The following is a 57,671-nucleotide window of genomic DNA, read 5'->3' on the forward strand; positions in this document are numbered from 1 at the left end:
ATTCTTCTATAGCCATCTCTACCATACTTACCGCACCCTCAACAATCTTATGTCTGGCCGCTACGATTGCTGTTGCTTGCTGACGCTTCAACATAGCATTAGCAATTTCTTGAGCATAAGCCAAATAGCCTATTCTTGCTTCCAAGACTTCTATCCCAGCAATTTTGAGACGCTCCTCTATTTCTTTTTCCAAAGCCTCACTGACCTCATTCACACTAGATCGTAGTGTTATATCTTCATCATGGCCCTCATCGGCAAAATTATCATACGGATACATGCTAGCAAGTTTTCTAACTGCAGCATCGGTTTGTACACGCACAAAGTTTTCAAAATTATCTACATCGAAAGCTGCCTTATACGTATCCAGAACTCGCCATACTAAAATGGTGCTAATCATGACTGGATTACCCAATTTATCATTCACCTTAAGGCGCTCACTGTCAAAGTTACTAGCACGCAAGGATATTTTCTTTTTGGTGTAAAACGGATTCACCCAATAAAAACCATTCTTCTTTATAGTTCCTACATATTTACCAAACAGCAGCAATACTCTGGAATTATTTGGCTGTACCATTACAAAACCGAAAGCTGTAATGATCCCTAAAAACAGGGTAATTCCAAACAATGGCGATTGCAATGCTATAATAGCTGCAATACTTCCAAAAAATAATATTAAAAACACAAGCAACATAAGATACCCATTCGCAGGTATGATAACTTTCTCTTCTTTCATGATTAAAAATTTAAAATGATATTATTTTGATATCATAAAGATATAATAAAAATTTTAATTTTCAAAAAAATATTTTTGGCACGGGTTTTGCTTTATATAAATCGTAAATGATGATGTCGCGGAAAACTTGATTAATAGCACTTCAAATTGCGAATATCATATTACACACATTTTGGTTGGTTAGTTAGTAAAAAAGCACCTTTCTCGAGGTGCTTTTTTAATGTAATATATTTTGGATGTTTCTTTTAACTCTTAATAAACTTAACTACTGAATCTAAGAGTTCTTGTGTAATCTTCCTAAACGGTTCATTATAGGATTTTGAATTCTCAAGGCGATCGCCTTCTATGGTAAATAGGACATGATTCATCTTATCGATGATTTTTAGCTCTGCCTTTTCATTTGCTGCCTTAAGTAGCTTAGCTTCTTCTACAGAAACCTGAAGATCTTTAGTCCCATTAATCAATAAAATAGGTATGTTTAATTCTTTGATGAGCAAGGTTGGTTCATAAGACATCCAATTAATCATAAACGGTTGTAGGTCACTACTGAACAATGAGCCTAACATTGGCGGATAGTCATTAGTGGTTTTTCCTGTTTTTAAAACCCTAACCACTTTTTCGGCATCTGCTTTTAAATGTGGTGCTGTTTGTCCTACCTGCTCTACTATGACATCTCCAATGTTTTGTCCAGCTCCTGCCAAGGACACAAAACCATTGGCTCTATTTTTTGCGGCTAGCATTCCAACCAAGCTTCCTTGGCTATGACCGATGACATAAATACCATTGAACTCCTTAGAGTTTTTGAAATAATCTACTACAGAGATGGCATCTGTTACAAAATCATCAAATAATGTGTTGGGATCTACATCACCTTTTCTAATTTGCTTTACAATACGTTTATCATATCTAAACGAGGCAATACCATTTTTGGACAACCCTTCTGCAAGCTTTTTTAGGTTATTGCTTTTTAAAAAGTTTTGATTTCCATTTCTATCGGTTGGACCAGATCCTGCAATGATTATTGCTAATGGTGGTTTTTCTGCTTTTGGTAATACTAGTGTACCATCAATTATGACATTAATGGCAATTTCTTTTTCTGTAAAAGCATTGTCTTGAGAAAAGCAGATAAAATTTATAAATAGAATAGCAACAAAAATTTTTCTTTTCATGGATAGCATTTAGATTACAAATTTAATTTTGAAAATCATATGTTGTGTCATTGATAACGTAAAATATATTCCAAATGTTTTAGTTTAATTTATTAGCACGTCCAGATTAAGGATGTTTTTTATCGTTAAACCGTATTGTTTTATCTTTAAGTGTTAAAATTTAGTGTATTTCATCGATAATTTATGTATTTAAACTGATTTATTCAATTATAGTTCTACATTTGGTGTGTACTAAAATTTAGTTTTTAGTTCAATGGATTAATTAATTAATATTTGCATTATGTTGTCGATATTAGAGACCCTAAATCTACTAACATAAATAAAAGCAAATTAGGAGAACCGGGATTGAGGGATCCCGGTTTTTTCTTTTTATGTCATTATAGTTTCCTGAATGTCAGATTGATCCGCTCTCCTACTGGTTTCTTGGTCTTAGGAATTTGGTGTAACCAATGATGCTGCATTTCTCCCTTCATTATCAAAAGACTTCCTGATTCTAAAAGAATTTTATGCTTTTCCGTTTTTATGGTTCGGTGTTTAAAATGAAACCAACGTGGCGCACCAAAACTTACAGAGGCAATTACAGGATTATTTCCCAACTCTTTTTCATTATCGGCATGCCAGCCATTACTGTCGCTTCCATCTCTGTACAGGTTTAAAAGTACAGTCGAAAACTTACAATCTGTAAATGTTTCAACCTTGTTTTTAATGTCCATTAGATCATTAGTGAAAGTGTGTGGTAGCATTGTAATTCCTGAATAACTGTATGACTTATCACTTTCTCCATAAAGTGCCGTTAGTCTTGGCTGGGCATATACTTTCCCAAATACTTTAATATCATCTTGCTGCCAAGGAACGTGATGTCTTAATTGATTAAAAAAGAACTCGGATTCTTCATCTGAAAAACATCTTGGCACGTAAATCAACTCTGCATTAGGTAACTTTAGTTCTTGTATTTCAGAAGAAAACAGATTCATCGCAATTTTTTTTCTAATTTAGTGACACCATGAAGTATATCAAAATTTGCCTCCTATCGATTTTAGCTTTTGGGTTCTTATTTCAGGATTCTAAACAGCTTCCAGAAGATTTTGTGTATGTAAAATCTATCATTCCAGACATAAATATTGAACTACGTTATTTCTCTTCAAACAACTTTGTTGGTGATACTATTGATGGTTACAATGCTAACAAATTAATTGTTACCAAGCCAACAGCTATTGCTTTAAAGAAAGTTCAAGATGAGTTACAACAACAAGGCTATTGCCTAAAAGTCTACGATGCTTATCGACCTCAACGCGCCGTAAATCATTTTATCCGTTGGGCAAAAGATCTTAATGATACTATTAATAAGCAACGTTTTTATCCTAATGTTGAAAAACGGAACCTCTTTAAAGAAGAATACATTGCGTCGCGTTCTGGACATAGTAGAGGAAGTACTGTGGACCTTACCATTATTGATGGCAATACTGAAGCGGAGTTAGATATGGGCAGTGGTTATGACTTTTTTGGTCAGCAATCCTGGGTCGATTACGGGGATATTACAGATGAGCAAAAAGCTAACAGACAATTGTTACAAGCCGTAATGTTGAAACATGGTTTTAGAAATTACTCAAAAGAATGGTGGCACTTTACATTAAATGGTGAGCCATTTCCTGATACTTATTTTGATTTTCCGATTGAATAGTGTTTTAGTTTTCTTTAAACACTTTGTACGTAAACCCTACACCATAGTTGGTAAGACCTTGATCTAAAAGACTGGATCTAAACCCATTGCCTTTTTTAAACAATTTCCACTGATTATTATTTATAAAAACACGTTTGATGTATGTTCTTGCTCCATTTACCTCATCAGTAAATGGCAGCAATGGCCTAAAATTGGTAGGTATCTTCACAATACCTGTTTGGGTTTTTACTTCTTTATATTTTTTATTGGGCAGTAGTTTCCCTTGTTTGTGTGTATATCCAAGAACTTGAATCGAGACAAAAAAACCAGATGGTGGAATCAAAATTTTATAATCTGCGACATTCAACTCATGTTGATCTCCATCTTTTTCTGTCGCAATAAACACAATGGTTTCATTCACTATTGGTTCTCCAGGTAAGCCTCCATTATTTTCATAAAACATGACTTTGAATAAAGTGGAAAACTTTCTCTTATCAGCATTGGACCGCTTGCGTTTCTTCCAGTCTCTACTCTCTAAGGCTATAGGAAACAAAACTGAAGTCAATTGCTTTTCTCTAGCATCTTCGTTCTTAAACAATACAGCTATTTCAGACTCAATTGTTGGCAGCCAGCAATGATAGTAATCGTCATCGAGATAAGGCTTTAGCTTTTCAGTCTTGAACTTACGATCTGGTATCACAGTAATGACCACTTCAGAAAGTTTATCAATTTTTGGTTCTAAAAAGATAGTATCCTTCAAGTTTTCAGAAGCTAGTTTAGCTTCTTTATAACCAAGCGCAGAAATAAACAAGGAATCAACGTCCTTATAAAGCTTCTTATTGAAAATAAACATCCCTTCTTCATCTGCAAAAATTCCTTGTCCATCCCCAAATGATATGGATGCATAAGACACCGGATCTTTGGTTTCAGAATCTTTAATGAACGTTTGCGCATTCGTAGAAACAAAAGCGACAAAAAAGATAAACACAAATTTTACTCTAATCATAGCATTGAATTGGTCTAAAGATAGCCTTAATATTATCAATAAAAAAAGCGCTTCTGTTAAAGAAACGCTTTTTAAAGGATTGATCGGTTAGGTTTATTCTTCTAATGACTTTCTGGTTTGCGTATATCCCACATACAGACCTATACCAGCCATTAAAAATATCATTGAAGGATAAACTGCATCGTCATCTAATGTTGTATAGGTAACCAAAAGATTGGCTATAAAAACACCTAAGCCTATTCCCATTAATAAAAAGGCAAGATTTAAGACAATTACCTTCCATGATGACCCAGTTCTTTTTCCAATATTAAAGATGCTGGCATCTGCTCCCTTTTCGATAAGAGCCAAACGTTCCTTATTACGAGATGAAAAGTATAAGTAAAATACGCCAAAGATTGAACCGAATATAATTGCTAAGATTGCTACTTCCATAATTGTTGTTTTTTAAAGTGTTATAATGTTTGATTGATTATTAATTAACTTTGAATTCACAGCTTATGACGACACCGTTTTCATTTAGGTTACACTTTTTTTGAAAAAAATATTTTTTTGAGGTTTCTGTAACCTTATTAATAAAACTGTCGTCTATACAAACACATGACCACCAACGACGACAAAATTTATATCGACAGAGTTTTAGAAGGCGATAGCCAAGCCTTTGCTATGCTTGTAAATAGATATAAAGATTTGGTGTTTTCGTTAGCATTAAGAATGCTCAAGCATAGAGAAGAGGCGGAAGAGGTATCCCAAGATACTTTTATAAAAATTTATAAATCATTAAACAAGTTCAAAGGTGACTCCAAGTTTTCTACTTGGGTATATAAAGTAACTTACAATACTTGTTTAGATAGAATAAAGAAGCTCAAGCGAACACAATCTACACAACAAATTGATGAGTTTACTGAGCATCAAATAAAAACATTAGATAGTGCGTTAGATCGTATAGAGGCCAAAGAGAGAAAAGAGGCTTTGCGAAAATGTATTGAGCGCCTACCGAGTGAAGATAGCTTTTTGGTAACTTTATTTTATTTTGAAGAGTTATCTTTAGAGGAAATTTCAGAAATTGTCGGACTTACACCCAACAATGTGAAAGTTAAATTACACAGAAGCAGAAAGAAACTGCTTCGCATTGTAAAGGAATATATAGAACCAGAATTAATTCAGCATTATGAAGGCACCAATGGATAAACATTATGACGATCTGGCAAAAAAGATTATTACTTCTGTAGATTTGGACAAAACATCTCCGAGTTTCACAGACAACTTGATGTCTAAGATTGAAGCGTTACCTCTAAAATCTTCATTGACCTACAAACCCTTAATCTCTAAACCTATGCTCTATCTTATAGGAATTGGTTTTGTTGCTTTTATCATATTCATGGTTCAAAGCTCAGAGACCACAAGTCTTGGTTGGCTAGATGGCTTTGATATGAGTTTCCTTTCTGAGTTTTCTATGGGTGATATGTTTGAAGAGATTACCATATCCAAAACAGCGATGTATTCTGTGGTATTATTTGGTGCTATGCTATGGGTACAGATAGGCTTGCTAAAACGTAGACACGATAGTCAGTTTAGTGTTTAATCATTGTAATACCAGAACGGAATTTGAGCTATATATGACTTAATGGTATCCTTGCCCTTTAGTCGATTTCTATATACTCTTACAGTGTGCTTTCCTTCGGAAAGTCCTTCAATATCTACATAAGATTCAAAACCCATTTGTTTTTTCAAACTCTCCGTAAGTACAAATTCGGTTTCAAAATCTGTTGTATCTATTCTAACTATGTAGTTATTATTGAAGGTTTTAATGTATTCTCTTCGTAATGAATCTCTCTTTCTCCAAGAAAAATTACCGCTAGAATACATATTAGACCTAAGACCTCTAATATCTTTTTCGGGTTTTAGCCCAGGGTTTAGATCAAAAATATTGTCTTCGATATTATCATCATAGACTACAAATACTTTCAAGAATGAGTTCGTTATGACTTTGCTAGGTATAGCAACCTCATCTATAAAATCTCCATCATCGATTAATTGATCTTCATAATTTCCTTTGAAAGCTACAATAGAATTAGAATTATTAATTCTAGAAAAGTAATTAGATCTTTGATAACGCATTGAGCTCCCTATAATGATAAGAATATATAGTGGCACAAGCATAAGGCTCAAGCGTCTTCCAAACCTATTATCCAAGAAATTATAGACTATAGGTCTATATAGAAATGCTAAGGTTATAAAACTAAAAACTCTATAAAAAGGAAAATAAATTTTACTGAGCCATTTCTTGCGTTTCAACCAACCCAGTGTCACAAAATCTACAAAGGTCATCAGCATTCCGAAAATCACAAATAGTAATAATGGTAACCCTATAATAACATTGTACGGTTCACTGATAAAAACACGATCATCAAGAATATAATTAGCGATTAGCGCAATACACAAAATGGTCATGGTAATTGCTAGGACATAAAAAATCAGCAAGAACGAAATAGCAAAAATAATACTACAATAGTTTTCTAGATTGGCTATATATTTATCGAACGAACCAACTTTCTTTCTAAGATATTTCGTGAATTTTTCGCTATAACGCAACTCTTCATAATCAATATCCCCAGACACATAGCGAAGTCCAAGAGCTCCTATCCACAACCCTCTAAGAACAACATGCAATAGTAAATTGAAAATGAGAATAGCACAGGATATTATGGCTATAAGGATGATGACAAAAGCATACATCTTCTCATCATTCTGTGCTTCTTTTAGTGCTGCTGTAAGAACAGGAAAGGCGGTAAACAATCCGAAAATGGCAAAACCAGAAATAAGTAATTCTAATTGCCAGCTTTCTTCCTGAAGTTTATTTAGTAGTTTTTTGAATGAGGCATTTTCAAAATTTGAACTCATCTGCTAAATATTTTGATTAGAAAGATAACTACTTTTAAATCTATTTTCTTAAAAAATTTATTTTTTTGAAACCCTAGATCTTATTTTTCGTTATTACAATAGAAGCTAATCAATCTCAATGTCTAAATCAATCGAGAAATTAATAAAAGCTAGTATAAGGGGCAACACCAATGCTCAGCTACAGCTCTATGACAACTATTGTAATGCCATGTTCAATATTGCCTGCAATTATCTAAAGAATACAGAAGACGCCAAGGATGCCATGCAAGAAGGGTTTATTAAAGCCTACGCTAAGCTAGACGCTTACAATGCTCAAGGTAGTTTTGGAGCCTGGCTCAAACGAATCATCATCAATCAGTGTATTGATACTTTAAAGAAAAAACAACTCGAATATTCAGAGAAAAACATTGATGATTTGCATGTCATTGATGACGACGATTGGCATTTTGAATCTGGAATTTCTAAACAACAAATAATTGATGCTATTGAGCAATTACGCGACAATTATAAACTGGTTGTAAAACTATACCTCTTAGAAGGTTATGATCATACTGAAATATCCGAAATACTAGATATTCCGGTTAAAACCTCAAGAACACACCTTAGACGTGGACGATTGAAATTAAAAGAACTTTTAAAAAGCAGTTACAATGAAGCGAGATATTAGACCCTTATTAAAAAACACCTCTTTAAGCACCAATAAGCTTCCAGAAAATCATAGGGAAGAGTTTATAAAAAAACTTGGTAAGGAAGAAAAACGTAAACCTATACCATGGTTAAAAATAGCAGCTTCTATTTTATTATTTCTGGCTATTGGATATTCTATTAATAGTATTATAAAAAGAGACACAGACACTACACAACCTCTCATTGTGCAACAAATCAAAGCTGTAGAGCAAGAATATCTTAATAACATAGATAAAGAGTGGCAACAGTTTATTATGCTAACTAATGATGAAAAGCTCATTAGTCGATACGAACAAAAGTTAGAAGATCTCGATGCGGACTATAAAAAGATTTCTGCCCAATTCATTAAAGACTCTAACAACATCTTTGTCATAGAAGAATTGGTAAACAATCTTCAAACTAGGCTTAAGCTACTCAAAGACATTCAACATCAAATCATATTAATAAATCAACAAAACGAACAGCATGAAACCTCAATTTAAGCTAATACTAATTCTTTTCCTCTTATCATTATCAATCCAAGCACAGAAGGAAAAAGTATATAAAGAAGTCTTCCCTGTTGACAAAAACGCTACGGTAGTTTTGGATCTCGAAAATACTACTGTAAGGATTGATGCCTCAACTGATGGAAAAGTACATTTCGACTATTCAATTGAGTTTGATAACTACTCAAAAAAAGAAAAGCAAAAAATAACGGATGAAATTAGCATTTCGGCAATTTCAAAAAACAATACAGTAACTCTTAAAACATCGAGTATTACAAAAGTTAACTCTACTAGCTATACACTATCGAGAAATTATAGTTTAGAAGGTAATCTGTTTAAATTGAGAGGTCTAAGTAAAGACATTAAGAAAAAGTCTAAAGAAGACGTCGTTAAATCTATTAAAAACTTTAAAGCAAGAGAATTGACATTGCTCGGAAATCGTTTGAAAGTTAAAGATGAGAACGGTAAGCTAATGAATCTAAGGAAAGGTAATGTGAAAATAATGCGCAGTCAGTTTGTTATTAAAGTTCCACCTTTTGTGAAACTGAATATTATTGGAAATGAAAGTCAAATAACATTTGGAGATGATTTTAGAAACGAGTTAAACCTCAATCTAGATGGTGGGTACGTAAAGGCAAATGCTTTGGTAAATCCTCAAAACACGATAAAAGTTGAAAAAGCATCCAGTTTTGACGCAGTCGGTATATATGGTGGTCATTTTACATTAAACAATGTCAGTAAAGGACATATAGGAAGTATGGAGAATGTCACTTTGGCTTCAGAATTTTCAAAGTTAGAGATTGGTGAAGTTGCTAAAGGAAATTCGATTAAAGATTTCAATAGTGAGTTATTACTCTATAATTTCAGTGATGATTTTAAACATCTCGAAATCCTTTCTGAGTATTCTAAGATCAACCTCTTTAGTCCAGAAAATAATTTCTCATTGTCTACCTATGGTCACAATACTGTGCACTATATAGAAGGTACCAAGGTCGTTATTCAGCCTAGTAAGAGTGGAAAAAAATCTAAAATGCTAGAGCAAAAACCAGATGAATCCAAAGATGTTTCTGGCGAAATTTACATAGATATAGTTCATGGCATTATTCGTTATGCTGAAGACACTATAAAGCTAGAAAATTAAAAATACTTTTTAGACCAGGAAGAAAAAGCCGCTTCTAAGAAGCGGCTTTAATGATGTCCATCATAAGGATCATCCTTATAATATTCTTGAAGATTAAACTTTCTATCGGTAAACGTTTCCGATAAAATTTTAAAATGCTGAATTCTATCAATTCTAAAAGCTCTGTATGAATCTCTGAGATAACACCACGCAATTAAAATCCATTTTTGGTTTGTAGAGATTAGTGTGTAAGGCTCTATTTTCCTGAAGGTGATGTTTGGGTCATCAGCTTTCCGATAATTAATTTCTATATAATTAAAATTTGTAATCGCTAACTGAATTTCGGATAGAGCTGCACTCGGAACATCCTCTTGATAAGGCTCAAAAACAAAGATTTTACTGTCCAATAACTCACTTTTCTCTTGGATAGAGCTCCTAAAAACTGACTTAATTTTCACTAACGCATCGTTGAAATCTTTAGCAAAAGAAGAATCTTGAGTTTTATTGACTAAATGCTGCGCGGTGATAATGGCATTAGCCTCTTTTTCCGTGAACTGAACTGGAGCCACTGTATAACCCTCCATTAATGAGTAGCCTCTGCCTTCTATAGTTACAACAGGTATACCTGCTTCTTCAAGTTTTCTAATGTCTCTGTAGATGGTTCTAATACTTACATCATATCTATCCGAAAGTTCTGTAGCTGTTAAAAGTCTTTTGGATTTTAGAAGGGTTAATATGGAGATAAGTCTTGCTAGTTGAGACATAATAACAAATATAGCGAACCGGTAACCAATTCGCTATGTTTTGTTTTTTGATTGAATTTCTTACTATTCATTCTTTATTGATTAAAGGAACGAATTCATAAATGTTCTTAGTTCCAGGAATGTAATGCGATTCTATTGCCTTCAGTATCTATGAACTGAGCTATAAACCCATTTTCGCCAATGTCAGTTTTTGGCATAATTACTTTACCACCAGAAGTTTCAACATGTCCCAATGGAACGCTTAGGTCATCACCTCCATTCAAATAAATTGTAGGACCATCTGCTGTTGGCTTTTGTTCTTCGGCTTCAATTAAACCGCCACCAACACCATTGTTGTCATTATCGTATGGAAACATACCATACTTTACGTTTTGCTCTGGCATATGATGGTCTGCGATTTCAATACTTAAAACTGTTCCATAAAATTGCTTTGCTCTTTCGTAATTTTTTACTGGGATTTCAAACCAGTTGATTGCGTTTTTCATTTTTTTAATTGATTTTTAAATTAAACTTAGGGCAAAGATATTTGCGTTAATGTCATAATGCGTCAGGGGTAAAAAAATGTAATAAAAAAACCACTTCAAGGTTGAAGTGGTTTTACTTTAAGGGTTCCATATAACGCTTTGACTTCGCTAAGCGCCTATACGGAATTATGTTTACTACTTTATCATCTCGTAGCTTCGCTTAATAAAATTGGTAAGCTCCTCTCCTCTTAATAAGCCTTGAGACAAGCGTGCTAAGTCCAAACTTTGATTAATTAAGCGTTCTTGTTTTTTGCGTGTTTTTGTATTCAAAATCTCTCCTACCAAATCATGATTGGTATTCACGACTAGATTATACATTTCTGGCATATTACCCATACCAAACATACCACCACCTGTAGCTTGCATCTCTTTCATTCGACGCATAAACTCTGGTTGTGTAATCATAAATGGTGCTGCATCGCTATCCATAGTTTCTAGCTGAACTGAGAATTTTTCAGAAGGAATAACCTCTTTCAATAATGTATCTAATGTTGTTTTTTCTTCATCAGATAATTTAGAAATCTTAGTATCGTCCTTCTTAATCAAATTATCTATATGATCTGCATCTACACGTGCAAAAGAGATGTTTTCCTTAGTAGTCTCTAGCTTCTGCAATAAATGTGAAACAATTGGTGAATCTAATAACAAGACTTCGTAACCTTTGGTTTTTGCTGCTTCAATATATGAATGTTGTTCATCCTTATTTGAAGCATATAGAATTACTAGCTTATCATCCTTATCGGTTTGATTAGCTTTGATTTTATCGTATAATTCTTGGTACGTATAGAAATTACCGTCTACAGTTGGATACAATGCAAAAGCATCTGCTTTTTCAAAGAATTTTTCTTCTGAAAGCATTCCGTATTCAATAACGATTTTAATGTCATCCCACTTCGCTTCAAAGTCTTCTCTATTATTATTGAAAAGCGATTTTAGTTTATCAGCTACTTTTCTAGTGATGTATGATGAAATCTTCTTAACTGCTCCGTCCGCCTGAAGGTATGAACGAGATACATTCAAAGGAATATCTGGTGAATCAATCACACCTCTAAGCATCGTTAAAAACTCTGGCACAATACCTTCAACATTATCGGTAACGAATACTTGGTTTTGGTATAATTGAATTCTATCCTTCTGAATATTCAGATCGTTAGTCATCTTAGGGAAGTAGAGAATTCCGGTAAGATTAAATGGATAATCTACATTAAGATGAATATTGAATAAAGGCTCTTCAAACTGCATTGGATACAGCTCTCTGTAGAAGTTTTTATAATCTTCATCTTCTAATTCTGTTGGTTGTTTTGTCCATGCAGGATTAGGGTTATTGATAATATTATCGACTTCTTGTGTTGGTGCGGGATCATCTTCTTTAGCATCTTCAGGCTTAGGAAGTGTTTCTGTTTTAGTACCAAACTTAATCGGAATTGGCATAAACTTGTTGTACTTCAACAATAGCTCACTAATTTTAGAATCTTCTAAAAATTCTGTAGAATCTTCAGCTATATGAAGAATAATCTCTGTTCCACGTTCAGTCTTATCTGCTGCTTCTAGCGTAAACTCTGGAGAACCATCACAAGTCCAATGTGCTGCTGGTTCATCTTTATAAGACTTGGTAATAATCTCAACTTTATCAGCCACCATAAACGCTGAATAGAATCCTAAACCAAAATGTCCAATGATTCCAGCATCTTCAACCTTGTCTTTGTATTTATCTAGAAACTCTTCAGCTCCAGAAAACGCGACTTCATTAATGTACTTTTCTACTTCTTCCGAAGTCATTCCAAGACCTTGGTCGATGATATGAAGTTTGTTGTTATCCTTATCTACTTTTACTTCGATCTTAGGATTTCCGTATTCTACCTTAGCTTCACCTATATTGGCTAGGTGTTTTAGTTTTAACGTGGCATCGGTAGCGTTACTGATAAGTTCACGAAGAAATATTTCGTGATCACTGTATAAGAATTTTTTAATTAAAGGGAAGATATTCTCAACGGAGACATTAATATTTCCTTTCATAATTATATGTATTAGTGTTTTGTTATGTTTTCTGCATAAAGTCAAAAAAAATACCATTCCATAAATATGTGACAAACTGACATCAATAAACCACTTATTATGCATGCATAATTTTTAGGTAAAATTGCCTAAAATGTATAGCACTTAAATCATTAAATTGCGTGGCTAATAAATTTTGACGTATATGTACAATTCTAAAATTACTGGTCTTGGAAAATATGTTCCGGAGCAAATTATTAAGAATGATGATTTAAAACAATGGATGGATACTAGCGATGAGTGGATCCAGGAACGTACAGGAATAAAAGAACGCAGATGGATTGATCCAAAAACCAGTGATGATACAACGTCGATAATGGGAGCGAAAGCTGCAAAAATTGCTATGGAGCGTGCAGGAGTTACCAAAGACGAGATTGACTTCATCATTTTTGCTACGCTGAGTCCAGACATGTATTTTCCTGGTGGTGGCGTAAGAGTCCAAGAATTGTTAGACATGCCTACAATTGGAGCATTAGATGTACGCAATCAATGTTCAGGGTTTGTATATGCCCTTTCTGTTGCAGACCAATTCATAAAAACTGGTATGTACAAAAATGTATTAGTTATTGGTAGTGAAAACCATTCTGGTGGTTTAGAGCGATCTACTCGTGGTCGTGGCGTTACCGTTATTTTTGGAGATGGTGCTGGTGCAGCTGTATTATCTAGGGAAGAGGACAACTCTAAAGGTGTGTTGTCTACACATTTACATTCTGAAGGAAAATATGCAAAAGAATTAGCTTTAGAAGGACCAAGTACTGGCCGTTGGGTTGATGCCATAATGGAAGACAATGATCCAGATGACACATCCTACTATCCATACATGAATGGTCAGTTTGTGTTCAAAAATGCTGTTGTGAGATTTAGTGAAGTGATTATGGAAGGGCTTATGGCAAATAATCTTACTAAGAAAGATATCGATATGCTGATTCCTCACCAAGCTAACCTTAGAATATCACAATTTGTTCAGAGGAAATTTGGTCTTAGTGATGATCAAGTCTATAACAATATAATGCACTATGGTAATACCACGGCTGCTTCGATTCCTATTGCCTTAACAGAGGCTTGGGAAGAAGGCAAAGTCAATGATGGTGACACTGTAGTTTTAGCTGCCTTTGGAAGTGGATTTACATGGGCAAGTGCAATAATAAAGTGGTAGATAATACCACCGTTTTTAACTAACTAACCAAAAAAAACCCGAAATCTCAGGATTTCGGGTTTTTCAGCTATTAACCAACTTTAACTAACACTAAACTATTAAAACATGAAGTCGTTTTAAGTAGTTTGTTTATTTAAAACTTATCACAACTATTAGACGTAAAAACCTTTACTTTATTTCATCGACGTATTGATTTTAACTACGAATTAACATATAAAGAAAAACCCAAAGGCAATGCTTTGGGTTAAACTATTAATCAATGAAATTTTCAAAAAAACCTTCAACAACTTAAACTATTAAAACAAATATTATATCTAACTTAAATTTATTTGCCAAGGCTTATATAGCCTTTGTCGTGAGGGTATAACAATCATTACATCTATAACCTAATATTTTTGTACTTTGGCTAAAATCTAAAAATAATTTCTTGATGACTGACCAGCCTATTTTTACTGATGATACTATTGTATTTGGACTCCTAATGCTCGCTTTAGGGTTTGTTTTTTATACGGAATCTTTAAAAGGTGGGTTCTGGGAAAAATTCTATAAAATTGTTCCTGGCTTATTCATGGCGTACATGATTCCTGCTCTTTTTACAACATTAGGGTTAATTGCTCCAGATTGGGAAACCACTAATGACGCAGGTGAAACAATAGAACATAGTTCTAAGCTATACTATATGGCTAGTCGTTACTTATTGCCAGCTGCATTAGTCCTTATGACCTTAAGTATCGATTTGAAAGCTGTCTTTAATCTAGGTTGGAAAGCACTCATTATGTTTTTTACAGGTACAATAGGTATTGTTATTGGTGGGCCTTTAGCGATTCTATTGATATCTATTTTTTCTCCTGATACTGTTGGTGGTGCCGATTTTGATGCAGTGTGGAGAGGATTGTCAACACTCGCAGGTAGCTGGATTGGTGGTGGTGCTAACCAAACAGCAATGTTAGAAATTTATCAATACAACCCAGCTAAATATGGCGCTATGGTGTTTGTAGATATCGTAGTAGCTAATATTTGGATGGCCTTATTATTAATTGGAATAGGAAAGCGCAAACGAATAAATAAATGGTTGAAGGCAGATACGTCCTCTATTGAAGAACTAAAGGAAAAAGTGTCAACTTTTGCAGAAAAAGTAAAAAGAAATCCATCACTTACTGATATTATGATAATCGGCGCAATCGCTTTTGGTGCCGTTAGTATTGCGCACCTTTCGTCTAACTTTTTAGCACCATTCTTTGGAGATATGACTGCTTCTATAGAATCTGATACTGTTAGAAATATATTTACTTTCCTTGGATCTAAATTCTTCTGGATGATTAGTATCGCTACTTTAATTGCTATTCTTTTATCTTATACTAAAGCTAAGAATTACGAAGGTGCTGGTGCCAGTAAGTTTGGTAGTGTATTTATTTACATTTTGGTTGCTTCAATAGGGATGAAGATGGACCTCACACTTATTTTTGAAAATAAAGGTCTTATAGCAATTGGATTGGTTTGGATGTCTATTCATGCATTATTGTTGATTGGAGTCGCTAAGATTATCAAAGCGCCATACTTCTTCTTGGCAGTAGGTAGCCAAGCAAACGTTGGTGGAGCAGCATCTGCTCCTATTGTAGCTTCAGCATTTCACCCATCTTTAGCCACTGTTGGTGTTTTGTTAGCAGTGTTTGGTTATGCTATTGGTACTATTGCTGCCATTGGTTGTACTATTTTAATGCAAATTGCTTCAGGAGGCTAGTATTCTTTGAATAGTTTTAGCATATTTGCGCTCAATAATTATCAAGACATTAAGATGAAGAAGTTTTTGGCCGTTGTCGCTGTAGCAGTAGCACTAATAGGGTGTAATAAAGAAGTACAATCAGATTTTACATTATCTGGTACTGTAAAAGGTTTAAAGAAAGGAACACTTTATCTACAACGCTATCAAGATTCAACTTTTGTCACCTTAGATTCAATGGTATTGAATGGTGCTTCAAACTTTGAATTGCATTCTGATTTGAAGGAACCTGAGGTCTTATTCTTCAGACTTGATAAAAATGATAATGACGAAGGTGTTATTCCTTTTTTTGCTGATAAAGGGATTACAGAAATAAACACCACTTTAAAAAATTTCAATTTTGATGCTCAGATTAAGGGTTCAAAGCAACAAGAACTTCTAGAGGAATACTTGAAAGTTATGAATCGCTACAACGATCAGAACTTAGATATTATAGAAGCAGGTTTTGAAGCCCAACAAGCCAAGGATTCTGTGGCTATCGATTCATTAACCTTAAGCTCCGAAAGATTACTTAAGAAAAAATACTCTTATACCATTCAGTTTGCTATAAATCATAGAGAGAGTGAAATTGCACCTTACCTAGCTGTTTTTGAAATTCCTGGTGCAAACCCTGTGTATATAGATTCTATATACAACAGCTTATCGGATACTATCAAAGATTCGTATTATGGTAAGCAGCTGGAAGAATTTATAGCTAATCGCAAAAACGAAAACCAATAGCATAAAAAAACCCTGACCTTCTTTTTGAAAATCAGAGTTTTACTTTTGAGCCGATAGAGGGACTCGAACCCACGACCTGCTGATTACAAATCAGCTGCTCTAGCCAGCTGAGCTATATCGGCAAAAGCGATTGCAAATATAAAATTGAAAATCATATTTGCAATCGTTTTTTAATTTTTTTATCCTAAGGCATTAATCTTATCGATTAATCCTTTTCCTTTTTCTTCTAATTCAGCGTTAACAGCCTTTAAATGTGACTTGCGGTCTTCAACTTGTTTATCGTTTACTTTTGCAATTAAGTCATCAAATGTTGAGATGGCTTCATCTATAATGGCTTCGCTCTTCTTAGTGTCCTTGTCTGGGTTGTGTAATTCCCATACGTATACAGCTTCAATGATATCTCCTAAAACGTAATTGATATCTTTTTTTAAATCTCTAATATTTGCCATAATCTACTTTGTTTTTAATCGTTCAAAAATACTCTTTTATACATAAACTTCTAGGAGTTTTGCGTTGTTAGATTTCAATTCATACGCCTCAATTGAAGCAGGAATCAAAATCGTTTCTCCTTTATTTATTTTTTCTTGATAATCCTTAATTTTTATCTCTACTTGTCCATCTACACACATGTAAATATAGAACGAGTCGTTATTGTTTTTCTTTTGAATTGATTCAGTGACTTCCAAAAAACTGGTTTTGAAATAAGGACAATCTACCATGAGATTGGAAATGTTCTCACTTTTATCGTAATCTACCTTAAAATCATTGTCCATATCAAAATCGATAGCATCAAGTGCCAAGTCATTATGAAGCTCCCTAGAATTACCTTCAGCATCTACTCTATCCCAATCATACACACGATATGTGATATCACTAGTTTGTTGAATCTCAGCCAGCATTACGCCTGCTCCTATGGCATGCACGCGACCAACCTCAATAAAGAACGTATCGCCTTCGTCTACCTTTTCGAAATTAAGGATACTAGTTAATGTTTTATCCTCCAGATGTTGTAGATATTCCTCTGGTGAAACTTTTTTATTGAACCCAACTATCAGATTAGAATCTTCATCGGCTTGCATAACGTACCACATTTCAGTTTTTCCAAAAGAATTGTGTCGTTTAGCAGCTAATTCGTCATTTGGATGCAGTTGAATAGATAGGTCTTCTTTAGCATCAATATATTTTATGAGCAATGGAAATTTATTCCCAAAGACCTCATAATTCTTATTACCTAATAAATCCTCTTTATATAGTTCTAAAAGTGTCTTTAATGACGTTCCTTTTAATAGACCATTACTTACAATTGAAGTATCTCCTTCTATATCACTAATTTCCCAGCTTTCACCAACATTTGGTAAATCGGAAGCTTTGTTTAAATGATTTTTTAGTTTTTGTCCTCCCCATATCTTGTCTTTCAAAATAGGTTCGAACTTTAAAGGATACAATTTGTTATTCATACACTAATTTCCAGAATAGGTTACAAAATTGCGTGGTGTTTCGTAGAGGGTTATTTCCAAATCCAAATTAGCATCGAGCTTTGGCTTTACTTTATTATAAATAACTACTGCTATATTTTCAGCAGTTGGATTTAATGTTTTAAATTCTTCAACCTCCACGTTCAAGTTTTTGTGATCAAAAGCATCTTCGACTTCAGATTTAATGATGTCTTTTAGCACTTTCATATCGATGACATAGCCAGTTTCTGGATCAATTTCACCTGTAACACTTACGATAAGCTCATAGTTATGTCCATGAAAATTTGGATTATTGCATTTTCCGAAAACAGTTTCATTCTTTTCATAGCTCCAGTCTTTTCGATACAATCGATGTGCTGCGTTAAAATGTGCTTTTCTGCTTACGGTAACTACCATTACTTACTGTTTAAGAATTGATAAAACTTATCAAATATAATTTTGAACCACGCTGTATAGTTTTCTGGATGCAATGCCATATCTACTTTAACATCTTCTAGAGGCATCCATTTCCAATCAGCGACTTCCGAAGGATTAATTTCGGGATTATCATTGTAATAACCAATCAAAACATGATCAAATTCATGTTCAGTCAATCCATTGTCAAAAGGTGCTTTATAAATAAAAGATGTCTTTTCTTCTAAATCTGTTACAAAGCCCATTTCTTCTTGCAATCGTCTTTTACCAGCTTGGATATTGGTTTCACCATCGCGCTGATGGCTGCAACATGTATTGGTCCAAAGACCTGGTGAATGGTACTTATCTAATGCTCTCTGTTGTAACATGAGTTCGTGCCTATCATTAAAAATAAATACTGAAAATGCACGATGCAAAAGTGCTTTTTGGTGAGCTTCGAGTTTGGGCATTAACCCTATTTTCTCGTCATTTTCATTGACAAGAATCACTTGTTCTTCGTTCATAGAATGCAAAAATACCAACTAATTAATTAATTACTGATAAGGTTGTCCTAAAATAGAAAAAATGCTCTTAAGAATGTTATCTTTGCATGCCATTTACAAAATGATCTTATGACTTTTCAACAGGAAATAGATAGACGTAGAACTTTTGGAATTATTTCGCATCCAGATGCTGGTAAAACTACTTTGACTGAGAAACTACTATTATTTGGTGGTGCCATTCAGGAAGCTGGCGCTGTAAAAAGCAATAAGATAAAAAAGGGTGCTACTAGTGATTTCATGGAAATAGAACGTCAACGTGGAATTTCTGTTGCGACATCTGTACTTGCTTTTGAATACAATGGCATTAAGATCAATATTCTGGATACTCCTGGTCACAAGGATTTTGCTGAAGATACATTTAGAACGCTTACAGCTGTAGATAGTGTTATCGTCGTTATCGATGTTGCTAAAGGTGTAGAGGAGCAAACTGAAAAGCTTGTTGAAGTCTGTAGAATGCGTAACATTCCAATGATTGTGTTTATTAATAAACTGGATCGTGAGGGAAAAGATGCTTTTGACTTGCTTGATGAGATTGAACAAAAATTAGGCTTAAAGGTTACGCCTCTCAGTTTTCCTATTGGAATGGGTTACGATTTTAAAGGCATCTATAATATCTGGGAAAAGAACGTCAACCTTTTTACAGGTGATAGCAGAAAGGATATTGAAGAGACGATTGAGATTTCAGATTTAAGCGATGCCAATCTTGATACCTTGGTTGGTGAAGATGCTGCAAACCAATTGCGTGAAGAAATAGAACTAGTGGAAGGTATTTATCCTGAATTTGATAAAGACGCATATTTGGGTGGTGATCTTCAACCTGTGTTCTTTGGTTCTGCTTTGAATAATTTTGGTGTAAGAGAGTTATTAGATTGCTTTGTTGAGATTGCTCCTAAGCCAACTCCTAAGCATAGTGAGGAGCGTTTAGTAAAGCCAGATGAATCTAAATTTACTGGGTTTGTATTCAAAATTCATGCGAATATGGATCCAAAACACAGAGACCGTTTAGCTTTCATAAAAATTGTTTCTGGAGAGTTTAAACGAAATACACCTTACTTACATGTAAGACATGGAAAGAAATTAAAGTTCTCTAGCCCCAATGCGTTCTTTGCAGAGCGAAAAGAAATTGTAGATGTTTCTTATCCAGGTGATATTGTAGGATTACATGATACCGGAAACTTTAAAATCGGTGATACACTTACTGAAGGAGAACAAATCAACTATACTGGAATTCCTAGTTTCTCACCTGAGCACTTTAGATATATTAATAATGCGGATCCGCTTAAAGCGAAACAACTTTACAAAGGAATAGATCAATTAATGGATGAAGGGGTTGCTCAGTTATTTACTTTAGAGCTTAATGGTAGAAAGGTAATAGGAACTGTTGGTGCACTACAGTATGAAGTGATTCAATATAGATTAGAGCACGAATATGGCGCTAAATGTACTTATGAAAATCTTAATGTACACAAAGCATGTTGGGTTGACCCTGAAGATGATAAGAATGATGAGTACAAAGAGTTTGTAAGAGTAAAACAGCGTTACTTGGCAAAAGACAAAGAAGGTCAGTTGGTTTTTCTGGCAGATTCAGCATTTTCTATCCAAATGACGCAGCAGAAATATCCAACCGTAAAACTTCATTTTACTTCTGAATATTCATAGAGCGCAGAAATTTTTCTTACAATTTGATTCATTTGGTCGAGTGCACTTCATCGATAGAAATGTTAAGAAAGTGTATTTTATCGAATTTTTTGTATATTTAATCGGTGAATTTAAGCAATCTTTGTCCCAAAATGTAAATTAATTAAAGTTTCAAACCCCAAATTGAACTGCTTATGAATGCCATAGAACCTACTGTATTCAGTAATGATGAGATTACTGTTACTTACCAGCCTTGCAAGTGCATAAACGCAGAACGTTGTGCAAAAGAACTCTCAAATGTTTTTAGACACACTGTTATTCCATGGATAAATTTAGACGGAGCTTCCTCTAATAAAATTATAGAACAAGTAAAAAAATGTCCTTCTGGTGCATTACAGTATTACCAGAATGAAAATAAGGATGTTGCATAATATAAAAGTATCAGTTACCTACTATTGAAAATTATAGCTGAACCGCTAAAAAAGAAAACCCTTTGAAAACTTCAAAGGGTTATTTTTTTTATGCTTGTCCTGTTGGCCCAAAATTCAATGGAATTGGTGGCTGCTCATAATCTTTAATCTCTCCATGAGCGCTTTCGAATCGTTTGACATTATCTCCCAACGCTTTTAATAATCGCTTAGCATGCTGTGGCGTCAATATAATTCTTGATTTCACTTTACTCTTTGGAGCACCAGGCATTATATTCACAAAATCCACTACAAACTCTGATACTGAGTGGTTAATGATGGCTAAGTTGGAATATGTTCCTTCTGCAACCTTCTCATCGAGTTCTATATTAATTTGTCCTTTTTTAGCTTTTTTTTCGTCTGCCATTGTATGTATATTTTTTGTTCCGATCTTATCGTAAACTTAGTCATTATAAATTAAAAAGCCTTCTAGTAACTATGTACAAGAAGGCTTTTATATCATATTAATTTGATTTTACACTCTAATATTGAGGTCTAAAATCGTATTAATTATAGTTCATTTCTTCTTTAGCCTTCATCATTTCATCAAATTCCTCTTTAGAACCAACGATTATACTATCATAGTCTCTAACTCCTGTTCCTGCAGGAATTCTATGACCAACAATAACATTTTCCTTAAGTCCTTCTAAGGTATCTACTTTACCATTTACAGCTGCTTCGTTAAGAACCTTAGTTGTTTCCTGGAAGGAAGCTGCTGAGATAAATGATTTAGTTTGAAGTGATGCTCTCGTAATTCCTTGTAAGATAGGAGTCGCAGTAGCTGGTCTAGCATCTCTAGCAACAACAACTTGCTTGTCTTCTCTCTTCAGTAAAGAATTTTCGTCTCTAAGGTCTCTCGATGTAACAATCTGTCCTGCTTTAAGATTTTCAGAATCTCCTGCTTCTTCAATAACCTTCATTCCGAAGATAGCATCATTTTCCTCAATAAAGTCAGACTTATGTACAAGCTGATTTTCTAAGAAAATCGTATCCCCAGAATCGATGATTCTTACTTTACGCATCATCTGTCTTACAACAACTTCGAAGTGTTTATCGTTAATCTTCACACCTTGTAAACGATATACTTCCTGTACTTCGTTTACTAAGTATTGCTGTACTGCAGATGGGCCTTTGATATTTAAAATATCGTTTGGCGTGATAGAACCATCAGATAATGGCATACCAGCTTTTACATAATCATTTTCTTGTACAAGAATTTGATTAGATAATTTCACTAAGTACTTCTTAATATCTCCAGTCTTAGACTCAATAATGATTTCTCTATTACCTCTCTTAATCTTACCAAATGATACTACACCATCAATCTCGCTTACTACAGCTGGATTAGATGGGTTACGTGCTTCGAATAATTCTGTTACACGAGGAAGACCACCAGTAATATCACCTGCTTTAGCAGATTTACGAGGAATCTTAACTAAGATCTTACCAACATTAATATCTTCTCCATCATTAATCATAAGGTGAGCACCAACTGGTAGGTTGTAAGAACGCATTACTTCACCTTTAGAGTTTTCGACATGAAGTGTTGGGATTAATTTCTTATTTCTAGATTCAGAAATTACTTTTTCTTGGAAACCAGTTTGTTCATCGATTTCAATTCTATAAGTAACACCTTGTTCTATATTTTCAAAACGAACCTTACCAGCAAATTCAGAGATAATTACACCGTTGAATGGATCCCATTCGCAGACAACATCACCCTTCTTAAGCTTGGCTTTGTTCTTAATATAGATCGTAGAACCGTAAGGTATGTTATTAGTACTTAAAACAATTCCTGTCTTAGCATCTACTAACTTAATCTCAGAAGTACGAGAAATAACGATATCTATTTCTTCTCCATTTCCATCAACACCTTTTACCGTTTTAAGGTCTTCGATCTCAGCTATACCATCAAACTTAACAGCAAGCTTGTTTTCTTCAGAGATATTTGTTGCTACACCACCAACGTGGAACGTACGTAGTGTAAGCTGTGTACCAGGTTCACCGATAGACTGTGCTGCTACAACACCAACAGCCTCTCCTCTTTGTACCATCTTACCTGTAGCAAGGTTACGTCCGTAACACTTCACACAGATACCTTTCTTAGCCTCACACGTTAATGGAGAACGTACTTCGATAGTATCGATTGGAGAATCTTGGATTTTCTTAGCCACTTCGTCAGTAATATGACCACCAGCTTCTACCATCAATTCTTCAGTCAACGGATTGTAGACATCATTTAATGATGTACGTCCAACAATTCTATCTTGAAGTTTTTCAACAACCTCATCATTCTTCTTAAGAGATGATACTTCAATACCTCTAAGTGTACCACAATCTTCTTGGTATACAATTACGTCTTGAGATACATCTACTAAACGACGTGTTAAGTAACCTGCATCGGCAGTCTTAAGTGCTGTATCGGCAAGACCTTTACGAGCACCGTGAGTAGAGATAAAGTATTCTAAGATTGAAAGTCCTTCTTTAAAGTTAGAAAGAATTGGGTTTTCAATAATTTCTCCACCTCCAGCATTAGATTTTTTAGGTTTCGCCATCAGTCCACGCATACCTGTAAGCTGACGAATCTGTTCTTTAGATCCACGAGCTCCAGAATCAAGCATCATATATACTGAGTTGAATCCTTGTTGGTCTTCACTAATACGCTTCATAGACATCTCTGTCAATTCTGCATTTGTAGAAGTCCAGATATCAATAACCTGGTTGTAACGTTCGTTATTAGTAATAAGACCCATGTTATAGTTTCCTATAATACCGTCTACTTGTTTATTTGCAGCACTAATTAAAGTTTGTTTTTCTTCAGGAATAATAATATCTCCTAAACTGAAAGATAAACCACCCTTAAATGCAAACTTATATCCTAAAGTCTTAATCTGGTCTAAGAACTCAGCTGTTTCTGGTACACTAGTAGCTTTTAAAATATCACCAATGATATCTCTAAGTGCTTTCTTAGTTAATACCGTATTGATATAGCCAGCTGCTTCAGGTACTTGTTCATTGAATAACACACGTCCTACTGTAGTTTCAATAAGTTGTGTTGTTAATTCACCTTCTTCATTAAAGTCTTTTGTTCTTACTTTGATACCAGCATTAAGATCTACTTGCTTCTCATTGTAAGCTATAATTACCTCTTCTGGAGAGTAGAATGTTAATCCTTCTCCTTTGATTGGAACTTCTGGAGTAGACTTACGCTCTTTAGTCATATAGTATAATCCAAGAACCATATCCTGAGATGGTACAGTTACAGGAGAACCGTTAGCTGGATTCAAGATATTGTGTGATGCTAACATCAACAATTGTGCTTCTAGAATAGCTTCTGGTCCAAGTGGTAAATGCACAGCCATCTGGTCACCATCGAAATCGGCGTTGAATGCAGTACATACTAATGGGTGTAACTGAATTGCTTTACCTTCGATAAGCTTAGGTTGGAATGCTTGAATACCAAGTCTATGTAGCGTAGGAGCACGGTTTAGTAATACTGGATGTCCTTTAAGAACATTTTCTAAGATATCCCAAACTACAGGCTCTTTTCTATCAATAATTTTCTTGGCAGATTTTACAGTTTTTACAATACCTCTTTCGATTAATTTTCTAATTATGAAAGGCTTGTAAAGCTCTGCTGCCATATTTTTTGGAAGACCGCATTCAAATAACTTCAATTCTGGTCCAACGACAATTACCGAACGTGCTGAGTAATCTACACGCTTACCTAGTAAGTTTTGACGGAAACGTCCTTGCTTACCTTTTAATGAATCTGAAAGTGATTTTAATGGTCTGTTAGAATCTGTTTTAACTGCAGATGACTTACGTGTGTTATCGAATAGTGAATCTACAGACTCTTGAAGCATACGCTTTTCGTTACGTAAGATTACTTCTGGAGCTTTGATTTCAACTAAACGTTTTAAACGATTGTTTCTGATAATTACACGACGATACAAGTCATTAAGATCTGAAGTCGCAAAACGTCCACCATCTAATGGTACTAATGGTCTCAATTCTGGTGGAATAACAGGAACAGCCTTCATGATCATCCACTCTGGTCTGTTTTCTCTGTTTAAGTTAGATTCTCTAAACGCTTCAACAACTTGTAGACGCTTTAATGCTTCTGTTTTACGTTGCTTAGACGTTTCGTTATTTGCTTTGTGTCTTAAATCGTATGATAAGGCATCTAAATCTATTCTTGCTAAAAGGTCAATTAAGCATTCTGCTCCCATTTTAGCGATGAATTTATTTGGATCTGTATCTTCTAAATATTGGTTTTCTTGTGGAAGTGTTTCAAGAATATTTAGGTATTCTTCTTCTGTTAAGAAATCCATTTTTTGAACAGGCTCTCCTTCTGCATTCATGGCACTACCTGGCTGAATTACCACATAACGCTCATAATAAATGATCATATCTAACTTCTTAGATGGTAATCCAAGAAGGTAACCTATTTTGTTTGGTAACGAACGGAAATACCAGATATGTGCTACAGGAACTACAAGGTTAATGTGTCCTACTCTATCTCTACGTACTTTCTTTTCTGTTACTTCTACACCACAACGGTCACAAACAATACCTTTGTAACGGATTCTTTTATATTTACCACAAGCACATTCAAAATCCTTTACAGGACCAAAAATACGCTCACAGAACAAACCATCTCGTTCTGGTTTGTGAGTTCGATAATTAATAGTTTCTGGTTTTAATACTTCACCACGAGATGCAGCTAATACTGACTCTGGAGAGGCTAAACCAATAGAAATCTTGTTGAATTTCTGTACTGTATTCTTATCTTGTTTTCTTGCCATAATATATGGTTGAAATAAATTTTACGTTTTACTCTTCTAATCTGATGTCTAATCCAAGACCTTTAAGTTCGTGCATCAATACATTGAATGATTCTGGTAATCCTGGTTCTGGCATTGGCTCACCTTTTACGATTGCTTCGTAAGTCTTGGCTCTACCAATAACATCATCAGATTTTACAGTAAGGATCTCACGTAAGGTACTTGATGCTCCATAAGCTTCAAGTGCCCAAACTTCCATCTCTCCAAAACGCTGACCACCAAATTGTGCTTTACCACCAAGAGGCTGTTGCGTAATTAATGAGTAAGGACCAATAGAACGTGCGTGCATCTTATCGTCAATCATATGACCTAGTTTAATCATATAAATAACACCTACTGTTGCAGCTTGATCAAAACGCTCACCTGTTCCTCCATCATATAAGTATGTATGACCAAATCTTGGTACTCCAGCTTCGTCAGTCAATTCATTAATTTGGTCTAGTGTTGCTCCATCAAAAATTGGTGTTGCATACTTCTGACCTAAATTCTGACCTGCCCAACCTAATACTGTTTCATAGATCTGACCAATGTTCATACGAGATGGTACACCAAGTGGATTCAATACAATATCTACTGGAGTTCCGTCTTCTAAGAATGGCATATCTTCTTGACGAACGATACGAGCAACAATACCTTTGTTACCGTGACGTCCTGCCATCTTATCACCTACTTTTAGTTTACGTTTTTTAGCAATGTAAACTTTAGCAAGCTTGATGATTCCTGAAGGTAATTCATCTCCTACAGAAATAGTAAACTTCTCGCGACGTAAAGATCCTTGAAGGTCGTTTTCCTTAATCTTGTAATTGTGGATTAAGTCTTTAACTAGTTCATTAGTCTTATCGTCAGTAGTCCATTTACCTGAAGTTAAATGCGTGTAATCATCAACAGCATTCAACATCTTTAATGTATATTTCTTTCCTTTTGGAATGATTTCTTCTCCAAGATCATTATAGATTCCTTGAGCTGTTTTACCATTTACAATTGTAAATAGTTTTTCAACTAAGATATCTTTAAGATCATCAAAGCGCTTATCGTAAAGATTTTCTAGTGCTTCGATATCTTCTTTATCTTGTGCTCTCTTACGCTTATCTTTAATTGCTCTTGCGAATAACTTCTTGTCAATAACAACACCATTCAATGACGGTGAAGCTTTTAATGAAGCATCTTTTACATCTCCTGCTTTATCACCGAAGATTGCACGTAAAAGCTTCTCTTCTGGAGTAGGATCGCTTTCACCTTTTGGTGTAATCTTACCAATTAAGATATCACCTGGCTTAATCTCTGCTCCAATACGAATCATACCATTTTCATCAAGGTCTTTTGTTGCCTCTTCTGAAACATTTGGTATGTCGTTAGTCAATTCTTCATTACCAAGTTTAGTATCTCTTACTTCTAGAGAGTACTCATCGATATGAATAGATGTAAAGATATCGTCTCTAACTACTTTTTCTGAAATAACGATCGCATCCTCAAAGTTGTACCCTTTCCAAGGCATGAAGGCTACCTTCATGTTTCGTCCAAGAGCTAGCTCTCCTTCTTGAGTTGCATAACCTTCACAAAGTACTTGCCCTTTTTCAACATTGTCGCCTTTCTTAACGATTGCTTTAAGGTTGATTGAAGTACCTTGGTTAGTCTTACGGAATTTCACTAACGAATATTCTTTGGTATCACTATCAAAGCTTACCATAGCTTCTTCGTCTGTACGCTTGTACTTAATTACAATCTTATCTGCATCTACATACTCTACTGTACCCGCTCCTTCAGCATTAATCAATACTCTAGAATCTGAAGCTACTTGACGCTCTAATCCAGTTCCAACAATTGGGGATTGTGGGCGTAATAATGGTACTGCCTGACGCATCATGTTAGATCCCATCAAAGCACGGTTTGCATCATCATGCTCTAAGAAAGGAATTAATGATGCTGAAATAGAAGCAATCTGGTTTGGTGCAACATCAGTGTAATGAATCTCAGTTGGAGATACTACTGGGAAGTCACCTTCTTCACGAGCAATTACTTTATCGTGAAGGATCTTACCTTTTTCATCTACTTCAATGTTTGCTTGCGCAATCATCTTCTCTTCCTCTTCTTCTGCACTTAAGTAAGTTGGTTCTCCTTTAATATCTACAACTCCATCAACTGATTTTCTGTACGGTGTTTCGATGAATCCCATTGAATTCACTTTTGCATATACAGATAGTGAGGAAATCAAACCAATGTTTGGTCCTTCTGGTGTTTCGATAGGACATAATCTTCCGTAGTGCGTATAGTGAACGTCACGAACCTCGAAACCTGCTCTTTCTCTTGAAAGTCCTCCAGGTCCTAAAGCTGATAAACGACGTTTGTGTGTAATCTCTGCTAATGGATTAGTTTGATCCATGAACTGAGATAATTGGTTTGTACCAAAGAATGAGTTAATTACCGATGATAATGTTTTAGCATTAATCAAATCGATTGGTGTAAAGACCTCATTATCACGAACGTTCATACGTTCTCTTATGGTACGTGCCATACGCGCTAAACCAACACCAAACTGAGATGATAATTGTTCACCAACAGTTCTAACACGACGGTTAGATAAGTGATCGATATCATCAATCTCTGCTTTAGAGTTGATAAGCTCAATTAAATATTTTATGATGGTAATGATATCTTCTTTGGTTAAGATTTTCTTATCCATATCGATATCAAGACCTAATTTCTTGTTCATTCTGTAACGACCAACTTCACCTAAGTTGTAACGTTGATCTGAGAAGAATAATTTATCTATAATACCACGTGCTGTTTCCTCATCTGGTGGTTCAGCATTACGAAGTTGTCTATAGATATGCTCTACAGCTTCTTTTTCAGAGTTTGTAGGGTCTTTTTGAAGCGTATTGTGAATAATCGCATAGTCTGCTGATTGACTTTCTTCTTTGTGTAAAAGAATTGTTTTAGCACCTGCTTCTAATATCTCTTCGATGTTTTCCTTGTCGATGATTGTATCACGATCAAGTACAATCTCGTTACGCTCGATAGAAACAACTTCACCTGTATCTTCATCTACGAAATCTTCGTGCCATGTATTCAATACACGTGCAGCTAATTTGCGACCAATAACTTTCTTTAATCCAGACTTAGATACTTTTACTTCTTCTGCTAAGTCGAATATTTCAAGAATGTCTTTATCGCGCTCAAAACCAATCGCTCTAAATAATGTAGTAACTGGTAATTTTTTCTTTCTATCAATATATGCGTACATCACGCTATTGATATCTGTTGCAAATTCTATCCAAGAACCTTTGAAAGGTATTACTCTTGCAGAATATAATTTGGTTCCATTGGCATGGAATGATTGACTAAAGAATACACCTGGAGATCTGTGTAACTGTGATACAACAACACGCTCTGCACCGTTGATTACGAATGTTCCACTTGGTGTCATGTAAGGAATAGTTCCTAAGTACACATCCTGTACAATGGTTTCGAAATCCTCATGTTCAGGGTCTGTACAATATAACTTCAACCTTGCTTTTAAAGGTACACTGTATGTTAATCCTCTTTCTATACACTCTTCAATCGTGTATCTAGGTGGATCAATAAAATAATCTAGAAACTCTAAAACGAACTGGTTACGTGTGTCCGTAATAGGGAAGTTTTCCATGAAGGTATTGTATAAACCTTCGTTTCCTCTTTCTTCTGATTTAGTCTCTAATTGGAAAAAATCCTGGAAGGATTTGATCTGAATATCCAAAAAGTCTGGGTAATCTGTTCTATTTACAATAGACGAGAAATTAATTCTTTCAGCTGTTTTTGCTAACATCGATGAACGAGATTTTTATTAAAAAAATAATGTAGTGTATACGATACTTTCATATACACAAAAGGGTTTAGGTCTTGGAGTCTAACTCCAGACCTAAACCATGTCTTGTAGGCTAAGGCTGAGCTTACTTAAGCTCAACTTCTGCTCCAGCTTCTTCTAAAGAAGATTTTAAGCCTTCAGCTTCGTCTTTAGAAACACCTTCTTTGATTGCTTTTGGAGCGCTATCTACTAACTCCTTAGCATCTTTAAGGCCAAGTCCAGTTAATTCTTTAACTAGTTTTACAACTGCTAATTTAGAACCACCAGCTGCTTTAAGGATTACGTCGAATTCAGTTTTTTCTTCACCTGCATCTCCACCTCCACCAGCTGCTGGACCAGCAACTGCTACTGCTGCTGCAGCAGGCTCAATACCGTATTCTTCTTTTAAGATATCAGCTAACTCATTTACTTCTTTTACTGTAAGGTTAACTAATTGTTCTGCGAAATCTTTTAAATCTGCCATTTTTCTATCGTTTTAAATCGTGTTTTGTAATTTATTATTTGTTTTAAGTGCGTACTTATTGATTATCCTTCTTTCTCGGATAATGTTTTTAAGATACCTGATAATTTTCCACCTCCAGACTGAAGTGCAGAGATAACATTCTTAGCAGGCGATTGAAGTAATCCAACAATCTCTCCGATAAGTTCTTCTCTAGACTTAATGTCTACTAAGGCATCTAATTGCTCATCTCCAATGTAAATAGACTCTTCGATGAAAGCACCTTTTAATAAAGGTTTTTCTGATTTCTTTCTGAAAGCCTTAATTACTTTTGCAGGAGCATTACCAGTTTCTGAATACATTACAGAAGTGTTACCTTTTAAAGTTGTAGGAAGTTCCCCGAAATCTTTATCAGAAGCTTCCATAGCTTTTTCTAGTAATGTATTTTTAACTACTGCTAATTTTACGTTGGCTTTAAAACAAGCGCGACGTAAATTTGAAGTGCTAATTGCGTCCAATCCAGAAATATCTGTTAAATAGATATTTGTATTATCTGCTAATTGAGCAGTTAACTCTTCAATTACTAGTGATTTTTCTTCTCTTGTCATAATATAAAAGTTTTAACTACTCTACTAATTAATTTTAGGGTCAATAGCGATACTTGGACTCATTGTACTTGACATAAAGATGCTCTTCATGTAAGTACCTTTAGCAGCAGTAGGCTTTAACTTCATAAGTGTAGAAAGTAATTCTTCTGCATTTCCAACTAGTTTTTCAGCACTAAATGATGCTTTTCCTATTGGTGCATGAACAATTCCTGTCTTATCAACTTTAAAGTCAATTTTACCAGCTTTTACTTCGCTAACAGCTTTAGCTACATCCATTGTAACTGTACCAGTCTTAGGGTTTGGCATTAAACCTCTTGGTCCTAATACTCTACCTAATGGTCCTAATTTACCCATTACACTTGGCATAGTGATGATAACATCAACATCTGTCCAACCGTCTTTTATCTTCTGTAGGTATTCATCTAAACCTACATAATCAGCACCAGCTTCTTTAGCCTCAGCTTCCTTATCTGGAGTCACTAATGCTAAAACCTTCATGTCTTTACCAGTACCATGAGGTAAAGAAACAACACCACGTACCATTTGATTTGCTTTACGAGGATCTACTCCTAAACGTACAGCTAAATCAACAGATGCATCAAACTTTGTGTATGTGATTTCTTTTAGTAAAGCTGAAGCTTCTTCTAAAGAGTAAAGCTTGTTTCTATCAACTTTAGCTCTTGCTTCTTTTTGCTTTTTTGTTAATCTTGCCATTTCAAAAAATTTAGTTTGGAGCTTCACCTCCTTTAACAGTGATACCCATAGACCTTGCTGTACCAGCTACCATTTTCATAGCAGATTCGATTGTAAATGCATTTAAATCTTGCATTTTGTCTTCAGCAATTGTCTTCACTTGATCCCAAGTTACTTTTGCAACTTTTCTACGGTTCGGTTCACCGGATCCTTTTTTTACTTTGGCCGCTTCTAATAATTGTACTGCAGCTGGAGGAGTTTTGATTACAAATTCAAAAGATTTGTCTTTGTAAACAGAAATCACTACTGGTAAAACTTTACCAGGTTTATCTTGGGTTCTAGCATTAAACTGCTTACAGAACTCCATGATATTGACTCCAGCAGCACCTAAAGCGGGTCCAACCGGTGGCGATGGATTCGCAGCACCTCCCCGAACTTGTAACTTAACTACTTTGTCTAGTTCTTTTGCCATTTTAAAAAATTTAGTTGGTAGTTGTTTTCAATTGGAAGCAAAAACCTCTACCCATCTATCTGTAACAATTATTAAATTTTCTCTACTTGCATGTAGCTTAATTCTAATGGTGTTTTTCTTCCGAAAATTTTCACCATTACTTCAAGCTTACGTTTTTCTTCGTTAATGTTTTCAATAGTTCCATCAAATCCATTGAATGGTCCATCGATAACTTTAACAGTCTCTCCTAATGTGTAAGGAATGTTAACATTAGCATCTGCTTCTACAGCCAATTCATCTACTTTACCTAACATTCTATTTACTTCAGCTTGTCTTAAAGGAACAGGATCTCCTCCTTTTGTTTCTCCTAAGAATCCGATCACATTAGTAATAGACTTTATAATATGTGGAATTTCTCCACTTAAGTTCGCTTGGATCATAATATAACCAGGGAAGTAAACACGCTCCTTGTTTATTTTTTTTCCGTTACGAATTTGAATTACTTTTTCAGTAGGAACTAATACTTGGTCAACATAATCTTGTAGACCTAATCTTGAAATTTCATTCTCGATATAGGTTTTGATTTTGTTTTCCTGACCACTTACAGCTCTAACAACATACCATTTTTTATTTCCGTTTCCTTCAGACATTAATCTCTTTGTTTTAATTAACCTATCCAGTTAAAATATGCCTTCACTACTTTACTAAAAACAGTATCAACACCCCAAATAGCTAGTGAAAAAATAATTGAGAATACAGCAACTAAAACCGTAAGTCTTTGTGCTTCTGCCCAAGTTGGCCAAGTCACATGATTCTTTAATTCGTCGAATGATTCTTTAATATATGTTAACATATCTAGCTATAAATTTAATTTGCACGGGTTGAGAGACTCGAACTCCCGACACCTGGTTTTGGAGACCAGTGCTCTACCAACTGAGCTAAACCCGTAAATACAAGTCAAGGTATTCCGTTTTGGAATACCTTAACTTAATATGTTGGTTAAACTATTGTTTAGTCTAAAATCTCAGTTACCTGACCAGCTCCAACTGTTCTACCACCTTCACGGATTGCGAAACGTAAACCTACGTTCATTGCAATTGGCTGAATTAATTCAACCTCGATAGTTAAGTTATCACCAGGCATTACCATCTCAACTCCTGAAGGTAAAGCAATGTTACCTGTTACGTCAGTTGTACGTACGTAGAACTGTGGACGATAGTTGTTATGGAAAGGTGTGTGACGACCACCTTCTTCTTTCTTAAGGATATAAACCTCAGCTTTGAATTTTTTGTGTGGCGTTACAGAACCAGGCTTAACGATTACCATACCTCTAGAGATATCAGATTTCTCAATACCTCTTAATAGGATACCTACGTTATCACCAGCTTCACCTCTATCTAATATTTTACGGAACATTTCAACTCCAGTAATAGTAGATGTTAATTTCTCAGCACCCATACCGATAATCTCTACAGGATCTCCAGTGTTAGCTACACCAGTTTCAATACGACCAGTTGCAACAGTACCACGACCTGTAATAGAGAATACATCTTCGATAGGCATTAAGAAGTCTTTATCAACATCACGCTTTGGTAACTCAATCCAAGTATCAACAGCTTCCATTAATTCCATAACTGTATCAACCCATTTTTGCTCACCATTTAAAGCTCCTAATGCAGAACCAGCGATAACAGGACCATTATCTCCATCGTACTCGTAGAACGATAATAAGTCTCTGATTTCCATTTCTACTAATTCTAATAATTCTTCGTCATCAACCATATCCACTTTGTTCATGAATACAACGATACGAGGAATACCTACCTGACGTCCTAAAAGGATGTGCTCACGAGTTTGTGGCATAGGTCCGTCTGTAGCAGCAACAACTAAAATAGCACCATCCATCTGAGCAGCACCAGTTACCATGTTCTTTACGTAATCCGCGTGACCTGGACAGTCAACGTGAGCATAGTGACGATTTGCTGTTTGATACTCAACATGAGATGTATTAATTGTAATACCTCTTTCTTTCTCTTCAGGAGCATTATCGATTTGATCGAAATCTCTCTTTTCAGATAAACCAGCATTTGCCAATACAGATGTAATAGCAGCAGTTAAAGTTGTCTTACCGTGATCTACGTGTCCAATAGTACCTATGTTAAGGTGCGGTTTCGAACGATCAAAAGTTTCCTTTGCCATTTTTAAATTATTTAATCTTATTTAATATTAGTGTTCAATTATATACTTAAAACAGAGCCAATGACGGGATTTGAACCCGTGACCTCTTCCTTACCAAGGAAACGCTCTACCCCTGAGCTACACCGGCTTATGGGTATGGGTTCAAATTTTATAGCATAACTATAAAAGTCAAAGACCTTTAGAGCGGGAGACCGGGTTCGAACCGGCGACATTCAGCTTGGAAGGCTGACGCTCTACCAACTGAGCTACTCCCGCATTTAATTTAAAACTCCAATTTTTCAAATTTTCAAATTCCAAAAAAGTGGATTTTGGTATTTAATGTTTGAAATTTTAAATTTTATTAGTGGGGAGAGCAGGATTCGAACCTGCGAAGTTAAAAAACAACAGATTTACAGTCTGTCCTCGTTGGCCGCTTGAGTATCTCCCCAACATTAATTTTTTCAAGTTTTATAAGAACTTAGAGCCGATAGAGGGACTCGAACCCACGACCTGCTGATTACAAATCAGCTGCTCTAGCCAGCTGAGCTATATCGGCTTTTTTGCTTACTTTTTTTCAATAAAAAAGTCCGCTATTTCTAACGGACTGCAAATGTAGAGATTTATTTTTGTATTCAAAACATTTTTTGAAAAATTTTCTCAAAGATGAGCTCTAAGTTTTTGTTTGCGTTTTTTTAGCTGTCTTTCTAATGATGAAGCAGCCATATCTGCTCCTTCTTCGAAGGTCTTACATTGTTTTTTTACTATAAAACTGTCTCCTGGAACACTAACTCTTGCTTCTACAATTTTGTTCTCTTTGTCACTAGTATTCACCACTTTTAAATACACATCAGATTTTATTACTTTGTCATAAAATAATTCTAACTTATCCATTCGTTTTTGGATAAAGTCTATCAACTTTCTATCTGCCGTGAAGTTGACCGATTGTGTGTTTACTTTCATACTTCTTTTTTTTCTGGTTAGACATTAGGTTTAATTACTTCTTGGGTGTGCATTTTCATACACTTTTTTCAACTCAGCTATACTGTTGTGAGTATATATCTGAGTTGCAGCCAAGCTCGAGTGCCCAAGAAGCTCTTTGACTGCATTAAGGTTAGCACCTTCGTTCAATAAATGGGTCGCAAAAGAATGTCTGAGTATGTGCGGACTTCTTTTTAGCTTGGAAGATGCTATACTAAAATACGAATTTATAACTCGGTAAACAAGTGTTTCGTATACTTTAAATCCTTTTTCTGTTAGAAATAAATAGTCTTTATCTTCTATATTTTCTAATGTATTTCTAACTTCTAAATAGCTATTAATTGTACTTATAACAGATTCTACCAACGGTATATAGCGTTCTTTGTTTCGCTTCCCTAAAACTTTTAAGGTTTTTCCGTGAATATCAATATCGGTTATTTTTATTTCGATCAACTCTATTCGTCTTATTCCGGTAGCATAAAATAGTTCTACAATGAGTTTATTTCGAACGCTTACAAAATCATCGCCCTCTGCCAATTGGTCTAAAACATCTTGAACTTCTTTTTCTGAAAATGGAACTTGAAGTTTTTTACTAGTTTTTAACGCCTTATGACCAACTAAAGGATTAGCTGAAATTGTTTTCGTCTTCAGTAAAAATTTATAGTATGTATTTAGTGAGGATACTTTTCTGTTTATTGTTCTATTGGTAAGACCATTGTCCACTAATTGAACAATCCAACTCCTTATTTGCGAATAATTGACCTTCTCTATATTCTTTTGATCAAAGTTTTCTGAATTAAATTCTCTGAACCCATTTAAATCTGTTAAGTAAGCCTGAACAGTTAAGGTTGAATATTTTTTTTCGAGAAGTAAATAATCCGAAAACGATTTAAAAGGCATACTTAGGAATTGGTGAATATTAAAGATACTAAATTTATCCTTATTCCAACCACAAAGTATAAAAAAAATCCTACAAATGTAGGATTTTGATTTTTCTATTGAATACCAAAGATTAAACTTCTTCTTGATCTCTTAATCTCTGAATATATTGTGCTTTTTGTACTTCAGCTCTACGCTTAACAGAAGGCTTAGTAAACTGCTTACGAGTTTGTAATGCACGCTTAGTACCAGTCTTGTCAAACTTTCTTTTGAAACGCTTTAGCGCTCTGTCTATATTCTCTCCTTCTTTTATTGGGATTATTAACATAGTCTCTTAACCTCCTCTCTTTTAAAATCGGGTGCAAATATAAAAAGGATTTTAGATTTTAAAAACAAAAAAATAAATATTTAGTCCTTAAACAAACTTGCTCGCTTGGATAAATCTTGAATTAGTTGCTCTTCCTCTTCACTTTCTAGAAGAATATTGTAGTTTCTCCAGAAGACTTTATCGTAAGGTTTTGGTGAGAAGATATCTGGATCCCAGTTTGAAGTATTTAATTGTTCCTTTACAGATTCTCTATCTAATATAATCTCAGTAAACAGGATTTCCTGAATGGTATAATAGTAGCGCTCTTCTTTATTATATCGCTCTTCTTCTTCTTTGCTAATCTTAGTATCCGACTTCAGTCCTACATTAACCAATTTTGGGGTTTCGTAATAGATGTAGTTGGGATACATCTTATCTTCATACTCAATGTAAGTAACTATTAGCTTATGGTTTACTTGTGTACCAAAAAGGCGCTTACTCCTACTCTTCTGTGCTGCTGAAGCTGCAATTAATTCATATTCGATTTTCTTAATTGCGTAGTTGTCATAATATATATAGAGCCAACCTTTGGCTTTGTAGCCTTCATTAAAAATTCCCTTCGTACCTAAGCCCACAAAATCTTCTCCTTCTAGAATCTGAATCTTATACAACTTACGTTCATTGTCTACAAGGATAGTATCTAGTTTAAACTGATGGTTGTCCAGAATGTTTTTCCCAAACAAACCTCTTATAGAGTCATTAGAATTGCGAATGAGATTAAGCTTACCTTGAAGCAGGTTAGACAAGCCATTTATTCGAGTATCATTCCACTTAATAGCATTTGTAATCTGAGACTTTTCTACTCTGCTAAAATCTATATTTCGAGATTTTATTTTATTACGTCTATTCCTGTTAACGTATGCTGTATAGGAAAATATACTATCTACATCTCGCAAATCGTAACTCTTTCTTACCTGGTCTACGTTTATCTTCAAATGATCAGAACTGTTTGAAGCATATCCCGAGTCATAGACAGTAATAGCACTTTCTATGAGCCACTTAAATTCAATCTTATTTCGTTCTTTGTGTCTTAAGAATCCTTTTTGGATATAAGCTGAGTCTGGCAAGGTTTCAGTTAGTTTGTCGAGCGCTTTTAAGACGATATCGTTTCCTTCAGTTGGTCTTGGTTCAGCTAATAGAAGTACTTCATCTAAAGCGGCGATTTCTTCTTCCAAGTAAACTTCGGAAGATTGATCAAATTCATTTATCGGAACCTTAAACGTGGTATATCCTATTGAAGAAATAACTAGGGTGTCATTTACAAATTGTTCAGGAACTTGTAATAAGAAATTACCATCGGCATTGGTTACAGTTCCTGTTGTGGTATTCTTTATGTAAACGCTGGCGCTTTCAATTGGCATTAGCGTGCCAAAGTCTAAAACCTTGTTCTTAATTGTAGTTTGAGAAAACATCAAACTTACTGAACACAGGGATAAGGTTAATAGTATTAGACTGAGGCGTTTATTCATAATCACGTTGCTGGTTTGTAATTTTTCTTATCTATGACCGTTTTAGCAAGAATTTCCTTAAGGATTTCTGAAGTTCCACCTCCAATCGGTCCAAGGCGACTATCTCTAAATAGTCTTGCCAAAGGATATTCTTCCATGTACCCGTAACCTCCTAAGAACTGTAAGCAATTATAAGCAACCTCATCTGCCATCTTAGTAGACTTAAGTTTAGAAATTGTTGCTTCTTCAACAACATATTCTCCTTTATCCAAGGCATCAGCTACCATATAATTATAATTCTTACATATTTGCATATCTGCATACAGATCCACAAATCTATGTCTTAAAGCCTGATAGGTATCCAATTTGTTTCCAAAAGTAGTACGTTCAGACATATATTGCTGCGTATATTCTAGAGCATATTCGGCTCTAGCATGTGCATTGATTCCCATCACCAAGCGTTCTAACGCAAAATGCTGCATAATGTATGGAAAACCTTTTCCTTCTTCTCCCATCAAATTGCTAGCTGGTACTTTCACATTATCGAAAGCGATTTCAGCTGTATCTGAAGCTCTCCAACCTAGTTTGTCTAACTTAGTAGCAGAGACTCCTGGAGCATTACTATCGATGACAAACATGCTAATCCCTTTGTTTCCTAGTTCAGGATTAGTTTTTGCTGCCACGACCATATAATCGCTATACACACCATTGGTGATGAATGTTTTGGACCCATTAATAATATAATGATCTCCATCTTTTACGGCAGTGGTTCTCATACCAGCCACATCACTTCCGCCAAATGGTTCTGTAACACAAAGGCACCCTATCATCTCACCTGAGATGCTTGGTGCTAAATAGCGTTCTTTGATATCGTGATTGCCTTCTTTATTAAGATGCGTCATTGCTAAATAGGCATGAGCCCACATGGCTGCAGCAAATCCACCAGAATTTATTTTTTGAAGTTCTTCGAGTAGGATAACTGTATAAAATAAATCTAAATCTAATCCGCCATAAGCTTCTGGATAGGCCAAACCAAAATAACCCATCTCGCCAAACTTATTCCAGATAAAACGTTCTATAGTACCCGTTTCTTCCCACTTTTCAATATGTGGAACGACTTCTTTTTGTAAAAATTCTTGTAAGCTTTCTCTAAATAGTTGATGCTCTTCAGTGAAGTACATGCTGTTCATCATTAATCAATTTGTTGGAGCTTCAAATATAGCTTAATTATCTCAAATTTGTCTACTGGGAACTCCTTAACTTTTGTTAATTCATCTAACGATTTATACCCCTCTCTTAGTGTTCTTTGCTCTATAATATTATGTGCTATTTCATAATCTATATGTGGAATCTTTACTAATTCTTCTGAAGTGGCAACATTAAGATCAACCTTTACTATCTTCTTTGGTGTTTTGAGCGCGAAATCTTTTTTGATGTTATTTATCACTTCTCCTGAAAGCCCATAGACTTCATTCAACTGTTCTTCTGAGCTAAATCCTCCTAATCGTTTTCTATACTTTACAATTCGTTGTGATAATTTATCGCCAAGGCCATTTACTGTTTTAAGTTCTTCCGCAGTGGCTGTATTTAAGTCCTTCTTTTGCTCAAAAGTTTTTGATTTATCATTAGAATATGATCTATACTGCTTCTTTGGTTTTGGGTTTGTAACCCAATCTGGAAATTTGAATAATGGCGAAATCTTGGCTAATAGAGAATCGGATACTTTTGTGACTTGCTGAAATTGCCTTGTTGAGTTTATCCATTGATCTTTCTTTCTAAACTCAAGTAACCTATCAATCTCTTCGTTAGTCATACCAAGCGTATACCCTTTATAGTCTGTTATAAAGTTAGGGTTGAAAGGATAAATTTCAGGTGCTTTATCTTGAAGTGCCAGCGTCTTTAGGGAATCTATTTCGGATCTGAACGCCTTCAGCTTTTCATTATCCTTTTCAAAATCTTCTGCTGTGTTACTTACAACATAAATTGTCAATTGAAGAACGACAATAGTAGCAAGCAATAAAAAAATCCCACTTCGTTGTTTGTTACTAAACCTGAAATGGGATCGTATGTGATATTTCAATTAAATACTATTTCTACTTAAAAAGGTATTTTATGATTTATTTGATTTAATAGCTTCCATATATCTGTTGAGTTGTTTCTTAACCACAGGGAATAAGAAATACAGACCAATCATGTTAGGGAATATCATCGCAAATATCATTGCGTCTGAGAATGCCCAAATAGATTTCATACTTGCTGCTGCACCTATCACTACAAATACACAGAATATTACTTTGTAAGTAAGGTCAGCTCTTTTTCCTCTACCGAACAAGAACTTCCAAGATTGTAATCCATAATACGACCAAGATATCATTGTTGATACTGCAAATAATACCACGGCTATCGTAAGGAATACATTAGAGTAAGGGATATATTCGGCAAAAGCTTTTGATGTAATACCTGCACCTTCGTAACGAAGTCCATCTATAAGTACACCTCCTGTACCATCTCCTCCATATTCGAATACACCACCAAAGTTAAAGATGATAATTACTAGTGCTGTCATTGTACATATTACTACTGTATCAATGAATGGCTCTAATAATGCTACTAAACCTTCAGAAGCAGAATACTTAGTCTTTACTGCAGAGTGTGCAATAGACGCAGAACCCGCACCTGCTTCGTTAGAGAATGCTGCTCTTTGGAATCCTACTAACAAGACTCCAATAACACTACCAACACCTATAGCTTTTGGATTGAATGCCTGATCTATAATAACACCTATTGCATCATCTATTAAACCAAAGTTGCTAAAGATGATATACAGACAAGCTATGATATACATCACAGCCATAAAAGGCACAACTTTCTCTGTTACTGAAGCAATACGCTTAATCCCTCCAATAATAATGATACCAACCACAAGTGCTAACACGACTCCTATAATGGCTCCTGCAGCAGTACTTTCCCAACCTAAAAGTTCTTTAATTACGATAGTTGCTTGGTTTGATTGTGCCGCGTTTCCACCTCCAAAAGATCCTCCAATACAGAAGAATGCAAATACTACTGCTGCAATCTTACCAAGAGTTTGGAAGCCTTTCTCTTTTAAACCTTTACTGATATAGTACATAGGTCCTCCATAGACTGTTCCATCTTCACCTACATCTCTATACTGAACACCTAAGGTACATTCTACGAATTTTGTTGACATTCCTAATAGTCCACAAATAATCATCCAAAACGTTGCTCCAGGTCCTCCTAATGCTATTGCCAATGCTACACCTGCAATATTACCGTTACCAACGGTTCCTGATACTGCTGTTGCCAAGGCTTGAAAGTGACTTACTTCTCCATCTTTGCTCTCATCTCTGATCGTTTCTATTGAGTCTCCTCCTGGTGTAGAATCACCATAGGCTGGTTCTACAACTGCGTGGTCTACATCATCATACTTCCCTCTTACCACATTGATTGCTGTCCAAAAATGTCTAATGTTTGGGAAACCAAAGTATATGGTAAAGAACAATGCACTACCTACTAAAAGGACTAGTACAAATGGTATATTAGGATCTTTCCAAACGTTAAAGAAAATGACGTTATTGAAAAAATCTGAAACTGGTTGAAATGCTTGGTCTATCTTTTGGTCAAGTCCAACATCTTCAGTTTCCTGCGCAAAATTCAAAAGGGGTAGTAATAGGGCAAAGATTGAAAGAAAAGCTTTCTTCATTGTAAAAGTATTAGTTAGTTTTTGTTTACAAGTTGACAAGATGCTAAAAAATATCGAGTTTTTAAAACCTAGCGCGTTAAAAAGGCGCTTTAGGTTTCAATATTATACACGGAATTTAACTTTTGTATTTGCTCTGGTCGCCCTAGAACAATGATTTTAGAATTTGGTATCAGTTCCACATTAGCTTCAGGATTAACCATATAATCTCCTTCTTCGGATTTGAAGCCAATAACTGTGCATCCCGTCTTTCTACGAAGATCCAATTCACTAATTGTCTTTACTTCTTTTGGGTCATAGAGCTGCTCAACAGCTACTTCTTCAATATTAATATTTCCTTCTCCTACAATAGATAGATTATCGATAAACTCTATTAAATCTGGCACCACAACCAATGACGCCATATGATCGCCTCCTATTTTATCTGGTAGTATTACATTGTTAGCTCCTGCTAATTTCAATTTGTCATATGATGTTTCTTGTGATGCTCTACTAATGATACACATCTCCTTATTGATCTGTCGAGCTGAAAGTACAACGAAAAGATTGTCGGCATCGTTTGGTAATGCAGAAATCAAAGTGTTGGCTCTTTCGACACCAGCAATCAAGAGTGTTTCATCTTCATTGGCATTTCCTGTTATCATCGGTACGGACTCGCTTCGAAATTTATCTACAATTTCTTTATCCTTTTCAATAACGACAAAAGGTTTCTTGTGAGCCAAAAGTTTCTTCACTGCTTGTTTACCATTTCTACCATAACCACATATAATAATGTGATTGGACATAGCATCGATCTTCTTTTGCATCTTCTTTTGTTTTAGTTCTTCAATATTATTTTTACTCAATATATACTCAGTGATTACCTTGATAGCATATCCTAAGATGATAACACTAGTTAAAATCAAAAAAATAGTGAATATCTTAGAGAATTCGTCTAATGGCTGAACTTCTCCAAATCCTACGGTAGTAATGGTAATGACCGTCATGTATATCGCATCGATCCATGTATAGCCTGATATAAATCTAAACCCTAAAACACCTATACATAGCAAGATAAGTAGCAGCATTACTGCTGTGTACATCTTAGAGCGAAATAATCTAATGAGAGGGTTGGTCATAAATCAAAAACTGAAGTTCGTTTTGTATATACTAAGTCTTTTATTCGCATCCAAAAGGCTATAAAGAGATATAATGCAAAGCCAAATCCCAAGGTTACAAAGGTCAAATACATAAACGATGTCCTCACTACTTTAGCTCTAATTCCTATCCTATCTGCAATACGCTGGCATACATAATAACCGTGTTTCTGAAAATAGAGCAATAACCTGTAGAAGATGTTCATAGATGCAATTTAGGTATTTTTATGTAATGCCTCAACCTTTTAAAATGGAATTTCCTATAGCACATTCTAGACACTTGTGCTTATTGCAGTATTCTGTTTTTAATTGAATTAAAGCTTGTGATTCTAATGCTGATTCGTTCATCGTTTTTAACTTCTCAAATTGTTCTAAAATCGAATTCTTTTCAGGAGCTATTTCAGAGATTAGCTTCAAAATATCCTCCTCAGAATTTTTACCCAAAAAGCGATTGTAAGCAAATTTTATAGGTATTACAGTATTTACGAGTATTAAATCAATAAAGGATTTTGTTAAGGTCTTCTTCGAAGATTTAGATACTTTGCCAAAATTATAATGTGTATCCCAGTAGTTAGATGCCGTTACTTTAAATATCTCGTAAAACTCTTCTTTTTGTATAGTATCTATAATCTTAGAAAATACATTGAGGTGAATATGATACAATGAGGCTAGTTGTGATAGTCTTATTGTAGGGAAATTTGGCGGTCTTAACCTAAAAAATTGTACTGGCATAACGCCTGAATTATCTAACTGGAACTTTTGAACTAAAAACCTATATTCTTTTTTCAAACTAAGTAGGTAAGAATCTTCAATATCATTGTTCAATAAACCTGCTTGTCCATAGAATAAAGCTTCTAATTGCAATGCATTAGAACTGACTTTTCTTAGTATTGAAAAATCGAATGATTTAGCTAAGCTCAAAAATGGTTCGCCATTGATCTTTGAACCAAAGTTCTTAGCCAACATTAGAAACAATACAGCTTCCCAGTTGTTATTCGATCCCTTAAGTAAACCTTCGATTAATGTGGCTTTTCCTTGAAGTCGTTCTATATATAGATGTTCGAGCCAATTATGTAATACAAAATCATCTATTGTTGGAAAATCATTTTCACAATTGATCCACTTTAGCTTTTTTGAAAATAACTCGTGATAGTTACCTAATACTATTGGACTAACATAATCCTTTAACACTAGCGTCGGTATTTCTGAATTGTCTTTTCTGTACACTTCAGTATCGTGTTCCCAAACGACATGAAGGATTACATTATCGTAAGCAGAATCGTTTTCATGTTTGTGTAGATACCAATCGCTCGATTTAACATGCATCTCTACATTGCCAGCCCATAATTGATCATTGATTCGCAACTGTGCATTAAAAAAGTCTGGTCCAGAGTTTTGGTTATGTGCACCAACTGACTTTATTAGTAAAGATTCACCTTGAGTGGTTTGTAAATTGAATAGATTAAACTTTTTATGTTTCCATAAAAAATACAGAAAATTCTCACGCATTGAGCGAAGATAAAAAATCTATGGAATAAGAAAAATACCCTATTAAGATAAACTATCAATCTCCTCTTGAATGGCTTCCCAATCTAGCATAAGGTTTTCGAGTTCATCTTTTTTGGCTTGGTAGGTATCAAAAAAATCAGGGTCTGAAACTACTTCATCATAATTGGTAGCTAAATCCACATCCATGTTCTTTACTGCCTTTTCTAACTCATTAATCTTAGATTCAACTTTACTCAGCTTGTTATTAAGTGATTTTAGCTGTTTCTGTGCTTCGTAAGATTGCTTATTACTTTGCTTAGGAGCATCAGCTATTACAGTTCTCTTTTCGACTTCTCGCAGGTTTTCAACATTTCGTTGCTCCAAATAATAATCAATATCGCCTAGATATTCTTTAATCTTTTGATCTTTGAATTCGTAAACTTTGTTAGTTAAGCCTTGTAGAAAATCGCGATCGTGAGAGACCAGAATCAAAGTGCCTTCGAATTTCTTCAACGCCTCTTTGAGTACATTCTTGGATTTAATGTCTAAGTGATTGGTAGGCTCATCCATGATGAGTACATTAAATGGCTGGAGTAATAGTTTTGCCAAAGCTAGTCTGTTTCGTTCACCACCAGACAATACTCTAACGTATTTATCTACTTCATCACCTCTAAACAAAAAGGCGCCAAGGATATCTCTTACTTTGGTTCGATTAGTTTCATTAGCAGCATCAATCATCGTGTCTAAGACGGTTTTAGAACCATCTAGATATTCAGCCTGATTCTGCGCAAAATATCCCAGTTGTACATTATGCCCTAGATTGAGCGTTCCTTCGTGTTCAATCTCGCCAACAATAACCTTGGCTAAAGTAGATTTTCCTTGTCCATTTTGCCCAACAAAAGCTGTTTTTGAATCTCTCTCGATTAGCAAATCTACTTTTGATAGTACTTGAAGTGGTCCATAATTCTTTGAAACACCTTGCCCTTCTATAACTACTTTTCCTGGTGTGATGGATACAGGAAAGTTTAAAGTCATGACGCTATTGTCTTCTTGGTCTACTTCAATTCTATCAATTTTATCGAGCTTCTTTATTAAGGATTGTGCCATAGACGCTTTAGAGGCTTTGGCTCTAAATTTCTCAATAAGTTTCTCGGTATGCTGAATATGCTTCTCTTGATTCTTTTGGGCAGCAATTTGTTGTGCTTTAATTTCTTCTCTTAGAATCAAGTATTTTGAATAGGGCTTGTTATAATCATAGATTCTTCCCAAAGAAATTTCAATGGTACGATTAGTGACATTATCCAAAAACATTTTGTCGTGCGATACTATGACAACAGCTCCAGGATAATTCTTAAGGAATTGTTCTAACCATATTATCGATTCAATATCTAAATGGTTAGTCGGCTCATCGAGTAAAAGAATATCATTACTCTGTAGTAATAGCTTTGCCAGTTCTATACGCATACGCCAACCTCCAGAAAATGTATCTGTAAGCTTATTGAAATCCTCTCTTTTGAAACCCAATCCATGAAGTACCTTCTCTGTATCACCTTGATAATTGTAACCACCTATAATTTCATATTTATGCTGAACATCATTGAGGTCTATCATCAATTGGTTGTAAGACTCGCTATCGTAATCTGTACGCTCAGCCAATTGCTGGTTGATAGATTCCATTTTAGCTTCTAATGCCTTGATTTCTGTAAATGCTTCATACGATTCTTCTAAGACAGTTCTTCCGTAAACGAAATCAATGTCTTGCTTCAAAAATCCAATACTCAGCTCTTTATCCATAGCAATTTGCCCAGAATCATATTCTTGTTCCTTAGCTATAATCTTGAGCATTGTAGACTTCCCTGCGCCATTCTTTCCGATAAGTCCAACTCTATCTCCAAGACCTAGCTTGAACGTTATATCTTGAAATAAATATTCGCCTTGAAAAGCAATAGATAAATTGTGAATATTTAGCATTTATTCTAACAAATGAGACATTACAAAAGCTAGTATTTGAGTATCTTTGCAATGTGAATTGATCGCACAAAAATAATCGTTTTAAGATGATAAAAAAAGGCAATAAATTATACAGCATTCTCTACGGCACTTGCCCAAAATGTCATGAAGAATCTATGTACTCGACAAAAAACCCATATATAATTACTGATACTTTAAAAGTCAATGAGCATTGCTCTAATTGTAATACCAGGTACAGACTTGAGCCTTCATTCTTTTATGGCTCCATGTATGTAAGTTATGGTGTTGGTATTGGTTTTGCAGCCGTGGCTTTTGTGATCAGCTATTTGGTTTTAAATGCATCTCTTAAAACTTCCTTCTTTGCCATCATAGGTACTTTGGTGGTCTTTATGCCAATAATAATGAGACTGGCTAGAAACATCTGGATCAACTTGTTTATGTCTTACGATAAGTCTCTGGCTAAGAAGTAAACCGTTTTATATCTATCTCAGCCTCGAGAGAAGCATTGTGCTCTATGTAGTTGTACAATTGTGGAGCTATGTATGGTGCTATCATAACGCCTCTTGTTCCTAAACCATTTAGAACGTAAAGGTTTTTGTGTTCGTAATGCCTTCCTACCAATGGTCTTCGATCTTTTACTGTTGGGCGTATTCCTGCTTTTTGATCAACTACTTCAAAATCGCAAAGGATAAATGTCTTCAGCTTTTCTATCAATTCGCTTTTACCTTCTTCTGTTGGTAAGTTAGTTTTATCGTCCCAATTATACGTTGCACCAACTTTATACAAATCGTTTCCAATAGGAATTATAAAAACTCCTGATTTTAATGCTTTATCTAGTTTTAGATTTGAAGCTTTAATTGTTACAACTTCTCCTTTGGTACCATTGAGTGGCAAATCTTTAAAAAAAGGATTCTTTTTTAAACCAAAACCTTCAGCAAATACAATTCCACTAGCTTCGATATTATCATACTGGACTCCTTCAGCTTCAAACAATAAATTATCATGCTGAAAGCGAGAAGCGATTAACTTACCTTCATTCGATAAATAAGTCTTATACGATGTTATTAACGTATTGGTATCGATTCTTCCTGCTTGAAGCACTTCACCAAAGCCATATGGTGCATTAACTGATGCATTTGTATTGTTGACAATCTTCGTAGATAAGTAAGGATCAAGCTTAGGATTATCTGCGGCTTCAAACCAGAGGTTTTGTTCTTCAATGCTTGCGAAGCGTCTGTAAATTGCGAACTTGTGATCTAGTTTGGCTTGCAATTTAACTTCAAGTTGATGATAAAATGGTAGAGCAGTCTTTAGTTGTTCTTTAGCTTTCCAGACTTCTGAAAAACGTTTAAGGATTACAGGATTGTAAAGTCCAGCAGCCACAACAGAGGATTGTTGTGATTGATCATCAAAAACAACAAAAGATTTTTTATTGCTTATAAGTTCTTCACAAAAAGCAATGCTAGCCAAACCACAGCCTACAATAATGTAATCAACTTTCATATGGTGTAAAAGTAAAAAAAGCGCTCGTTAAAACGAGCGCTTTTATATTTTGAATGTAAAGAATATCTAGTATTCCCACATGTCTTGTTCAAAGTTTCTGATCTTTTCTTTGATACGATCAGATTCTAATAATTGCATTAATGCATTATCCGAAATATATTCTCTTACTTCTCTATCTCCATATACATTTTCTTCTTTGTACATGTAACCATTAAAGCGTCTCGAGTTTAGGAGATGATCAAAGGAAAGCGGCACAGCACTATTCTTATTGTTGAATGCTTTCGCTTCGTGTAAAATCTCTCTAACTTCTGGATAGAATACCCAGAATAATGCGTTTGGTTGTTTGTTAGCTTCATCGTCAGAGTCAATAAAGTTTACGTCTGGAGCTGCAGGAGCAATTCCTAGTAATCTATACTTTAACTCACCTTGACGCTTATCAAAATACCAAAGCCCTTTAATTAAATACTCGCTTATATGATATGAATTGATATCTACTTTAGTAATATACTCAGGATCTACTCTACCCTCAGCATTAAATTGTTCGAAACCAATATCTAAAGTATCTACTTTAGACATAGACGCTTCAAGGTCTTTTAATGTACGCTCAGTAGTAAAGTAAGAATCGTCATATACTGTAGGTATCATTCCATCCTTAAGGTTAGTCATCAATACATCAAATAAAGAACGACGGTCTTTACCAATGTTATTGGTGTCTATAGGGAAGTATAACGGAAAGTTAACACGCTCGTCTAAGACAATCTTTTCCCAAGTCATTTTAGAGTATAGAATATCTCTATCATCAACGTAACCATATTCTAATGGCTCGCTATTATCTAAAAGCAACTGAGCTTCTGTTTTAAGACCTATCTCTTCTGGTATCTTTGCATTAAGAATATTTGATTGCGCAAATATTACTGCAAAACTGAAGAGCGCTAAAACACTAAGTGCAAATTTTTTAATATTCATCTTCTTAATTTTATTTGGGACTATGCCTCTTTTAACGTATTAATTTATTAACGCTATTTTCTTTAACTAATTATGTTAGTTACTCAATTCAACAAAAACTGGTGATACCGTTTTCAACCTGTAATTAGGGTTGTTGGTAATCTTAGCTTTAATGTCAAAGAATTGAATTCCATCTCCACGTCTTGCTTTACGTAAAGCAGCTTTAGCTTGGCTATTTAGACGTGTACCTGTACAAGCTACAGATGGTTGTCCAGGAACTTTGATTTTAAATGATGTCACAGCGATATCTAAATCGAAATCGAAATCATCTAAAACAGCTCCAACTCTACCAATCTCAACGTTGTTTCTTGGTAACTTAACAGTACCTTGTTGTCCGTTGATTGTACCTGTTGGCTTAGGAATATCTTTAATTCTGAATGTTTTTCTATCGCTAACCTTAGAACCATCGTCTAGAGTACCAGTTACATTAATTGTAACTTCTCTACCTGTTCCAGGGCGCATTTGGTATTTACCATTACCTACTCTTGTTAGACCTGCTGCATTTGCAACAACCTTGTTTTCTGGAACACCGGCAAATGAAATTGTCATCGGGTTAACTACACCACGATATACAACATTCATTTTATCAGCAGAAATTGTCGCAGAATTTGGTCTTGGCACCACAACATAATTTGCTGTATATGGTATTGTCAATTCTTCTCCCTTTTCTGTAAAAGTAAATGTACCTTTTACTTCGTGCTCTCCAACGTTTCCAGTTTTAAATTTAACTCTTGCATTACCTAATGAATCTATTGCACCGTCTTCGGATAAATTGATTTCATTACCATTAACTACAAGTTTATCTGGTGTAACGTTAGCATATTTTCCTAATACAACTTTACCTTGGAACTCTTCTCCTGCAAAGAATGCATTTTTGTCTGGAATTACTATAGATGTATAACTTCTAAGCGTAAATTCTTTCTCTAAAGAGTTTCCTAAGAATAAATTGTAAAGGTTAGCTTCTGTAGTCTTAACATCGTTTTGCATCGCTGTAAGCTTTGCGTAAGATGCAATTGCAGGGAAACCTTTAAAATTGTAATCCAAGTAACTAAGCTTAGCACCTTCTTCTGGCTTTACATCGCTAAGATCAAAACGCTTATCGAAGTTTAGAATTGCATCTCCATAAGACACATCGTCTCCTAATACTCCTTTTACGTCATCTTTGTATTTGTTGATGGCATCCATTACTGCTTGACCATCTTTAGTCAAACGGTCATCTGTAAACCATTTTTCATCTAGGTAATCTCCTTTATCCATTTCTTCAAAAGGTAATTTCCCAGTATCAGCATCTACTTCGTAGTTTCCACCACTTACAATATCTCTTTTTAGACCTTCTATATAATTATAGAAGCCATCAGATATCGCTTGAATTCTTTGTGCTTTTTGAGCTGGCACTCTAAATTCTTGTGGTCTCTCTTCTGCCTTTTGAGCAAGACCACTTAGTAAATTGGCGTTAGATGCAGCTGTTAATTCATTTGTATTTGAGAACTTTTCGTCCATAGAACCAAAAGCAGATAATACTTCTTTGGTCATGGTCATCGCGATCATCGCAATGAATACCAAATACATTAAGTTAATCATTTTCTGCCTTGCAGATAATTTTCCTCCTGCCATGTCTAATTAGTTTTTAAGATTAATTATTAATAATAAACTTGGTAAAACCAATTAGTTCTTGTTCATCGCAGAAAGCATTCCTCCGTAAACTCCGTTCAGAGACGATAAGTTAGAGGCAAGAGATTGCATTTGCTCTTTAAGTTTAGTAGCATTTTCAACAGCTTCTTCATTAATAGCAGCTTGTCTGTTAGCAGCTTCCATTTGTACTTTATAAAGGCTGTTTAATGATTCCATTTGTGCAGCAGCTAATGATAATTCTTCTCCATACTTCTTTTGAGCAGAGATAGAATCTACAGTAGGAGAAATTCCTTTAGCAGCACCTTCAAAGTTCTTGATGCTTTCACCAAGGCTTGCCATTAATTCTCCGTCTATTTTAGCTTCTTTAAGTAAGTTATCTAATTTTTTAGATAGCATACCTTCAGGATCTTTAGGCTCTTCTTTCTTCTTTCCTTTTGATTGTCCACCTGCTAATTCAGGGTACACTAAAGACCAATCTAAATCTGCTGATTGTCTTTCGAAAGCTGAATACGTGAATACCAATGCTTCAACGACCATACCAATAGTAAGGATAAGTGAACCATAAGGCCAGTGCTGAATTTTGAATAATGCACCAACGATTACGATTGCCGCTCCAAGTCCGTAGACCATGTTCGTTAAAGTTATGTTACCTTTCTGTGCCATAATTTTTTTGTTTTTTTAGTTTTAAGTTAATAATTGAATGAAAAAAAGTCGGTTATGATTTGGTTTTAGTTAAATCCGATTTTAATTATTGACCAATCGCATTAAGTGTTACTTCTGTTCCCATGTAATCTTGTACTGTTCTGAAACCAATGTAACTTCTTGCAGAATCTGCATATTCATAGTCTCTAGAACTTACTTGTAAGAAATAAGCAACATCTTTCCAAGATCCACCTCTAACAACTTTACGTTGATTATCTGGATCATTTACATTTGGATTGATCGTTGAAGAATATTCGTATGAAGAAGGGTCATAAGAACCATGTACCCATTCAGAAACGTTTCCAGCCATATTGTATAAGTTGAAATCGTTTGGCTCATAAGATTTAGCCTCTACAGTATATAATGCCTGATCGGCTGCGTAATCTCCTCTTAGAGGTTTAAAGTTTGCCATAAAACAACCTCTATCATTGTGTGCGTAAGGTCCACCCCATGGGTAAGTACCTCCTTGTAGACCACCTCTAGCAGCGTATTCCCACTCAGCTTCTGATGGAAGTCTGTACTTATTTACAGGTTGTCTACCTTTACTTTTTTGGTAACCATTGTGGTACAATGTTCTCCATTGACAAAACGCATTAGCTTGTTTCCAAGACACACCTACTACTGGATAATCTCCGTAAGCATCGTGCCAGAAATAGTCATTATGCATTGGCTCATTATAAGAATAAGCAAAGTCTCTAATCCATGCTGTAGTATCTGGATATACTTCTACTTCTTCTTTCTCAATAACCTCAGAACGTTTAAGGCTTCTGTCTTTAGCAGCCTTCTCAATGTCCATGTACGTATACTGGAACTTGAATTGCTTAACATCCCAAGTTCTTTGTCCATTGTAAGACTCTTCAAGTGGTAAGTACATGCCGTCCATAACTTCTGCATATAACTCATCTGGATACTCGTCAGTCTCAAAAATTAACTCTACGTCGTTATTGATTTTTCTTTGATCGTTTCCGTAAGTGTTGATCATGTAACTTTCGTATGGTGTTAGCTCGTCACCTTCTTCTGCATCTTTGTATGCAAAATCACCAATATCTCCATTTCCTGGAGTTTTTCCTTCTAAGTCAGCCAATTCTGCTAACTTAAGACGAAGTATAGAATCTCTTACCCAAAATACGAACTGACGATATTCGCTATTGGTAATCTCTGTTTCATCCATGTAGAATGCTCTAACAGTAGCTGTCTTAGTTGGTGCATCTTGTACACCAGCTAAATCATCATCAGATTTACCCATAATGAAGGCGCCACCTGGAACAAGTGTCATCCCGTAGGGCTTCTCTGGATGCCATTTTTTTCCTTTTACTCCTACTAGTTGACCACGGTCGCCAGAGTTACAACTAGCCACCATTGCTACAACAGCAGACAATAAAATTATCTTCTTAATGTTCATGAAACTCGAGGTTAAATTAGTTATCTTAAATTTTAAGGTCGTAAACATATCCATATATTTTCAAAAAAACAACTTTTTTAGCTTTTTTTTCGCACTTAATCCCAAAAAAAATGCATTTAATCGATAAAATTAAGTGTTAAAATTTCGTCGAAATGCACTAAAAACTATTCTTTTTGTACGCTTTATACCATCGATCCGGGATAGTGCCATTTGTCGCATCGATATAATCAGCATGCATGCAAGGTAATAACGTGTGCTTTTTTAATTTATTATTAACATTTGGCAAAAAAGGAATTTCTATCCACCAACGTCCAGTTTTTATACTCTTATAAAAAATCAAATCATCATCTTCAACAATAACATTGAACTTCTGATATTGATTTTCGTTCTTGAATTCATCGTCCTGTACTCTACAGTTAACACCTTCAACAAAATACCAAAGCATTTGTGCAATAAGCATGTCTGTTACTTCATCTTCTTGAGATACTTTATACTCATAAATTCCAAAACAACTCACTTTATTACTTATACCTGCGTATCTCGAAATAGCGCAAATCTCTTTACCATTCAATCCATTTGGAGAAAACTTTTGTCTTGAACCCAGTTCAGCTGCTCGTATCGATTTTAAATCAACACTTACAATATTAGCGTCTCTGAGCACAGGTTCTACTATAGTAATATCTTTCGACACCTCTCCTAACCTGTAAGCTTCAAAATAAAGACGATCCATTAAATCGATCTCTTCTTGTGGATTAAAAAAGGTTTGGTATCCTATCGTCGAATAGTTGAATAGGTTAAAGGGTTGTTCTAGTATAATCTTACCTAAATAACTATTGTTCTTTATAGGCTGAGCTGAATCGCCGAGATCAAAATTGGTGTCTACATTAACGACATTGACCATTGGCATTACATTATCATAGGCTCTGTAACAAGAATATGTAAGGTCTTGGCTTCCTCCAATAATTACAGGAATGATTTGCTTTTCCAATAATGCTGTTACAGCTTCTTTTAAAGCAAAGTAGGTGTCTTCTACAGATGCTCCTGGTAAGATATCTCCCAAGTCGGCTATTAGTGTAAACCAGTTCCCAGGAAATAATGCGTAAAAAGCTTTTCTGATAGCATCAAAATGAATATCGCTCCCTATATAGTTGACATCGTTACGGTGCTCTCTTACACCTATAATAGCAATATTAACGTCATCTAAGTCTGGAATTCCCTCTTGGGCAGAATGAATTTTTAATTGTCTTCCCAGCGCCTGTTGATGCAGCAACTCGTTGTGGGCAAGTACTGAATCTGAAACAGGAGAAAGAAAGTTAAAACTCATTTATTGTTATTTTTTTGCTTTAGTTTTTTTGCGTGTAGTTCTTTTCTTTGGTGCATTTTTTTCTAGAAGATCTTTGGCTTCTTCTAGAGTCATCTTGGATACATCTACTGTTTTGGCAAGTTCTACTTTTTGCTTACCCTTTATTACATTATGCCTTCCCCATCTAGCCTTTTCTACTCTAATACCTTCTTCTTCCCAACTGTGAACAAGCTTGTCTTTTTCTTTTTGAATTTTATCTTCTATCAATTCAATAATATCAGATTCAGATAGATTATCCCAATCATATTTTTTGTTGACATTGATAAACATGTTGTTCCATTTAATGAAAGGTCCAAAACGTCCCTTTCCTTTGGTAACATCTAATTCTTGATACTTATATATAGGTGCATCTGCTTTTTGCTTTTCTTTGATAAGCTCTATTGCCAAATCCATATCAACACTTAGTGCATCAACTCCTGTTGGAAGTGAAATGAATTTTTTACCAAACTTCACATAAGGTCCAAAACGACCATTGTTAACCTGAAGCATTTCGCCTTCGTATTCACCTAACTCTTTTGGCAACTGAAACAAATCCATTGCCTCTTCATAGGTAATGGTATTTAATTGCTGGTCTGGTGACAAACTTGCAAATAGAGGTTTTTCTTCTTCGTCAGCAGTTCCGATCTGTACCATTGGTCCAAAACGTCCTAATCGTACACTTACCTGTCGACCTGTCTTAGGATCTACACCAAGTATTCTTTCTCCTGATTCGCGTTGGGCATTTTCCTGAACATCTTCTACTTGTGGATGAAAGTCCTTATAGAAATCTTTCATCATAGAGGTCCAATCTTCCTTACCATCGGCTATATCATCAAAATCTTCTTCTACCTTGGCAGTAAAATTATAATCAAGTATCGTTTCAAAATGATTGACCAAGAAATCAGTTACAATCATTCCTATATCTGTAGGCACTAATTTCCCTTTATCTGAACCAACTTTTTCAGACAAGGTTTTGTCTGCAACATTGCCCTGTGAAAGTGTTAATTGTGAATACTTACGCTCTACACCTTCTACAGATCCTTTCTCAACATAGTTTCTATTCTGAATTGTAGAAATTGTTGGCGCATATGTAGACGGACGTCCAATACCTAATTCTTCTAGCTTCTTAACCAAAGATGCTTCTGTAAACCTATATGGTGGACGAGAGTAACGTTCTGTCGCAGTGATGTAGTTATTAGACAATGCTTCATTGACTTGCATCGCTGGCAACATCCCTTCTTGCTCTATGTTTTCTTCATCTGTACCTTCAAGATACACTTTTAAGAACCCATCGAAAGTAATAACCTCTCCATTAGCAGAGAACAATTCGTTATGCGTTGATGCTTTAATCTTTACATTGGTACGTTCTAATTTTGCTTCACTCATTTGAGAGGCAATAGCACGTTTCCAGATAAGCTCATATAACCTTGCTTGATCGCGATCTACATTTACTGTCTGTCTAGAAAAATCGGTAGGACGAATAGCTTCGTGAGCTTCTTGAGCGCCTTTAGATTTTCCTTTATAATTTCTTGGATTGCTATATTGAGAACCATAAGCTTGCTCAATTGCAGCCTGAGCTCCTTGTCGTGCTTCATCGGATAAATTCACACTATCCGTTCTCATATAAGTAATAAGACCAGCTTCGTATAAACGTTGTGCCATGGTCATGGTTTTACTTACTGAAAAATATAGCTTACGAGATGCCTCTTGTTGTAATGTTGATGTTGTAAATGGTGCAGAAGGTTGCTTCTTTGCAGGTTTCTTTTCTAAGTCTGAGACCTTAAACGACGCATTCGCATTAGACTCTAAAAACGTATAGGCTTCTTCTTTGGAAGCAAAAGTTTTAGGAAGTTTTGCTTTGAACGTCTGTCCTTTTTCATTTACAAATTGTGCATCAATTCTATAAGATGCTACTGGTTTGAAATTTTCAATCTCTCTTTCTCTCTCAACAATTAATCGAACAGATACCGATTGAACACGACCAGCAGACAATCCTCCTTTTACCTTTCTCCATAATACAGGAGAAAGTTCGTATCCTACAATTCTGTCTAGCACTCGTCTTGCTTGTTGAGCATCAACTAAATTGTAATCTATACCTCTTGGATTTTCGATCGCTTTCTTAATTGCAGACTTTGTAATCTCATGAAAAACGATACGCTTTATCTTGGACTTATCTAATTTTAAAGTCTCTGCCAAATGCCATGCAATTGCTTCTCCCTCTCGGTCCTCATCACTTGCTAACCATACAATTTCGGCATTCTTAGCTAAATCTTTAAGCTTTTTTACAACAGCTTTTTTGTCTTTAGAGACTTGATATTTTGGCTTAAAATCTCCCTCAACATCAACACCTAGCTCCTTGGAAGGCAAGTCTGCAATATGACCAAAACTCGACTCGACTTTAAAATCTTTTCCAAGAAATTTTTCGATGGTTTTTGCCTTCGCAGGTGACTCCACAATCACTAAATTCTTCGCCATAATTCAATTTTTAAGGGTACAAATGTAAACGATTTTTTTAAAAACTAAATTTGGATAAGGTTACCAATAAAAAAAGTCCCATAAAAAATGGGACTTATATAGCTAAAATTTTTCAGCTTAGTATTCATATAATAGATTCTCATTCCAACCTTCAACATTCAATAACACCTCCATCTCATTTTCTACTTGCAGATTAGAAATATCAAAGCTAATGTCCCTAGTAAATACTGCTAAGCAGGCTTCAGGATTAACAAGCTTCAACCTTAAAAATCGCTGTACTGGATCTGATTCGGCAATATCTCCAGAATCAACCAAGGTAAATTCCCAACTGCTTCCATCGCAACCAGATGACGAAATTGAAAGTCGTAAGCAATTTTCAGAAATACTAGCATCTTCAATAGAAAAGAATGCTGTTTCACCATTTGTGTAAACATCATTATCTATTAATGTGATGAGATCGCAATCATCAAAGAATATAATGTCATCATCGTCACAAGTCGTATTCAACAATAATAATGAGGCTATAATGCATAGCGAGAGTTTTTTGATTGATTTCATGATAGTAAGGTTGTTTACTATTTAGATGCATTACTCGTAGAATGGTTGCGTTAAAACTCTGATTATTCTTCTATATATCTGAATTCAATTTTGTCTTGATCATTATCATCAGAAAACCCTACGACTTCTTTATAAACAAAATAAAGGGGTAACATTACAAAAGAATATGTAACTATAGTACCTATTAAACACATAAGAAATCCGAAAATTATAGCTAAAACAAGTGTGACCATTACCAAACCAAAAGTAATTAACCATTTTTTATTTCCTAAATCAAATGCAATTCTAATTATATCTGATATACTTTTTTCTGGATTAAAAGCAAAGATTACATTAATAAATGCTAATGGAATCATAGCATATATTAAAGGAATGACACATAATAAGCTAGCTAATATTGAAATTCCAAAAACAGCAATACATAATTTAAACATCTTACTGAAATATCGCTTTTTAAAAAAATAAAAATAATCCTCTCGCTCCATAATATTCAGATCCTTGTGCATACAGATTCTATAAAAAGCAGCATAAAGAGCAAACTGCATAACCATTAATATCAGAGAAAGAAAGAGCATAATCAAAGACATTACAATCAACGCTAAAAAACCTAATTCTTCTAAACTACTCGAAGCTAATGAACCACTCAAAATACCAAAAAAAATCATAGGAATATAAGCCACAAAATATAATGGTATTGAAAGAACAATCATT

Annotated in this window: 55 protein-coding genes and 6 tRNA genes (2 of these 61 running past the window's edge); 12 read left to right on the forward strand and 49 right to left on the reverse strand. The window is 35.0% G+C overall.

The window, feature by feature from the left end:
- The 3 genes from NCE97_RS06485 to NCE97_RS06495 form a co-directional block, all read right to left on the reverse strand.
- Nucleotides 1-733, reverse strand: the 5' portion of a protein-coding gene (locus tag NCE97_RS06485; RefSeq protein WP_353778150.1) for an SPFH domain-containing protein. The gene continues 128 nt to the left of window position 1, outside the view; the window shows 733 of its 861 coding nt (coding positions 1-733); the start codon lies at nucleotides 731-733; the stop codon falls past the left edge of the window.
- A gap of 245 nt (nucleotides 734-978) precedes the next feature.
- On the reverse strand, nucleotides 979-1,902 hold the full coding sequence (locus NCE97_RS06490; protein ID WP_353778151.1) for an alpha/beta hydrolase family protein: 924 nt from the start codon (nucleotides 1,900-1,902) through the stop codon (nucleotides 979-981).
- Nucleotides 1,903-2,279: 377 nt separating this feature from the next.
- Nucleotides 2,280-2,876, reverse strand: coding sequence for an alpha-ketoglutarate-dependent dioxygenase AlkB family protein (locus NCE97_RS06495; RefSeq protein ID WP_353778152.1), 597 nt, complete (start codon nucleotides 2,874-2,876; stop codon nucleotides 2,280-2,282).
- A gap of 29 nt (nucleotides 2,877-2,905) precedes the next feature.
- Here NCE97_RS06495 and NCE97_RS06500 point away from each other — a divergent pair, with 29 nt between their 5' ends.
- Nucleotides 2,906-3,583, forward strand: a complete 678-nt coding sequence (locus NCE97_RS06500) for a M15 family metallopeptidase (RefSeq protein ID WP_353778153.1) — start codon at nucleotides 2,906-2,908, stop codon at nucleotides 3,581-3,583.
- A gap of 4 nt (nucleotides 3,584-3,587) precedes the next feature.
- On the opposite strand, the gene NCE97_RS06505 is transcribed toward NCE97_RS06500, so the two are convergent.
- Both NCE97_RS06505 and NCE97_RS06510 read right to left on the reverse strand, forming a co-directional pair.
- Nucleotides 3,588-4,568: a hypothetical protein gene (locus NCE97_RS06505; protein WP_353778154.1), complete on the reverse strand. Its 981-nt coding sequence runs from the start codon at nucleotides 4,566-4,568 to the stop codon at nucleotides 3,588-3,590.
- Between the two features lie 93 nt (nucleotides 4,569-4,661).
- Nucleotides 4,662-5,000, reverse strand: coding sequence for a DUF6249 domain-containing protein (locus NCE97_RS06510; RefSeq protein ID WP_353778155.1), 339 nt, complete (start codon nucleotides 4,998-5,000; stop codon nucleotides 4,662-4,664).
- Between the two features lie 165 nt (nucleotides 5,001-5,165).
- On the opposite strand from NCE97_RS06510, the gene NCE97_RS06515 reads away from it, so the two are divergent.
- A complete protein-coding gene (locus tag NCE97_RS06515; RefSeq protein WP_353778156.1) occupies nucleotides 5,166-5,756 on the forward strand; it encodes an RNA polymerase sigma factor in 591 nt (196 codons plus the stop codon).
- Nucleotides 5,737-6,150: a hypothetical protein gene (locus NCE97_RS06520; RefSeq protein WP_353778158.1), complete on the forward strand. Its 414-nt coding sequence runs from the start codon at nucleotides 5,737-5,739 to the stop codon at nucleotides 6,148-6,150. The genes NCE97_RS06515 and NCE97_RS06520 overlap by 20 nt, the downstream gene beginning before the upstream one ends.
- Here NCE97_RS06520 and NCE97_RS06525 read toward each other — a convergent pair.
- A complete protein-coding gene (locus tag NCE97_RS06525) occupies nucleotides 6,147-7,469 on the reverse strand; it encodes a hypothetical protein (RefSeq protein ID WP_353778159.1) in 1,323 nt (440 codons plus the stop codon). The two genes, NCE97_RS06520 and NCE97_RS06525, sit on opposite strands and share 4 nt — an antisense overlap.
- A gap of 118 nt (nucleotides 7,470-7,587) precedes the next feature.
- On the opposite strand from NCE97_RS06525, the gene NCE97_RS06530 reads away from it, so the two are divergent.
- Genes NCE97_RS06530 through NCE97_RS06540 form a run of 3 tightly spaced genes read left to right on the forward strand, consistent with a single transcriptional unit; the run spans nucleotide 7,588 to nucleotide 9,782 of the window.
- A complete protein-coding gene (locus NCE97_RS06530) occupies nucleotides 7,588-8,136 on the forward strand; it encodes an RNA polymerase sigma factor (protein WP_353778160.1) in 549 nt (182 codons plus the stop codon).
- Entirely contained in the window at nucleotides 8,120-8,638 is a 519-nt protein-coding gene (locus NCE97_RS06535) for a hypothetical protein (RefSeq protein ID WP_353778162.1), read from the forward strand. Before NCE97_RS06530 ends, NCE97_RS06535 begins: the two co-directional genes overlap by 17 nt.
- The gene (locus NCE97_RS06540) at nucleotides 8,622-9,782 is read left to right on the forward strand and encodes a hypothetical protein (protein ID WP_353778164.1); all 1,161 of its coding nucleotides are present in this window, start codon (nucleotides 8,622-8,624) and stop codon (nucleotides 9,780-9,782) included. The genes NCE97_RS06535 and NCE97_RS06540 overlap by 17 nt, the downstream gene beginning before the upstream one ends.
- Before the next feature lie 47 nt (nucleotides 9,783-9,829).
- On the opposite strand, the gene NCE97_RS06545 is transcribed toward NCE97_RS06540, so the two are convergent.
- From NCE97_RS06545 to htpG, 3 genes are all read right to left on the reverse strand, one after another.
- The gene (locus tag NCE97_RS06545; RefSeq protein WP_353778165.1) at nucleotides 9,830-10,525 is read right to left on the reverse strand and encodes a helix-turn-helix transcriptional regulator; all 696 of its coding nucleotides are present in this window, start codon (nucleotides 10,523-10,525) and stop codon (nucleotides 9,830-9,832) included.
- 107 nt (nucleotides 10,526-10,632) lie between these two features.
- Nucleotides 10,633-11,010: a VOC family protein gene (locus tag NCE97_RS06550; protein ID WP_353778167.1), complete on the reverse strand. Its 378-nt coding sequence runs from the start codon at nucleotides 11,008-11,010 to the stop codon at nucleotides 10,633-10,635.
- Between the two features lie 174 nt (nucleotides 11,011-11,184).
- On the reverse strand, nucleotides 11,185-13,068 hold the full coding sequence (gene htpG / locus NCE97_RS06555; RefSeq protein ID WP_353778269.1) for a molecular chaperone HtpG: 1,884 nt from the start codon (nucleotides 13,066-13,068) through the stop codon (nucleotides 11,185-11,187).
- A gap of 181 nt (nucleotides 13,069-13,249) precedes the next feature.
- Between htpG and NCE97_RS06560 the strand changes: the two genes are divergently transcribed.
- From NCE97_RS06560 to NCE97_RS06570, 3 genes are all read left to right on the forward strand, one after another.
- Nucleotides 13,250-14,260, forward strand: coding sequence for a 3-oxoacyl-ACP synthase III family protein (locus tag NCE97_RS06560; protein ID WP_353778169.1), 1,011 nt, complete (start codon nucleotides 13,250-13,252; stop codon nucleotides 14,258-14,260).
- 430 nt (nucleotides 14,261-14,690) lie between these two features.
- Nucleotides 14,691-16,001 (forward strand): DUF819 family protein, encoded by a 1,311-nt coding sequence (locus NCE97_RS06565; RefSeq protein ID WP_353778171.1) that lies wholly within the window; start codon nucleotides 14,691-14,693, stop codon nucleotides 15,999-16,001.
- Nucleotides 16,002-16,055: 54 nt separating this feature from the next.
- Nucleotides 16,056-16,760, forward strand: coding sequence for a DUF4369 domain-containing protein (locus NCE97_RS06570; RefSeq protein WP_353778173.1), 705 nt, complete (start codon nucleotides 16,056-16,058; stop codon nucleotides 16,758-16,760).
- Between the two features lie 48 nt (nucleotides 16,761-16,808).
- Here the strand turns inward: NCE97_RS06570 and NCE97_RS06575 are convergent.
- From NCE97_RS06575 to idi, 5 genes are all read right to left on the reverse strand, one after another.
- Nucleotides 16,809-16,882 (reverse strand) — tRNA-Thr (locus tag NCE97_RS06575).
- Between the two features lie 57 nt (nucleotides 16,883-16,939).
- Nucleotides 16,940-17,209, reverse strand: coding sequence for a hypothetical protein (locus NCE97_RS06580; RefSeq protein ID WP_353778174.1), 270 nt, complete (start codon nucleotides 17,207-17,209; stop codon nucleotides 16,940-16,942).
- A gap of 36 nt (nucleotides 17,210-17,245) precedes the next feature.
- On the reverse strand, nucleotides 17,246-18,217 hold the full coding sequence (locus NCE97_RS06585) for a type I phosphomannose isomerase catalytic subunit (RefSeq protein ID WP_353778175.1): 972 nt from the start codon (nucleotides 18,215-18,217) through the stop codon (nucleotides 17,246-17,248).
- A 3-nt stretch (nucleotides 18,218-18,220) separates the two neighbouring features.
- Nucleotides 18,221-18,631 carry a 6-pyruvoyl trahydropterin synthase family protein gene (locus NCE97_RS06590; RefSeq protein ID WP_353778176.1) on the reverse strand — a complete coding sequence of 137 codons (411 nt, stop codon included), beginning with the start codon at nucleotides 18,629-18,631 and terminating at the stop codon, nucleotides 18,221-18,223.
- Nucleotides 18,631-19,152, reverse strand: a complete 522-nt coding sequence (gene idi / locus NCE97_RS06595; RefSeq protein WP_353778177.1) for an isopentenyl-diphosphate Delta-isomerase — start codon at nucleotides 19,150-19,152, stop codon at nucleotides 18,631-18,633. The genes NCE97_RS06590 and idi overlap by 1 nt, the downstream gene beginning before the upstream one ends.
- Before the next feature lie 108 nt (nucleotides 19,153-19,260).
- On the opposite strand from idi, the gene NCE97_RS06600 reads away from it, so the two are divergent.
- Together NCE97_RS06600 and NCE97_RS06605 are read left to right on the forward strand one after the other, a co-directional pair.
- Nucleotides 19,261-20,850 (forward strand): peptide chain release factor 3, encoded by a 1,590-nt coding sequence (locus NCE97_RS06600; protein ID WP_353778178.1) that lies wholly within the window; start codon nucleotides 19,261-19,263, stop codon nucleotides 20,848-20,850.
- 173 nt (nucleotides 20,851-21,023) lie between these two features.
- On the forward strand, nucleotides 21,024-21,260 hold the full coding sequence (locus NCE97_RS06605) for a (4Fe-4S)-binding protein (RefSeq protein WP_353778179.1): 237 nt from the start codon (nucleotides 21,024-21,026) through the stop codon (nucleotides 21,258-21,260).
- Between the two features lie 88 nt (nucleotides 21,261-21,348).
- Here the strand turns inward: NCE97_RS06605 and NCE97_RS06610 are convergent, their stop codons facing one another.
- The 26 genes from NCE97_RS06610 to NCE97_RS06735 form a co-directional block, all read right to left on the reverse strand.
- Nucleotides 21,349-21,663 (reverse strand): DUF3467 domain-containing protein, encoded by a 315-nt coding sequence (locus NCE97_RS06610; protein ID WP_353778181.1) that lies wholly within the window; start codon nucleotides 21,661-21,663, stop codon nucleotides 21,349-21,351.
- Between the two features lie 139 nt (nucleotides 21,664-21,802).
- On the reverse strand, nucleotides 21,803-26,104 hold the full coding sequence (gene rpoC, locus NCE97_RS06615) for a DNA-directed RNA polymerase subunit beta' (protein WP_353778182.1): 4,302 nt from the start codon (nucleotides 26,102-26,104) through the stop codon (nucleotides 21,803-21,805).
- A gap of 28 nt (nucleotides 26,105-26,132) precedes the next feature.
- A complete protein-coding gene (gene rpoB, locus NCE97_RS06620) occupies nucleotides 26,133-29,945 on the reverse strand; it encodes a DNA-directed RNA polymerase subunit beta (RefSeq protein WP_353778183.1) in 3,813 nt (1,270 codons plus the stop codon).
- A 124-nt stretch (nucleotides 29,946-30,069) separates the two neighbouring features.
- Nucleotides 30,070-30,447 carry a 50S ribosomal protein L7/L12 gene (gene rplL, locus NCE97_RS06625; protein WP_353778184.1) on the reverse strand — a complete coding sequence of 126 codons (378 nt, stop codon included), beginning with the start codon at nucleotides 30,445-30,447 and terminating at the stop codon, nucleotides 30,070-30,072.
- A gap of 62 nt (nucleotides 30,448-30,509) precedes the next feature.
- Complete coding sequence (gene rplJ / locus NCE97_RS06630) at nucleotides 30,510-31,031, reverse strand: 50S ribosomal protein L10 (RefSeq protein ID WP_353778185.1); 522 nt, start codon at nucleotides 31,029-31,031, stop codon at nucleotides 30,510-30,512.
- 24 nt (nucleotides 31,032-31,055) lie between these two features.
- A complete protein-coding gene (gene rplA, locus NCE97_RS06635; protein WP_353778186.1) occupies nucleotides 31,056-31,745 on the reverse strand; it encodes a 50S ribosomal protein L1 in 690 nt (229 codons plus the stop codon).
- A 10-nt stretch (nucleotides 31,746-31,755) separates the two neighbouring features.
- Nucleotides 31,756-32,196 (reverse strand): 50S ribosomal protein L11, encoded by a 441-nt coding sequence (rplK, locus tag NCE97_RS06640; protein WP_353778187.1) that lies wholly within the window; start codon nucleotides 32,194-32,196, stop codon nucleotides 31,756-31,758.
- Nucleotides 32,197-32,267: 71 nt separating this feature from the next.
- Complete coding sequence (gene nusG, locus NCE97_RS06645; RefSeq protein ID WP_353778188.1) at nucleotides 32,268-32,825, reverse strand: transcription termination/antitermination protein NusG; 558 nt, start codon at nucleotides 32,823-32,825, stop codon at nucleotides 32,268-32,270.
- A gap of 17 nt (nucleotides 32,826-32,842) precedes the next feature.
- The gene (gene secE / locus NCE97_RS06650; RefSeq protein WP_353778189.1) at nucleotides 32,843-33,028 is read right to left on the reverse strand and encodes a preprotein translocase subunit SecE; all 186 of its coding nucleotides are present in this window, start codon (nucleotides 33,026-33,028) and stop codon (nucleotides 32,843-32,845) included.
- Nucleotides 33,029-33,050: 22 nt separating this feature from the next.
- A tRNA-Trp gene (locus NCE97_RS06655) sits at nucleotides 33,051-33,123 on the reverse strand.
- Between the two features lie 63 nt (nucleotides 33,124-33,186).
- On the reverse strand, nucleotides 33,187-34,374 hold the full coding sequence (gene tuf / locus NCE97_RS06660) for an elongation factor Tu (RefSeq protein ID WP_353778190.1): 1,188 nt from the start codon (nucleotides 34,372-34,374) through the stop codon (nucleotides 33,187-33,189).
- Between the two features lie 55 nt (nucleotides 34,375-34,429).
- Nucleotides 34,430-34,501 (reverse strand) — tRNA-Thr (locus tag NCE97_RS06665).
- Between the two features lie 55 nt (nucleotides 34,502-34,556).
- Nucleotides 34,557-34,629, reverse strand: a tRNA-Gly gene (locus NCE97_RS06670).
- An 89-nt stretch (nucleotides 34,630-34,718) separates the two neighbouring features.
- Nucleotides 34,719-34,801 (reverse strand) — tRNA-Tyr (locus NCE97_RS06675).
- Nucleotides 34,802-34,835: 34 nt separating this feature from the next.
- A tRNA-Thr gene (locus tag NCE97_RS06680) sits at nucleotides 34,836-34,909 on the reverse strand.
- A 101-nt stretch (nucleotides 34,910-35,010) separates the two neighbouring features.
- The gene (gene hpf, locus NCE97_RS06685; protein WP_353778191.1) at nucleotides 35,011-35,313 is read right to left on the reverse strand and encodes a ribosome hibernation-promoting factor, HPF/YfiA family; all 303 of its coding nucleotides are present in this window, start codon (nucleotides 35,311-35,313) and stop codon (nucleotides 35,011-35,013) included.
- Nucleotides 35,314-35,343: 30 nt separating this feature from the next.
- Nucleotides 35,344-36,231 (reverse strand): tyrosine-type recombinase/integrase, encoded by an 888-nt coding sequence (locus NCE97_RS06690; protein WP_353778192.1) that lies wholly within the window; start codon nucleotides 36,229-36,231, stop codon nucleotides 35,344-35,346.
- A 112-nt stretch (nucleotides 36,232-36,343) separates the two neighbouring features.
- Complete coding sequence (gene rpsU, locus NCE97_RS06695; RefSeq protein WP_353778193.1) at nucleotides 36,344-36,538, reverse strand: 30S ribosomal protein S21; 195 nt, start codon at nucleotides 36,536-36,538, stop codon at nucleotides 36,344-36,346.
- 80 nt (nucleotides 36,539-36,618) lie between these two features.
- Complete coding sequence (locus tag NCE97_RS06700) at nucleotides 36,619-38,046, reverse strand: carboxypeptidase-like regulatory domain-containing protein (protein ID WP_353778194.1); 1,428 nt, start codon at nucleotides 38,044-38,046, stop codon at nucleotides 36,619-36,621.
- Nucleotides 38,047-38,048: 2 nt separating this feature from the next.
- Nucleotides 38,049-39,215: an acyl-CoA dehydrogenase family protein gene (locus NCE97_RS06705; RefSeq protein WP_353778271.1), complete on the reverse strand. Its 1,167-nt coding sequence runs from the start codon at nucleotides 39,213-39,215 to the stop codon at nucleotides 38,049-38,051.
- 2 nt (nucleotides 39,216-39,217) lie between these two features.
- Nucleotides 39,218-40,105: a ComEA family DNA-binding protein gene (locus NCE97_RS06710; protein ID WP_353778195.1), complete on the reverse strand. Its 888-nt coding sequence runs from the start codon at nucleotides 40,103-40,105 to the stop codon at nucleotides 39,218-39,220.
- A gap of 30 nt (nucleotides 40,106-40,135) precedes the next feature.
- Entirely contained in the window at nucleotides 40,136-41,749 is a 1,614-nt protein-coding gene (locus NCE97_RS06715; protein ID WP_353778196.1) for an alanine/glycine:cation symporter family protein, read from the reverse strand.
- An 89-nt stretch (nucleotides 41,750-41,838) separates the two neighbouring features.
- Nucleotides 41,839-42,864: a potassium channel family protein gene (locus NCE97_RS06720; RefSeq protein WP_353778197.1), complete on the reverse strand. Its 1,026-nt coding sequence runs from the start codon at nucleotides 42,862-42,864 to the stop codon at nucleotides 41,839-41,841.
- Nucleotides 42,861-43,088 (reverse strand): PspC domain-containing protein, encoded by a 228-nt coding sequence (locus NCE97_RS06725; RefSeq protein WP_353778198.1) that lies wholly within the window; start codon nucleotides 43,086-43,088, stop codon nucleotides 42,861-42,863. Before NCE97_RS06725 ends, NCE97_RS06720 begins: the two co-directional genes overlap by 4 nt.
- Nucleotides 43,089-43,119: 31 nt before the next feature.
- Nucleotides 43,120-44,391, reverse strand: a complete 1,272-nt coding sequence (locus tag NCE97_RS06730; RefSeq protein ID WP_353778199.1) for a DUF2851 family protein — start codon at nucleotides 44,389-44,391, stop codon at nucleotides 43,120-43,122.
- Nucleotides 44,392-44,433: 42 nt separating this feature from the next.
- Nucleotides 44,434-46,341: an ABC-F family ATP-binding cassette domain-containing protein gene (locus NCE97_RS06735; protein WP_353778200.1), complete on the reverse strand. Its 1,908-nt coding sequence runs from the start codon at nucleotides 46,339-46,341 to the stop codon at nucleotides 44,434-44,436.
- 86 nt (nucleotides 46,342-46,427) lie between these two features.
- Here NCE97_RS06735 and NCE97_RS06740 point away from each other — a divergent pair, with 86 nt between their 5' ends.
- Nucleotides 46,428-46,811 carry a DUF983 domain-containing protein gene (locus NCE97_RS06740; protein WP_353778201.1) on the forward strand — a complete coding sequence of 128 codons (384 nt, stop codon included), beginning with the start codon at nucleotides 46,428-46,430 and terminating at the stop codon, nucleotides 46,809-46,811.
- On the opposite strand, the gene NCE97_RS06745 is transcribed toward NCE97_RS06740, so the two are convergent.
- The 9 genes from NCE97_RS06745 to NCE97_RS06785 form a co-directional block, all read right to left on the reverse strand.
- Nucleotides 46,801-47,844, reverse strand: coding sequence for an NAD(P)/FAD-dependent oxidoreductase (locus NCE97_RS06745; protein ID WP_353778202.1), 1,044 nt, complete (start codon nucleotides 47,842-47,844; stop codon nucleotides 46,801-46,803). The two genes, NCE97_RS06740 and NCE97_RS06745, sit on opposite strands and share 11 nt — an antisense overlap.
- Nucleotides 47,845-47,910: 66 nt before the next feature.
- Complete coding sequence (gene porN, locus NCE97_RS06750; RefSeq protein WP_353778203.1) at nucleotides 47,911-48,810, reverse strand: type IX secretion system ring subunit PorN/GldN; 900 nt, start codon at nucleotides 48,808-48,810, stop codon at nucleotides 47,911-47,913.
- A gap of 75 nt (nucleotides 48,811-48,885) precedes the next feature.
- Complete coding sequence (gene porM / locus NCE97_RS06755) at nucleotides 48,886-50,463, reverse strand: type IX secretion system motor protein PorM/GldM (protein ID WP_353778204.1); 1,578 nt, start codon at nucleotides 50,461-50,463, stop codon at nucleotides 48,886-48,888.
- 51 nt (nucleotides 50,464-50,514) lie between these two features.
- Complete coding sequence (gene porL, locus NCE97_RS06760) at nucleotides 50,515-51,144, reverse strand: type IX secretion system motor protein PorL/GldL (RefSeq protein WP_353778205.1); 630 nt, start codon at nucleotides 51,142-51,144, stop codon at nucleotides 50,515-50,517.
- 85 nt (nucleotides 51,145-51,229) lie between these two features.
- Nucleotides 51,230-52,579 (reverse strand): T9SS ring complex lipoprotein PorK/GldK, encoded by a 1,350-nt coding sequence (porK, locus tag NCE97_RS06765; protein WP_503065921.1) that lies wholly within the window; start codon nucleotides 52,577-52,579, stop codon nucleotides 51,230-51,232.
- A 163-nt stretch (nucleotides 52,580-52,742) separates the two neighbouring features.
- On the reverse strand, nucleotides 52,743-53,909 hold the full coding sequence (locus tag NCE97_RS06770) for a formimidoylglutamase (RefSeq protein ID WP_353778208.1): 1,167 nt from the start codon (nucleotides 53,907-53,909) through the stop codon (nucleotides 52,743-52,745).
- Nucleotides 53,910-53,915: 6 nt separating this feature from the next.
- Nucleotides 53,916-56,402, reverse strand: coding sequence for a type I DNA topoisomerase (topA, locus tag NCE97_RS06775; protein ID WP_353778210.1), 2,487 nt, complete (start codon nucleotides 56,400-56,402; stop codon nucleotides 53,916-53,918).
- A gap of 117 nt (nucleotides 56,403-56,519) precedes the next feature.
- Nucleotides 56,520-56,960 (reverse strand): hypothetical protein, encoded by a 441-nt coding sequence (locus NCE97_RS06780; RefSeq protein ID WP_353778212.1) that lies wholly within the window; start codon nucleotides 56,958-56,960, stop codon nucleotides 56,520-56,522.
- A gap of 62 nt (nucleotides 56,961-57,022) precedes the next feature.
- Nucleotides 57,023-57,671, reverse strand: the 3' portion of a protein-coding gene (locus NCE97_RS06785; protein ID WP_353778213.1) for a hypothetical protein. The gene runs 125 nt beyond the window's last position; the window shows 649 of its 774 coding nt (coding positions 126-774); its start codon lies beyond the right edge, outside the window; it ends in the stop codon at nucleotides 57,023-57,025.

The organism is Winogradskyella sp. 3972H.M.0a.05 (assembly GCF_040493455.1).
Taxonomy (GTDB): Bacteria; Bacteroidota; Bacteroidia; order Flavobacteriales; family Flavobacteriaceae; genus Microcosmobacter.

What these genes read in the sequence shown, in the direction of transcription:
- rpsU (WP_353778193.1), bottom strand. Translation starts at nt 36,538, where the DNA reads ATGTTAATAATCCCAATAAAAGAAGGAGAGAATATAGACAGAGCGCTA.
- NCE97_RS06540 (WP_353778164.1), top strand. Translation starts at nt 8,622, where the DNA reads ATGAAACCTCAATTTAAGCTAATACTAATTCTTTTCCTCTTATCATTA.
- rpoB (WP_353778183.1), bottom strand. Translation starts at nt 29,945, where the DNA reads ATGTTAGCAAAAACAGCTGAAAGAATTAATTTCTCGTCTATTGTAAAT.
- NCE97_RS06715 (WP_353778196.1), bottom strand. Translation starts at nt 41,749, where the DNA reads ATGAAGAAAGCTTTTCTTTCAATCTTTGCCCTATTACTACCCCTTTTG.
- NCE97_RS06705 (WP_353778271.1), bottom strand. Translation starts at nt 39,215, where the DNA reads ATGAACAGCATGTACTTCACTGAAGAGCATCAACTATTTAGAGAAAGC.
- NCE97_RS06770 (WP_353778208.1), bottom strand. Translation starts at nt 53,909, where the DNA reads ATGAGTTTTAACTTTCTTTCTCCTGTTTCAGATTCAGTACTTGCCCAC.
- NCE97_RS06690 (WP_353778192.1), bottom strand. Translation starts at nt 36,231, where the DNA reads ATGCCTTTTAAATCGTTTTCGGATTATTTACTTCTCGAAAAAAAATAT.
- rplK (WP_353778187.1), bottom strand. Translation starts at nt 32,196, where the DNA reads ATGGCAAAAGAACTAGACAAAGTAGTTAAGTTACAAGTTCGGGGAGGT.
- porL (WP_353778205.1), bottom strand. Translation starts at nt 51,144, where the DNA reads ATGGCACAGAAAGGTAACATAACTTTAACGAACATGGTCTACGGACTT.
- NCE97_RS06740 (WP_353778201.1), top strand. Translation starts at nt 46,428, where the DNA reads ATGATAAAAAAAGGCAATAAATTATACAGCATTCTCTACGGCACTTGC.
- NCE97_RS06510 (WP_353778155.1), bottom strand. Translation starts at nt 5,000, where the DNA reads ATGGAAGTAGCAATCTTAGCAATTATATTCGGTTCAATCTTTGGCGTA.
- NCE97_RS06500 (WP_353778153.1), top strand. Translation starts at nt 2,906, where the DNA reads ATGAAGTATATCAAAATTTGCCTCCTATCGATTTTAGCTTTTGGGTTC.
- rplJ (WP_353778185.1), bottom strand. Translation starts at nt 31,031, where the DNA reads ATGACAAGAGAAGAAAAATCACTAGTAATTGAAGAGTTAACTGCTCAA.
- NCE97_RS06490 (WP_353778151.1), bottom strand. Translation starts at nt 1,902, where the DNA reads ATGAAAAGAAAAATTTTTGTTGCTATTCTATTTATAAATTTTATCTGC.
- NCE97_RS06700 (WP_353778194.1), bottom strand. Translation starts at nt 38,046, where the DNA reads ATGAATAAACGCCTCAGTCTAATACTATTAACCTTATCCCTGTGTTCA.
- NCE97_RS06515 (WP_353778156.1), top strand. Translation starts at nt 5,166, where the DNA reads ATGACCACCAACGACGACAAAATTTATATCGACAGAGTTTTAGAAGGC.
- NCE97_RS06605 (WP_353778179.1), top strand. Translation starts at nt 21,024, where the DNA reads ATGAATGCCATAGAACCTACTGTATTCAGTAATGATGAGATTACTGTT.
- nusG (WP_353778188.1), bottom strand. Translation starts at nt 32,825, where the DNA reads ATGTCTGAAGGAAACGGAAATAAAAAATGGTATGTTGTTAGAGCTGTA.
- NCE97_RS06495 (WP_353778152.1), bottom strand. Translation starts at nt 2,876, where the DNA reads ATGAATCTGTTTTCTTCTGAAATACAAGAACTAAAGTTACCTAATGCA.
- rplA (WP_353778186.1), bottom strand. Translation starts at nt 31,745, where the DNA reads ATGGCAAGATTAACAAAAAAGCAAAAAGAAGCAAGAGCTAAAGTTGAT.
- NCE97_RS06505 (WP_353778154.1), bottom strand. Translation starts at nt 4,568, where the DNA reads ATGATTAGAGTAAAATTTGTGTTTATCTTTTTTGTCGCTTTTGTTTCT.
- NCE97_RS06745 (WP_353778202.1), bottom strand. Translation starts at nt 47,844, where the DNA reads ATGAAAGTTGATTACATTATTGTAGGCTGTGGTTTGGCTAGCATTGCT.
- rplL (WP_353778184.1), bottom strand. Translation starts at nt 30,447, where the DNA reads ATGGCAGATTTAAAAGATTTCGCAGAACAATTAGTTAACCTTACAGTA.
- NCE97_RS06535 (WP_353778162.1), top strand. Translation starts at nt 8,120, where the DNA reads ATGAAGCGAGATATTAGACCCTTATTAAAAAACACCTCTTTAAGCACC.
- NCE97_RS06520 (WP_353778158.1), top strand. Translation starts at nt 5,737, where the DNA reads ATGAAGGCACCAATGGATAAACATTATGACGATCTGGCAAAAAAGATT.
- porN (WP_353778203.1), bottom strand. Translation starts at nt 48,810, where the DNA reads ATGAATATTAAAAAATTTGCACTTAGTGTTTTAGCGCTCTTCAGTTTT.
- NCE97_RS06545 (WP_353778165.1), bottom strand. Translation starts at nt 10,525, where the DNA reads ATGTCTCAACTAGCAAGACTTATCTCCATATTAACCCTTCTAAAATCC.
- NCE97_RS06590 (WP_353778176.1), bottom strand. Translation starts at nt 18,631, where the DNA reads ATGGTAGTTACCGTAAGCAGAAAAGCACATTTTAACGCAGCACATCGA.
- NCE97_RS06780 (WP_353778212.1), bottom strand. Translation starts at nt 56,960, where the DNA reads ATGAAATCAATCAAAAAACTCTCGCTATGCATTATAGCCTCATTATTA.
- hpf (WP_353778191.1), bottom strand. Translation starts at nt 35,313, where the DNA reads ATGAAAGTAAACACACAATCGGTCAACTTCACGGCAGATAGAAAGTTG.
- NCE97_RS06610 (WP_353778181.1), bottom strand. Translation starts at nt 21,663, where the DNA reads ATGGCAGACGAAAAAAAAGCTAAAAAAGGACAAATTAATATAGAACTC.
- NCE97_RS06580 (WP_353778174.1), bottom strand. Translation starts at nt 17,209, where the DNA reads ATGGCAAATATTAGAGATTTAAAAAAAGATATCAATTACGTTTTAGGA.
- secE (WP_353778189.1), bottom strand. Translation starts at nt 33,028, where the DNA reads ATGTTAACATATATTAAAGAATCATTCGACGAATTAAAGAATCATGTG.
- NCE97_RS06565 (WP_353778171.1), top strand. Translation starts at nt 14,691, where the DNA reads ATGACTGACCAGCCTATTTTTACTGATGATACTATTGTATTTGGACTC.
- topA (WP_353778210.1), bottom strand. Translation starts at nt 56,402, where the DNA reads ATGGCGAAGAATTTAGTGATTGTGGAGTCACCTGCGAAGGCAAAAACC.
- tuf (WP_353778190.1), bottom strand. Translation starts at nt 34,374, where the DNA reads ATGGCAAAGGAAACTTTTGATCGTTCGAAACCGCACCTTAACATAGGT.
- NCE97_RS06725 (WP_353778198.1), bottom strand. Translation starts at nt 43,088, where the DNA reads ATGAACATCTTCTACAGGTTATTGCTCTATTTTCAGAAACACGGTTAT.
- NCE97_RS06600 (WP_353778178.1), top strand. Translation starts at nt 19,261, where the DNA reads ATGACTTTTCAACAGGAAATAGATAGACGTAGAACTTTTGGAATTATT.
- NCE97_RS06730 (WP_353778199.1), bottom strand. Translation starts at nt 44,391, where the DNA reads ATGCGTGAGAATTTTCTGTATTTTTTATGGAAACATAAAAAGTTTAAT.
- NCE97_RS06525 (WP_353778159.1), bottom strand. Translation starts at nt 7,469, where the DNA reads ATGAGTTCAAATTTTGAAAATGCCTCATTCAAAAAACTACTAAATAAA.
- porM (WP_353778204.1), bottom strand. Translation starts at nt 50,463, where the DNA reads ATGGCAGGAGGAAAATTATCTGCAAGGCAGAAAATGATTAACTTAATG.
- idi (WP_353778177.1), bottom strand. Translation starts at nt 19,152, where the DNA reads ATGAACGAAGAACAAGTGATTCTTGTCAATGAAAATGACGAGAAAATA.
- NCE97_RS06550 (WP_353778167.1), bottom strand. Translation starts at nt 11,010, where the DNA reads ATGAAAAACGCAATCAACTGGTTTGAAATCCCAGTAAAAAATTACGAA.
- NCE97_RS06735 (WP_353778200.1), bottom strand. Translation starts at nt 46,341, where the DNA reads ATGCTAAATATTCACAATTTATCTATTGCTTTTCAAGGCGAATATTTA.
- NCE97_RS06560 (WP_353778169.1), top strand. Translation starts at nt 13,250, where the DNA reads ATGTACAATTCTAAAATTACTGGTCTTGGAAAATATGTTCCGGAGCAA.
- NCE97_RS06530 (WP_353778160.1), top strand. Translation starts at nt 7,588, where the DNA reads ATGTCTAAATCAATCGAGAAATTAATAAAAGCTAGTATAAGGGGCAAC.
- NCE97_RS06720 (WP_353778197.1), bottom strand. Translation starts at nt 42,864, where the DNA reads ATGACCAACCCTCTCATTAGATTATTTCGCTCTAAGATGTACACAGCA.
- NCE97_RS06570 (WP_353778173.1), top strand. Translation starts at nt 16,056, where the DNA reads ATGAAGAAGTTTTTGGCCGTTGTCGCTGTAGCAGTAGCACTAATAGGG.
- NCE97_RS06585 (WP_353778175.1), bottom strand. Translation starts at nt 18,217, where the DNA reads ATGAATAACAAATTGTATCCTTTAAAGTTCGAACCTATTTTGAAAGAC.
- rpoC (WP_353778182.1), bottom strand. Translation starts at nt 26,104, where the DNA reads ATGGCAAGAAAACAAGATAAGAATACAGTACAGAAATTCAACAAGATT.